This window comes from Flavobacterium azizsancarii, from assembly GCF_027980145.1.
GTDB classification, from domain to species: domain Bacteria; phylum Bacteroidota; class Bacteroidia; order Flavobacteriales; family Flavobacteriaceae; genus Flavobacterium; species Flavobacterium azizsancarii.
In genome coordinates this window covers 115343-173013 of record NZ_JAMZNK010000005.1, presented here as the reverse complement: position 1 = coordinate 173013, position 57671 = coordinate 115343, and the positions used below count along the sequence as shown (strand labels likewise).

The 57671-nt window shown below is 32.4% G+C and carries 59 protein-coding genes and 2 tRNA genes (2 of these 61 running past the window's edge); 32 read left to right on the top strand and 29 right to left on the bottom strand.

Features of this window, described 5'->3' with window-relative positions; translation table 11 throughout:
- The 13 genes from NJT12_RS05270 to NJT12_RS05210 all read left to right on the top strand — a co-directional run.
- Window positions 1-198, top strand: the 3' end of a protein-coding gene (locus NJT12_RS05270; protein WP_271334856.1) for a DinB family protein. Its footprint begins 243 nt before the window's first position; 198 of the gene's 441 nt are visible here — the last part of the coding sequence; its start codon lies beyond the left edge, outside the window; its stop codon occupies window positions 196-198.
- 3 nt (window positions 199-201) lie between these two features.
- The gene (locus NJT12_RS05265; RefSeq protein ID WP_271334855.1) at window positions 202-594 is read left to right on the top strand and encodes a VOC family protein; all 393 of its coding nucleotides are present in this window, start codon (window positions 202-204) and stop codon (window positions 592-594) included.
- Between the two features lie 11 nt (window positions 595-605).
- A complete protein-coding gene (locus NJT12_RS05260) occupies window positions 606-1079 on the top strand; it encodes a DUF4265 domain-containing protein (RefSeq protein WP_271334854.1) in 474 nt (157 codons plus the stop codon).
- A gap of 51 nt (window positions 1080-1130) precedes the next feature.
- Window positions 1131-1982 (top strand): substrate-binding domain-containing protein, encoded by an 852-nt coding sequence (locus tag NJT12_RS05255; protein WP_271334853.1) that lies wholly within the window; start codon window positions 1131-1133, stop codon window positions 1980-1982.
- 18 nt (window positions 1983-2000) lie between these two features.
- Complete coding sequence (locus NJT12_RS05250) at window positions 2001-2933, top strand: transglutaminase-like domain-containing protein (RefSeq protein ID WP_271334852.1); 933 nt, start codon at window positions 2001-2003, stop codon at window positions 2931-2933.
- 183 nt (window positions 2934-3116) lie between these two features.
- Window positions 3117-3485 carry a hypothetical protein gene (locus NJT12_RS05245; protein WP_271334851.1) on the top strand — a complete coding sequence of 123 codons (369 nt, stop codon included), beginning with the start codon at window positions 3117-3119 and terminating at the stop codon, window positions 3483-3485.
- Window positions 3486-3685: 200 nt separating this feature from the next.
- A complete protein-coding gene (abc-f, locus tag NJT12_RS05240; protein WP_271334850.1) occupies window positions 3686-5278 on the top strand; it encodes a ribosomal protection-like ABC-F family protein in 1593 nt (530 codons plus the stop codon).
- Window positions 5279-5460: 182 nt separating this feature from the next.
- Window positions 5461-6516, top strand: coding sequence for a linear amide C-N hydrolase (locus tag NJT12_RS05235; RefSeq protein WP_271334849.1), 1056 nt, complete (start codon window positions 5461-5463; stop codon window positions 6514-6516).
- Between the two features lie 40 nt (window positions 6517-6556).
- Window positions 6557-7123 carry a DUF4256 domain-containing protein gene (locus NJT12_RS05230; RefSeq protein WP_271334848.1) on the top strand — a complete coding sequence of 189 codons (567 nt, stop codon included), beginning with the start codon at window positions 6557-6559 and terminating at the stop codon, window positions 7121-7123.
- Between the two features lie 18 nt (window positions 7124-7141).
- A complete protein-coding gene (locus NJT12_RS05225) occupies window positions 7142-7720 on the top strand; it encodes a YdeI/OmpD-associated family protein (protein WP_271334847.1) in 579 nt (192 codons plus the stop codon).
- Between the two features lie 241 nt (window positions 7721-7961).
- A complete protein-coding gene (locus NJT12_RS05220; protein WP_338083382.1) occupies window positions 7962-8468 on the top strand; it encodes an endonuclease V in 507 nt (168 codons plus the stop codon).
- A gap of 88 nt (window positions 8469-8556) precedes the next feature.
- Window positions 8557-9354: a hypothetical protein gene (locus NJT12_RS05215; protein ID WP_271334846.1), complete on the top strand. Its 798-nt coding sequence runs from the start codon at window positions 8557-8559 to the stop codon at window positions 9352-9354.
- A 47-nt stretch (window positions 9355-9401) separates the two neighbouring features.
- The gene (locus tag NJT12_RS05210) at window positions 9402-9692 is read left to right on the top strand and encodes a hypothetical protein (RefSeq protein ID WP_271334845.1); all 291 of its coding nucleotides are present in this window, start codon (window positions 9402-9404) and stop codon (window positions 9690-9692) included.
- An 85-nt stretch (window positions 9693-9777) separates the two neighbouring features.
- On the opposite strand, the gene NJT12_RS05205 is transcribed toward NJT12_RS05210, so the two are convergent.
- Window positions 9778-10848, bottom strand: a complete 1071-nt coding sequence (locus tag NJT12_RS05205; protein WP_271334844.1) for a serine hydrolase domain-containing protein — start codon at window positions 10846-10848, stop codon at window positions 9778-9780.
- Window positions 10849-11239: 391 nt separating this feature from the next.
- Here NJT12_RS05205 and NJT12_RS05200 point away from each other — a divergent pair, with 391 nt between their 5' ends.
- The 5 genes from NJT12_RS05200 (at window position 11240) to NJT12_RS05180 (ending at window position 16441) form a co-directional block, all read left to right on the top strand.
- The gene (locus NJT12_RS05200; protein WP_271334843.1) at window positions 11240-12316 is read left to right on the top strand and encodes a calcium:cation antiporter; all 1077 of its coding nucleotides are present in this window, start codon (window positions 11240-11242) and stop codon (window positions 12314-12316) included.
- A gap of 300 nt (window positions 12317-12616) precedes the next feature.
- Window positions 12617-14182, top strand: coding sequence for a serine hydrolase (locus NJT12_RS05195; RefSeq protein ID WP_271334841.1), 1566 nt, complete (start codon window positions 12617-12619; stop codon window positions 14180-14182).
- 197 nt (window positions 14183-14379) lie between these two features.
- On the top strand, window positions 14380-14955 hold the full coding sequence (locus tag NJT12_RS05190; protein WP_271334840.1) for a hypothetical protein: 576 nt from the start codon (window positions 14380-14382) through the stop codon (window positions 14953-14955).
- Between the two features lie 124 nt (window positions 14956-15079).
- On the top strand, window positions 15080-15877 hold the full coding sequence (locus NJT12_RS05185; RefSeq protein ID WP_271334839.1) for a hypothetical protein: 798 nt from the start codon (window positions 15080-15082) through the stop codon (window positions 15875-15877).
- A 36-nt stretch (window positions 15878-15913) separates the two neighbouring features.
- Window positions 15914-16441, top strand: coding sequence for a hypothetical protein (locus tag NJT12_RS05180; RefSeq protein WP_271334838.1), 528 nt, complete (start codon window positions 15914-15916; stop codon window positions 16439-16441).
- 115 nt (window positions 16442-16556) lie between these two features.
- Here NJT12_RS05180 and lepB read toward each other — a convergent pair whose 3' ends face one another.
- Window positions 16557-18164, bottom strand: a complete 1608-nt coding sequence (lepB, locus tag NJT12_RS05175) for a signal peptidase I (protein WP_271334837.1) — start codon at window positions 18162-18164, stop codon at window positions 16557-16559.
- A gap of 375 nt (window positions 18165-18539) precedes the next feature.
- Between lepB and NJT12_RS05170 the strand changes: the two genes are divergently transcribed.
- Window positions 18540-19103: an adenylate kinase family protein gene (locus tag NJT12_RS05170; protein ID WP_271334836.1), complete on the top strand. Its 564-nt coding sequence runs from the start codon at window positions 18540-18542 to the stop codon at window positions 19101-19103.
- Between the two features lie 131 nt (window positions 19104-19234).
- Window positions 19235-19750: a hypothetical protein gene (locus NJT12_RS05165; RefSeq protein WP_271334835.1), complete on the top strand. Its 516-nt coding sequence runs from the start codon at window positions 19235-19237 to the stop codon at window positions 19748-19750.
- 127 nt (window positions 19751-19877) lie between these two features.
- Here NJT12_RS05165 and NJT12_RS05160 read toward each other — a convergent pair whose 3' ends face one another.
- The gene (locus NJT12_RS05160; RefSeq protein WP_271334834.1) at window positions 19878-21083 is read right to left on the bottom strand and encodes a PQQ-binding-like beta-propeller repeat protein; all 1206 of its coding nucleotides are present in this window, start codon (window positions 21081-21083) and stop codon (window positions 19878-19880) included.
- A gap of 305 nt (window positions 21084-21388) precedes the next feature.
- On the opposite strand from NJT12_RS05160, the gene NJT12_RS05155 reads away from it, so the two are divergent.
- Together NJT12_RS05155 and NJT12_RS05150 are read left to right on the top strand one after the other, a co-directional pair.
- Window positions 21389-22003: a tetratricopeptide repeat protein gene (locus NJT12_RS05155; protein WP_271334833.1), complete on the top strand. Its 615-nt coding sequence runs from the start codon at window positions 21389-21391 to the stop codon at window positions 22001-22003.
- A 472-nt stretch (window positions 22004-22475) separates the two neighbouring features.
- A complete protein-coding gene (locus NJT12_RS05150; protein ID WP_271334832.1) occupies window positions 22476-23411 on the top strand; it encodes a DUF2268 domain-containing putative Zn-dependent protease in 936 nt (311 codons plus the stop codon).
- A gap of 207 nt (window positions 23412-23618) precedes the next feature.
- Here NJT12_RS05150 and NJT12_RS05145 read toward each other — a convergent pair.
- The 4 genes from NJT12_RS05145 to NJT12_RS05130 all read right to left on the bottom strand — a co-directional run bounded on the left by NJT12_RS05145 (window position 23619) and on the right by NJT12_RS05130 (window position 25519).
- Window positions 23619-23696, bottom strand: a tRNA-Val gene (locus tag NJT12_RS05145).
- Between the two features lie 324 nt (window positions 23697-24020).
- A complete protein-coding gene (locus NJT12_RS05140) occupies window positions 24021-24743 on the bottom strand; it encodes a two-component regulator propeller domain-containing protein (protein WP_271334831.1) in 723 nt (240 codons plus the stop codon).
- A 42-nt stretch (window positions 24744-24785) separates the two neighbouring features.
- On the bottom strand, window positions 24786-24968 hold the full coding sequence (locus tag NJT12_RS05135) for a two-component regulator propeller domain-containing protein (protein WP_271334830.1): 183 nt from the start codon (window positions 24966-24968) through the stop codon (window positions 24786-24788).
- A 476-nt stretch (window positions 24969-25444) separates the two neighbouring features.
- Window positions 25445-25519 (bottom strand) — tRNA-Val (locus NJT12_RS05130).
- Between the two features lie 264 nt (window positions 25520-25783).
- Here NJT12_RS05130 and NJT12_RS05125 point away from each other — a divergent pair.
- Together NJT12_RS05125 and NJT12_RS05120 are read left to right on the top strand one after the other, a co-directional pair.
- Window positions 25784-27571 (top strand): ABC transporter ATP-binding protein, encoded by a 1788-nt coding sequence (locus tag NJT12_RS05125; protein WP_271334829.1) that lies wholly within the window; start codon window positions 25784-25786, stop codon window positions 27569-27571.
- A 38-nt stretch (window positions 27572-27609) separates the two neighbouring features.
- On the top strand, window positions 27610-28926 hold the full coding sequence (locus NJT12_RS05120; RefSeq protein ID WP_271334828.1) for a porin family protein: 1317 nt from the start codon (window positions 27610-27612) through the stop codon (window positions 28924-28926).
- A 100-nt stretch (window positions 28927-29026) separates the two neighbouring features.
- Here the strand turns inward: NJT12_RS05120 and NJT12_RS05115 are convergent, their stop codons facing one another.
- Entirely contained in the window at window positions 29027-30196 is a 1170-nt protein-coding gene (locus NJT12_RS05115) for a proline dehydrogenase family protein (RefSeq protein WP_271334827.1), read from the bottom strand.
- 272 nt (window positions 30197-30468) lie between these two features.
- Here NJT12_RS05115 and aroB point away from each other — a divergent pair, with 272 nt between their 5' ends.
- From aroB to recQ, 5 genes are all read left to right on the top strand, one after another.
- Window positions 30469-31536, top strand: coding sequence for a 3-dehydroquinate synthase (gene aroB / locus NJT12_RS05110; RefSeq protein ID WP_271334826.1), 1068 nt, complete (start codon window positions 30469-30471; stop codon window positions 31534-31536).
- A gap of 298 nt (window positions 31537-31834) precedes the next feature.
- Window positions 31835-33238 (top strand): type III PLP-dependent enzyme domain-containing protein, encoded by a 1404-nt coding sequence (locus NJT12_RS05105; protein WP_089481697.1) that lies wholly within the window; start codon window positions 31835-31837, stop codon window positions 33236-33238.
- Between the two features lie 106 nt (window positions 33239-33344).
- Window positions 33345-34313, top strand: a complete 969-nt coding sequence (locus NJT12_RS05100) for a deoxyhypusine synthase family protein (protein WP_271334825.1) — start codon at window positions 33345-33347, stop codon at window positions 34311-34313.
- Window positions 34314-34320: 7 nt separating this feature from the next.
- The gene (locus NJT12_RS05095; RefSeq protein ID WP_271334824.1) at window positions 34321-34728 is read left to right on the top strand and encodes a DNA primase; all 408 of its coding nucleotides are present in this window, start codon (window positions 34321-34323) and stop codon (window positions 34726-34728) included.
- A gap of 139 nt (window positions 34729-34867) precedes the next feature.
- Window positions 34868-36976 (top strand): DNA helicase RecQ, encoded by a 2109-nt coding sequence (gene recQ, locus NJT12_RS05090; RefSeq protein WP_271334823.1) that lies wholly within the window; start codon window positions 34868-34870, stop codon window positions 36974-36976.
- Between the two features lie 328 nt (window positions 36977-37304).
- Here recQ and NJT12_RS05085 read toward each other — a convergent pair whose 3' ends face one another.
- From NJT12_RS05085 to NJT12_RS05070, 4 genes are all read right to left on the bottom strand, one after another.
- Window positions 37305-37820, bottom strand: a complete 516-nt coding sequence (locus tag NJT12_RS05085) for a DinB family protein (protein ID WP_271334822.1) — start codon at window positions 37818-37820, stop codon at window positions 37305-37307.
- Between the two features lie 44 nt (window positions 37821-37864).
- Window positions 37865-40450 carry a phosphoenolpyruvate carboxylase gene (locus NJT12_RS05080; RefSeq protein WP_271334821.1) on the bottom strand — a complete coding sequence of 862 codons (2586 nt, stop codon included), beginning with the start codon at window positions 40448-40450 and terminating at the stop codon, window positions 37865-37867.
- 90 nt (window positions 40451-40540) lie between these two features.
- Window positions 40541-41020 (bottom strand): Lrp/AsnC family transcriptional regulator, encoded by a 480-nt coding sequence (locus tag NJT12_RS05075; protein ID WP_008468989.1) that lies wholly within the window; start codon window positions 41018-41020, stop codon window positions 40541-40543.
- Window positions 41021-41097: 77 nt separating this feature from the next.
- On the bottom strand, window positions 41098-42252 hold the full coding sequence (locus tag NJT12_RS05070) for a M14 family metallopeptidase (RefSeq protein ID WP_271334820.1): 1155 nt from the start codon (window positions 42250-42252) through the stop codon (window positions 41098-41100).
- A 312-nt stretch (window positions 42253-42564) separates the two neighbouring features.
- On the opposite strand from NJT12_RS05070, the gene NJT12_RS05065 reads away from it, so the two are divergent.
- Entirely contained in the window at window positions 42565-43017 is a 453-nt protein-coding gene (locus tag NJT12_RS05065; protein WP_271334819.1) for a helix-turn-helix domain-containing protein, read from the top strand.
- An 83-nt stretch (window positions 43018-43100) separates the two neighbouring features.
- Here the strand turns inward: NJT12_RS05065 and NJT12_RS05060 are convergent, their stop codons facing one another.
- Window positions 43101-43652 carry a 1-acyl-sn-glycerol-3-phosphate acyltransferase gene (locus NJT12_RS05060; RefSeq protein ID WP_271334818.1) on the bottom strand — a complete coding sequence of 184 codons (552 nt, stop codon included), beginning with the start codon at window positions 43650-43652 and terminating at the stop codon, window positions 43101-43103.
- Between the two features lie 333 nt (window positions 43653-43985).
- Here NJT12_RS05060 and NJT12_RS05055 point away from each other — a divergent pair, with 333 nt between their 5' ends.
- A complete protein-coding gene (locus NJT12_RS05055; RefSeq protein WP_271334817.1) occupies window positions 43986-44708 on the top strand; it encodes a hypothetical protein in 723 nt (240 codons plus the stop codon).
- Between the two features lie 10 nt (window positions 44709-44718).
- Here the strand turns inward: NJT12_RS05055 and NJT12_RS05050 are convergent, their stop codons facing one another.
- On the bottom strand, window positions 44719-45222 hold the full coding sequence (locus NJT12_RS05050) for a M15 family metallopeptidase (RefSeq protein WP_271334816.1): 504 nt from the start codon (window positions 45220-45222) through the stop codon (window positions 44719-44721).
- Window positions 45223-45241: 19 nt separating this feature from the next.
- Window positions 45242-45799 (bottom strand): hypothetical protein, encoded by a 558-nt coding sequence (locus tag NJT12_RS05045; protein WP_271334815.1) that lies wholly within the window; start codon window positions 45797-45799, stop codon window positions 45242-45244.
- 144 nt (window positions 45800-45943) lie between these two features.
- Between NJT12_RS05045 and NJT12_RS05040 the strand changes: the two genes are divergently transcribed.
- A complete protein-coding gene (locus tag NJT12_RS05040) occupies window positions 45944-46354 on the top strand; it encodes a hypothetical protein (RefSeq protein ID WP_271334814.1) in 411 nt (136 codons plus the stop codon).
- 11 nt (window positions 46355-46365) lie between these two features.
- Here the strand turns inward: NJT12_RS05040 and NJT12_RS05035 are convergent, their stop codons facing one another.
- From NJT12_RS05035 to NJT12_RS04970, 14 genes are all read right to left on the bottom strand, one after another.
- Window positions 46366-46605 (bottom strand): hypothetical protein, encoded by a 240-nt coding sequence (locus tag NJT12_RS05035; protein ID WP_271334813.1) that lies wholly within the window; start codon window positions 46603-46605, stop codon window positions 46366-46368.
- Complete coding sequence (locus NJT12_RS05030; RefSeq protein WP_271334812.1) at window positions 46589-47029, bottom strand: phage holin family protein; 441 nt, start codon at window positions 47027-47029, stop codon at window positions 46589-46591. Before NJT12_RS05030 ends, NJT12_RS05035 begins: the two co-directional genes overlap by 17 nt.
- 18 nt (window positions 47030-47047) lie before the next feature.
- Window positions 47048-47926 (bottom strand): SGNH/GDSL hydrolase family protein, encoded by an 879-nt coding sequence (locus tag NJT12_RS05025; RefSeq protein ID WP_271334811.1) that lies wholly within the window; start codon window positions 47924-47926, stop codon window positions 47048-47050.
- A gap of 13 nt (window positions 47927-47939) precedes the next feature.
- Window positions 47940-48713 (bottom strand): hypothetical protein, encoded by a 774-nt coding sequence (locus NJT12_RS05020; protein WP_271334810.1) that lies wholly within the window; start codon window positions 48711-48713, stop codon window positions 47940-47942.
- 15 nt (window positions 48714-48728) lie between these two features.
- Entirely contained in the window at window positions 48729-49064 is a 336-nt protein-coding gene (locus tag NJT12_RS05015) for a hypothetical protein (protein ID WP_271334809.1), read from the bottom strand.
- 112 nt (window positions 49065-49176) lie between these two features.
- Window positions 49177-49668: a DUF6712 family protein gene (locus NJT12_RS05010; RefSeq protein ID WP_271334808.1), complete on the bottom strand. Its 492-nt coding sequence runs from the start codon at window positions 49666-49668 to the stop codon at window positions 49177-49179.
- The gene (locus tag NJT12_RS05005) at window positions 49668-50798 is read right to left on the bottom strand and encodes a hypothetical protein (protein WP_271334807.1); all 1131 of its coding nucleotides are present in this window, start codon (window positions 50796-50798) and stop codon (window positions 49668-49670) included. The genes NJT12_RS05010 and NJT12_RS05005 overlap by 1 nt, the downstream gene beginning before the upstream one ends.
- A gap of 17 nt (window positions 50799-50815) precedes the next feature.
- Window positions 50816-51109 carry a hypothetical protein gene (locus tag NJT12_RS05000; RefSeq protein WP_271334806.1) on the bottom strand — a complete coding sequence of 98 codons (294 nt, stop codon included), beginning with the start codon at window positions 51107-51109 and terminating at the stop codon, window positions 50816-50818.
- A gap of 100 nt (window positions 51110-51209) precedes the next feature.
- The gene (locus NJT12_RS04995) at window positions 51210-51749 is read right to left on the bottom strand and encodes a hypothetical protein (RefSeq protein WP_271334805.1); all 540 of its coding nucleotides are present in this window, start codon (window positions 51747-51749) and stop codon (window positions 51210-51212) included.
- Between the two features lie 52 nt (window positions 51750-51801).
- Window positions 51802-52686: a hypothetical protein gene (locus NJT12_RS04990; RefSeq protein ID WP_271334804.1), complete on the bottom strand. Its 885-nt coding sequence runs from the start codon at window positions 52684-52686 to the stop codon at window positions 51802-51804.
- A 17-nt stretch (window positions 52687-52703) separates the two neighbouring features.
- Window positions 52704-54362 (bottom strand): XkdF-like putative serine protease domain-containing protein, encoded by a 1659-nt coding sequence (locus tag NJT12_RS04985; protein ID WP_271334803.1) that lies wholly within the window; start codon window positions 54360-54362, stop codon window positions 52704-52706.
- A gap of 41 nt (window positions 54363-54403) precedes the next feature.
- On the bottom strand, window positions 54404-56674 hold the full coding sequence (locus NJT12_RS04980) for a hypothetical protein (protein WP_271334802.1): 2271 nt from the start codon (window positions 56672-56674) through the stop codon (window positions 54404-54406).
- A complete protein-coding gene (locus tag NJT12_RS04975) occupies window positions 56675-56821 on the bottom strand; it encodes a hypothetical protein (RefSeq protein ID WP_271334801.1) in 147 nt (48 codons plus the stop codon).
- Between the two features lie 31 nt (window positions 56822-56852).
- Window positions 56853-57671: the 3' portion of a hypothetical protein gene (locus tag NJT12_RS04970; RefSeq protein WP_271334800.1), read on the bottom strand. 1383 nt of this gene lie beyond the right edge of the window; the window shows 819 of its 2202 coding nt (coding positions 1384-2202); its start codon lies beyond the right edge, outside the window; its stop codon occupies window positions 56853-56855.

The following is a 57671-nucleotide window of genomic DNA, read 5'->3' as shown; positions in this document are numbered from 1 at the left end:
CAAACAATGGATATTGATGAGCTGACACAGTTGTGGTTGGTAGTAAACAAGCAAATTATCAGGATTATGAAAAGTGTTGATGAGAAGGTTTTAAACTTTAAAATTGTTTTGAGTGATGAATCTGTAATTGATTTAAAGTTTCTTATGACGGATTATCTAGCCCATTTAGAACATCATATTAATCAGATTAAATCTTAGATTATGTTTTTAAGAGTAGCCAGACATACAGATGATTTAGATAAAATTATAGATTTTTACATTAATATTTTGGGTTTTGAGCTCTTGGGAGATTTTCAGAATCATAATAATTATGATGGCGTTTTTATTGGAAAATCAGGTTTAGAGTGGCATTTTGAATTCACAAAATCTGATACAAAAGCAAACCATACTTTCGATCCGGATGATGTTATAGTGCTTTATCCTAAATCAATTTTAGATTATAATATGCTATTGGATAAGATTATACATAATAACATTTCAATTATAACTGCAAGTAATCCTTTTTGGAATGAAAACGGAAAAATGTTTCTGGATCCGGATGGTTATCGTATTGTTTTGTCGCCGTTGAAGGCAATAATAGATGAAATTAATTAGTAAATTTAGTAATGCAGGAAACACATAAAAAAATATTATTTAAATATTATAGTACATACTTAGAAGAGATTGTTTCAGAAACAATGTGGGCAGAAATTGTGGATCTGGAGAAAGGATATTTCAAATTAGATAATATTCCGTTTTTTGGACCTTTGATTGCCACAGATGATATTTTTCGTGCAGAATATGATGAAAATGAAAAGTTCTTCATGCACAAAGAAACAATAGAGAGTTCTGGGAATTCAATTCTTCAAATATTACTATTGGAAAAAGAATTTGACAAGGAAATAATTATAGAAAAATTAAAAACAATCAATTGTATCTCCGAAAGCCTCAATGATACTTTTTTTGCTGTTGAAGTAGTTAAAAATACCGACTATTCGATTGTAAAAAGTGTATTGGCTGAATACGAATCCAATTCAATAATAGAAATTGAAGAACCTTGTCTTTCTGATAAACACAGAACTGATTTATTAAAAAACTAAACAAACAAAAAACTTAGCATACGCATCCAAACTTAACTTAAACTTAAACTAATGAAAACTGTAAAAATTGTAGGTGTTCCGGAACACTTCAATTTGCCATGGCATTTATGCATCGAAAATGGCGAATTTGAAGCTGAAAACATTGATTTGCAATGGAAAAACATTCCTGAAGGTACTGGCAAAATGTGCCAGATGCTTCGTGATGGTGAAGCTGATATTGCTGTAATTTTAACTGAAGGTATTGTAAAAGATATTGTTGCCGGTAATCCAAGTAAAATTGTTCAGATTTATGTTCAGTCTCCTTTAATTTGGGGAATTCACGTTGCTGCAGGATCCAATTTTCATACTGTGGCAGATCTTAAGGATAAAAAAGTAGCGATTTCGAGAATAGGTTCAGGATCGCAATTAATGGCTTATGTAAATGCACATGAAAATGGCTGGAAAACGGATGATCTGCAATTTGAAATCATAAATACAATCGATGGAGCTGTAGAAGCCCTGACAAAAGGTACTGCTGATTATTTTATGTGGGAACGTTTTATGACTAAACCCCTTGTTGATCAGGGTATTTTTAGACGAGTTGGCGACTGCCCTACTCCATGGCCGTCATTTGTAATTACTGTTCGTGATGAATTCCTGAAAAAGAACCCGAAAATTGTTGAAAAAATATTAGAAATAATAAACAAAACAACACGCGATTTTACCCAGATTCCCAATATAGACAAAACATTATCAGAACTTTTCAATCAAAAAATTGAAGATATTCAGGAATGGCTGAAACTTACACAATGGTCTCAAAAGAATTTGAGCGAAAAAGCATTTATTAAAATTCAAAATCAGTTATTTGATCTCGGAATTATTGATAAAAAAAGTACTTTTGTTGAAACTGTAAAAGCGCTGTGATAACTGCTTTTGAATCTTATGATAAATTTTCCTAAAATTGACTTTCCGCAATTAAAATCTAAATTACAGGTGAAATCACCCTGGGATAGGATTATTATCATGCTTTTAAGTCTTTTAATTACGATTCCGATTTTTATCATACTGCATCAAAATCTGATAGATTTAGAATGGGCTTTTAATTTAGACCGTGTATTTATCTTCATTTTTGTTTTTACGGCTATTTTCTTTCTCTTAATGTACCTGCGAACCATTATTATTTTGTGTATTGCGGTTTATTTATTGGTCCTTGTGTATGGAACTGTAATTGGTAATTATGGTTTTAGTGAAATTTCAGAAGATTATAATTCTATGATTTATACGATGTCTGATAATCCTTTTCCGCAAGATATCATTGTTGCAAAACTGCTTCCGTTTCCTAATAAGTCCAAAATTATTAATGCGATCGAATATCAGAATCCAAAGGTTCGCAATTTTGCCATTATGGCTACGTCAAAGCATTTTAAAGGAATAAAAGGATATTCAGATTACAGAACCATTATTCAGTGTTTTGCAGTCTTTAAAGAGATTAACAGTCGCTGGAATTATGTCAATGATCCTAAAGAAGGCGATTATATTGCTACAGCGAGCGAATCTTTAGAATATTTTTCAGGCGATTGCGATGATCATTCTATTTTAATGGCCGCCGCAATTCGATCTATTGGCGGAACACCAAGATTAATTCATACTAAAGGACACATTTATCCTGAGATTTTAATAGGTTCTCTAATTGATCTGGAAAAGGTCAATTATTTGATTAAAAATGTACTTTTTGTAAAAGAAAGTTATGGTAAAAAGATTCATTATCATATCGATGAGCGTGGTCAGGTTTGGATGAATCTCGATTATACTGCCAAATATCCGGGAGGACCATTTATGTATGAAGAGATTTTGGGTGCTTTGACTTTAAAATAGTTTTTTAGCGGATAAGAACCTAAGTTACTAAGGATCTGAGGGTTTAGTTTTATACCTGAAAAATGCTATTTTGCTGGTTGCGATCATTGTTTTGTGAAATTATTATTGTAAATGTTTGATATTTAGATTTTTAATCAAAAATATTTTTGTAATTTTCTAATGTCTAACTTTAACCACAAAATCATGAGAAAATCTAACTTATTTATCTTCGCAATTGCACTATTAGCAGTAGTAATGGTTTCATGTCACAAAGGCCGAAACAAACTTGTAAATTCCTGGAAAATTACTGCGGTTGAGCCTAAAACACCTCTTTCTGATTCTTTGAAAAATGTGATTCTGACTAACGGAACACTTACTTTTACAGAAGACGGACACGTTACGGGATATTTACAAAATGAAATAAATAATGGTACTTTTGCCTTGACAAAAGGTGGAAAAAGTTTGGTGATAAAAGATGAAACAGGAACTCCATATCCTTGTGAAAGCACTATTACAGATGATCAGCTGATATTAGACAGTAAAGAAATGAAAATTACACTCAAAAAAATATAGCATACAGTAGCCTATCAACCACATTAAACCACAATGTACTAAAATACAGTGTGGTTTTTTTTATAAGTTAAAACACAATCGTATATTTGCAGTCTTAAATAAAAGCAATAATTTATGTGAAAAATAATTTCTTTCAGACAATTTAAAGGGTAAACTACAATTGTGGTTGCGCTATTTATTCATCTTTAGAGAAAGAAATTATGCTTATTCTACAAAACATTTCATATAAACACGAGAACAGTGATCTATTGTTTGATAACATTAGTTTTACAGTAAACAATCACGAAAAAATCGCACTAATTGGTCATAACGGCGTTGGAAAATCTACGTTGCTAAAAATTATTGCAGGAGAATTACCGCCTTCAAACGGAGAGCTAAGAGCTAGTTCTGAACCTTATTACATTCCTCAGATTTTTGGGCAATACAATCATTTTACCATTGGCGAAGCATTATGCGTCAATCATAAGCTCAATGCCCTTGCAGCAATACTGAAAGGGAATGTTACAGAAGAAAATCTTACTGTGCTCAACGAGGACTGGACGATTGAGGAACGTTGTAATAACGCACTGAAATATTGGCAATTAAACGGTTTGGATTTAACACAAAAAATTGAAACCTTAAGCGGAGGCCAAAAGACAAAGGTTTTTCTGGCTGGAATTTCGATTCATGAACCTGAGCTTGTTTTATTAGACGAACCCAGTAATCACCTGGACAAAGCGGCAAGAGAATTGCTTTACAACTTTATTGTTACAGCCAATTGCAGTTTAATTGTGGTGAGTCATGACCGAAAATTGCTCCATCTTTTAAATACAGTTTGCGAAATGAGTAAACGTGGTATCACAACATATGGTGGCAATTATGATTTTTATGCTGAACAAAAACAGCTCGAAAACAATGCATTAAACCAAGATCTGCAGAGTAAGGAAAAGGCCTTGCGAAAAGCGAAAGAGAAAGAACGTGAAACGGTTGAAAGACAGCAAAAGTTAGATGCACGGGGAAAAAAGAAACAGGAAAAGTCCGGTGTTGCCCGTATTATGATGAATACGCTGCGTAACAATGCTGAAAACAGTTCGTCTAAACTCAAAAGTGTTCACATAGAGAAAGTAGATGGCATTTCGAAAGAATTACGTGAGTTGCGCTCGTCATTGCCGGATATTGATCAGATGAAATTTGGTTTTGATCATTCGGCTTTGCATAAAGGAAAAATACTCTTTACGGCAAATGCGATTAACCATACTTACGAAGATCAGTTTCTCTGGAAAAAAGATTTAAATATCGAAATAATTAGCGGAGAAAGAATCGCTATTCAGGGTTCAAATGGATCCGGAAAAACAACTTTAATCAAAATAATACTCGGCAAAACAAAGCCAAAAAACGGGACTGTTTATATTGCAGAAAATCAATCTGTTGTTTATATCGATCAGGATTATTCGTTGATAAGCAATGCTCTTAACGTTTATGAACAAGCTCAGGCATTTAATATTTCTGGTCTTGAAGAGCATGAAATAAAAATGAGACTCAATCGGTTTTTATTCCATAAGGAATACTGGGATAAACCTTGCAATGCTTTAAGCGGCGGAGAAAAAATGCGTTTAATGCTTTGCTGTTTAACAATAAATAATCAATCTCCGGATATGATTATAGTAGACGAACCAACGAACAACCTGGATCTTCAGAATGTTGAGATTTTAACAGCAGCGATTAATGAATATCAGGGAACATTAATTGTAGTTTCGCACGATGAGTCTTTTCTGGAGCAAATTAATATTAAGAAAAATATCTTGTTGGAATAAAGTATAAAATGAAGGTAAAATGTAGCTGTAGTACTAAAGGGGAATCAGTTTACTATTGATATTATTACTATATTAGTAACACCTTGTTAAAATGGAAAGTGATACATAGCGCAGGAACAAGATTTTAGAATTTATACCGTAGTTAAGGATACTTCAAATACCATAAACTAAATATATATCCTATGAAAACAAAAATCAAAATTTTGACCCTTTCCGCTTTTCTTAGCATTGCTATTTTTAGCGAAAAAGCAATTGCATGTACCAGAGTTGTCTACGAAGGTCCGAACGGAACCATTATTACCGCCCGATCTATGGACTGGAAAACCGAAATACCTGCTAATTTATGGGTTTTTCCAAGAGGAATTGACCGAAATGGAGAAGCTGGGAATAATTCGGTAAAATGGAAATCTAAATTCGGAAGTGTTATTACCAGTTCCTGGGATATCGCTTCTTCTGACGGAATGAATGAGAAAGGTTTGGTTGGTAATCTTTTATGGCTGGCGGAATCTAATTATCCTAAATTCGAAAAGAATGGAAATCAAAAAGGATTGGCAGTTTCGCTTTGGCTGCAATATGTACTTGATAATTTTGCAACAGTTGCTGAAGTTGTAAATGCATTAGAGAAAAATGATTTTTTAGTGGTTTCTTCTCATATTCCGGGTACAGCTATTTTTGCAACGGTACATTTATCTGTTTCGGATAATACTGGCGATAATGCTATTTTTGAATATATCAATGGTAAATTAGTTATTCATCATGACAGAAAATTTGTTGCCATGACTAACTCTCCTACTTTTGATGAGCAATTGTCAATAAATAGTTATTGGAAAGGAATTCCGGGAACTATTATGCTGCCGGGAACTAACAGAGCTGCTGATCGTTTTGTAAGAGCGTCCTATTATATTGATGCAATTCCTAAAACAGACAATACAAGAACAGCAATTGCCAGTGTTTTTGGCGTTATTAGAAATTGTTCCGTGCCATTAGGTATTTCGTCTGTAGCCGAACCTAATATTTCCTCTACACGCTGGCGAACTGTAGCTGATCAAAAAAATCTAATTTATTATTTTGATAATGTTGTAAATCCTAACGTAGTTTGGGTTGAATTTGGTAAACTTGATTTTAGTGAAAAAGGTAAAATAAGAAAACTTAGTTTGGCAAATAATGAGAATTATTCCGGAGAATCTTCGATGAATTTTAAAGTGACGACACCTTTTCAATTTGCAGGATTAGATTAAATTTTGTTACGTTTGCCATGTCCTAAAATTATAAAAAATCATGAATAACCATAAAACCAAGTTGTCACCTGAGCAACAAGAAGAATTACTTCGTGTTTTAGAAGTTCGCTTTGAAAAAAATAGGCAACGTCATAAAGGCATTGAATGGAATAAAGTACGAGCAAAACTAATGGCAAATCCTGATAAAATATGGTCACTGGATGAAATGGAAAGAACTGAAGGGGAACCGGACGTAACAGGCTATGACAAGAAAACAGATGAATATATTTTTTGTGATTGTTCAGCAGAAAGTCCCAAAGGACGCAGAAGTTTGTGTTATGATCATGAAGCACTAGAGAAAAGAAAAGAAAACAAACCTGCAGACAGCGCTCTTAATAGGGCTGCCGAAATGGGAATTGAAATTTTGAATGAGCAACAATATAGGGAGCTTCAGAAATTAGGTAAATTTGATAGTAAAACATCAAGTTGGATTGAAACACCATCTGATATCAGAAAACTAGGTGGTGCTTTATTTTGTGATTTTCGTTATGATACTGTTTTTGTATATCATAACGGAGCTGAATCGTATTATGCCGCAAGAGGGTTTCGTGGGGCGCTAAGAGTTTAATCCGGAACAAATAAGATTATGAATCCTAAGGTTGATTTTTATTTTGATAAAGCCCAAAAATGGCAAAAAGAACAAGCGGAATTAAGGCAAATTGTATTGGATTGCCAACTAACAGAAGAGCTAAAATGGGGAGTTCCCTGCTATACTTTTCAAAATAGTAATATTGTTTTAATACACGCTTTTAAGGACTATTGTGCACTTTTGTTTTTTAAAGGAGCTTTACTTAGTGATACGGATGGAATTCTGATTCAGCAATCTAAAAATGTTCAGGCTGCACGACAAATTAGATTTACGGACCTTAATGAAATTGTTGATCAGAAAAAAATCTTAAAAAACTACATTTACGAAGCTGTAGAAATTGAAAAAGCAGGTCTTAAAGTAGTATTAAAGAAAACGGAAGAATTTAAGATTACAGAAGAATTTCAAAAGAAACTGGACGAAAATCCAAAATTACATACTGCATTCAAAGCTTTATCTCCTGGTAGACAAAGAGCTTATTTACTTCATTTTTCGTCTCCAAAACAATCTAAAACCAGAGAATCAAGAATAGAGAAAGTTATAGGTCTAATTTTGGAAGGAAAAGGATTAAATAATTAATGTTTATAAAGAATAAAAGAGAATAAAAGAAAGTACGTTATCAAAAAAGAATTTATACTGTTGTAGAAATAGGTTTATATTCGCTTTCGGGAAAACTAAATCAGAAATACACTAATGAATACCACAGAGCAAGAAGCTAAAACCGGAACTTTCAATACTAGTGATCTTTATTTGGCAAATTATATTAGAGACAAAGAATAAATCAAATTACATCATATAAATTAAACAATTTTAAAAATAAATAATAATACTAGCCTTTGACACGTATTACTTTGATGGAAAAGCAAAAACGGTTTGCCTTGAATTTACAGAATGGAATCAAAGTGAAAACTTTAAAGTTCATACCGAAATTATCGGGAATGTTGAGGAATATATTCCCGGAGAATTTTACAGAAGAGAATTGCCTTGCATTATTAGTTTGCTGAATCAGTTTGATTTAAAAGATATTGATTTCATTATCGTCGACGGATTTGTTTATCTGGATGATGAAATGAAATATGGTTTAGGAGGTTATTTATATGAAAAACTCAATAAAGAAATTCCAATCATTGGCGTTGCAAAAACCAATTTTGCATCTATCGAAAAAAATAAAAGAATTTTATTGAGAGGCGACAGCAAAAAACCATTGTTTGTAACTGCTATTGGTATTGATCTGGATGATGCATTTGAGAAAGTAGAAAGTATGGCAGGAGAATTTAGAATGCCAACTTTGCTTAAGGAAATGGATAGACTGACGAAGGAATTGTAAATACTAAATCTTGATTACTCTAAAAATAAAATACACGCAAAATATTGCTGGTAGTATGACGCCAAATAAATCTCGCAAATAAAAATTAATGAATAGTTTAAAAATATTTGATCAGACATTTACTGATGATACGAATTTTGTTTTTGTAGTTCTGTTTGATTTACTAAACAACAGTGATCTTGAAGTCTTATTACCAAAAGAATACAATATTCTATTAAACGAATTTAATCAAAATATAGAATTTGCCAGTTTTAAAAAATTAGACTTAAATATTGTTCTAAATGACGAAAATAAAGAATCTCTTATAAAAATTTTCGAATCGATTTATTCTAATAGGTTTAGATCGATCCCAAAGGATGAAAATAATGTTTTAAAATCAAAGTTATTTCTAAACGGCGATTTAAAGAAAATTGGAAAAATTATTTACAAACAGCTAGATAACAGAATAAACGAAACGGACATTTATAATACAATTTTAAATGGTTTGAAATGTGGAACTTTTTATGAGCTAAGTATCTTGAATCCAGAAGAATTAGAAGGAAACTGGACTTCGATAAAAGAATCAGGGGCGTTGCGAATCAATTATAATATGACCGATTGGATGCCTTTGGGATCAAAAATAGAATTGAAAATTGAGAAGTTTCATTCTGGAATGTATAAATTTATATGTTCGACAAAAGTGATGGATTATAACACAAGAAATGTGTTTTTAATCGATGTCTACGAATCAAATGTTGAGATTAAAGATGGTTTCTTCTATCATTATAATTTTGAATCTAATAAGCTTATTTACAAAATGCCCATTTATGAATTTGAAAATGAAACTTTTAAAACACAAATAGCTGATTTTGAATTTGTTCTTCAAAGAAATAAAACCATTAAATAGTAGCATTTTGGAAGTTAATTTAGTAACGTAATAAACATTCAAACAAGATGGAAAATAATGATTATGAACAATTACTGAAAAATATTGCTTCTCCTTTAGATTATTCTGAAGGTTTGTATTTAGTATACGTTGAATTGTTTCATACAAATGCTGAGATGTACAACATAATTTCAGAACACGTTACGATAATTAAAGAACTGGAATTTGGGTATTTATGCGAGGCGCATATGCAGGCTATTCCGGAAATAGCACGTTCGTTATCCTTAAAGAATCATGCCGTTTATCAAATAGTGAGGTTGGTAAAACTTACTAAGAGCTCAAATAATGAGCCTGTTTAGAATAGCTATAACAGACTAACCGGATAAAACCTTATAGCTTCTGGTATAAAAAGTTCTCCCTGATATGTTGAAAACTACAAACGTCTCAATTTTTAAAGTCCGGTAAAATATACTTTGCCATAATTTCGAACGCTTGTTTGGCTTTGAAAGATCCGTAATTACCCTGAGTAAAAACAACAGTTAAATTTAAACTTTCTATTATAAAAATATATTGCCCGCCATTGCCGGATGCAAAAAGCAAATTTTGCTCCAGATCCTTTGTCTTTATAGTCTCTCGATACCAATAAAAACCATAAAAAGCAGGTTGTGGAAATCCAATTTTAGTTCTGCTGGATTTCATAAATGAAAAATCAGGAATTGCAATATCACAAAGAGTAGATTGTGCAATCCATTTTTTTGAAATGATTTGTTTACGTTCCCAAACGCCTTTATCCTTTACAAGTTGTCCTATTTTAAGCATGTCTACTGGCCTGATATAGAAGGATCCTCCCGTCATACCATTTCCGCTTGGATCTATTGTCCATTTATAAGCTGAGATTCCCAGCGGATCAAATAGGTATTTTTTTGCAAAATCCAAAATAGACATATTTGTCGCTTTGCGTATTACTCCGCTCAGGATTACCGGATCTACTGATGTATATGACCATACTTCGCCAGGCTTATCTTTCATTGGGAGATTGAGTGAATATTCGACCCAGTTTTTGCTTGAACTCATTTCTTCTTCGCAATCTTTCGTATCGTTAAACTCTTCGCAATCAAAACCTGATTTCATTTCAAGTAGATTTTTTATGGTAAGATGTTTTTTTAATTCATCTGTTTTCAGAGCTGGATATTCAGGAAAAAATTCATAAACTTTCTGGTTTACATTCTTTATAAATCCTTTATCAATCGCTATTCCAACCAGTAAACTTGTAATCGATTTAAAAGAAGATCGCGAATCATGAAGTGAATCTCGCTTATAGCCATTAAAGTATAGTTCGTATACCAATTGTTTATCTCTTAAAATAAGTACACTATGAACTCCGGAATAGTGATTACTGACAATAGAGTCTGTCATTTCACGCAAAAGAGAATCATAATTTTTAGAGTCAGTTTGCGCTGATACAGTAAAAACATTTATAAAGAGGAGTATATAAAAAAAGTATTTTTTTTTCATGGTTATATGTTGGTCTTTACTTAAAAAAGATGACAAATTTTAAAAAACAAGAAAGTATCAGATGCTAAAGATAACATTATCTCACTTGTTTTTTTAGGTATTGATCTTATTGGCAATGATCATAAGAATTATTTAATGCTTAGAATTCAGTCATAAAAATAATATTAGAAATAACGAAGTCTTTTGTGTTTTATTGCAGACGAGTTTTTGAATTGTGCATTCAGAACATTTTGAAAAAAAGAATGAAATTAGCTGTTTTTAAGCATGAATCTGTTAGTATATCGTTAAACATGCCCCTGTTTACTTGCTATTTCTGGTAAAAATGCCTATATTACGGAAAATTAAAAATGCCGGTTTTTATTATAAAAACTAACGGCAAAAATATTTATATATGAAACAATTACTTCAGTGGACAATTATTATTCCAGCACTTGCCTGGATTCTTTTTTTTAGCGGATTAGTAGATAACAGCAGTTTCTTTCAGGTTGTTGCAAGTATATTGCTTATTCTTAGTGTTATGTCAGCAGTGCACCATTCAGAAATAATAGCAGAACGAGTTGGAGAACCTTATGGAACCATTATTCTGGCCATATCGATAACTGTTATTGAAGTTTCGATTATTGTATCCTTAATGCTGTCAGAAGGCTCTGAGGCAGCTTCATTGGCAAGAGATACTGTATATGCCGCTACAATGCTTATTTTAAATGGTATTATTGGATTGTGTCTTTTAATTGGAGGTTTGAAACATTACGAACAAAATTTTTCCGTTTCTTCTGTTACCATTGGTTTGGTATCATTAGTTTCGATCATAGTATTTACACTGGTCTTCCCTACTTTTACCGAAAGCGTTAAGGGATCTTACTATTCGTTGCCGCAACTTGTTTTTGCTTCAATTGCCTGTCTTGTTATTTATAGCTCTTTTCTATTTGCACAAACCAGCAGGTACAGACAATATTTTCTTACTGTTGGAGATGATGAAAATGAAGACGTAGTTGAGCCAATACCCATCAATAATAAGACTTTTTATACAAGCTTGATTTTTCTAATTATAAGTTTGGGAATTGTAGTATTATTGGCTAAAACCCTCTCTCCTACTATAGAAAGTATCATTGTTAGCTATCATTTGCCAAAAACTTTAGTTGGGGTTGTAATTGCAGCGATAATTTTATTGCCTGAAGCTATCGCTGCTATTATAGCGGCAAGAAAAAACAGGCTTCAAACCAGTATCAATTTAGCTTTAGGTTCAGCATTGGCAAGTATTGGGTTAACTATTCCTAGTGTTGCAGTAGTTTGTATTATGATGGATATGCCTATTATTTTGGGACTTGACATTAAATCTATCGTGCTGCTTGCATTATCTGTATTTACTGTAATGCTGTCATTAAGTAAAGGAAAATCGAATATTGTTTATGGAGTCGTACTTTTAGTCAATTTATTTGCGTTTGTATTCCTTATGATCTATCCGTGATAGTAAAACTGATATAAAAAATAAACACAAAGCTCCATTAGAAATAATGGAGCTTTTTTATGCGTTCACAAATAATTTTTATGAATTATTACGGACAAGAAATGTAAATATTTTAGAAAAAAAAAGTTAATAAATCTGTTTTTAATTAAAATTAATCGATTCATTTTGAATAAAGATATTCTTATATTCGCACCATATAATGTTAATTTAATATATAAATTACTTATGATTTAGGAGTAATACAGCCGTTTTTGACAAAAAAATTAACTAAAACACCATAACCTTAAAATTATCATCACTATGAAAAAAGGAACTATTCGTTTAGCCTCCCTACTCTTTATTTGTTTAGCCTCTACAACAATGCTGGCTCAGTTAACATCTCCAAAAATTGATTCATTGATGGAGGATGCTTTTAAAAAGTTTAAAGTAGCGGGTGCGTCAATTGCTATTGTTAAAGATGGAAAAGTAATTCACCAAAAAGGATATGGTGTTACTTCTATAGCGACTAATACACCTGTAAACGAAAATACCAATTTTCAGATTGCGTCAAATAGTAAAGCATTCACAGCTGCTGCGCTCTCCATTTTAGAGGATGAAGGTAAATTGAAATGGACAGATAAAGTAAGAGGTTATATTCCTGAATTCAAGATGTATAACGATTATGTAACTGAAAATTTTAATATCCAGGATTTATTAACGCACAGAAGCGGATTAGGATTAGGTGTTGGCGATCTAATGTTTTTTCCTGATGGATCGAACTATACTGTTAAGGATATTGTAACCAGCTTTCAGTATTTTAAACCGGTTTCTCCATTTCGAACTAAATTTGATTATGACAATTTACTGTATGTAGTGGCAGGTGAAGTAATTGCACGAGTAAGCGGTATGAGTTATGAGGCATTTGTACAAAAACGAATTATTGATCCGTTGCAAATGAAAAATAGTTTTGCTGGTGCTAGTTTGATTACTGATAAAAGCAATTATGCAACACCACATTCATCAGATTCAGGAACGATAAAAACAATTGATGCTTTTAATGTGCAAATGAATAGCGCAGCAGGTGGAATATTTTCTAATGCAGCAGATATGTCAAAATGGATGATAGTATCTTTGAATAAAGGTCAGTATGGTCCAGATTTAAAAACAACGTTGTTTTCTGAAAAAAATCACAAAGAGATGTGGCGCATACATACGGTTTTAGGTGCTGACCCGAATCCAAGATACAATTCTCATTTTAGCGGTTATGGGTTAGGTTGGGGAATATCTGACGAGAAAGGAAGTTTGAAAATATCACATACCGGAGGTTTGCCCGGAATGCTTTCGATTGTAACCATGTACCCCGATTTAAACTTAGGTATTGTAATTTTAACCAATACTGAAAGTGGCGGAGCCGGACTTTTTACAGCAGTTACAAATACGATTTCTGATAGTTATTTAGGGTTGGAAGATTTTGGCTGGACAAATAAAGTAGTCGAATGGATGAAAGAAGGTAAAAACACCAGTGATGATGTAACTAAAAAAGTTTGGGAAAAAGTGCAATTATCCAAAAAACAAAAAGTAAAAAATGAAGATTTTATAGGAGTTTATGCAGACAATTGGTTTGGAGAAATAGAAGTGTTTGAAAAAGACAAACAATTGTGGTTCAAATCATATCGTTCACCTAAACTAAACGGGCCAATGGCTTTTTATAATGCCAATACATTTGCTATAAAATGGGAATATCAAGCCATGAATTGTGATGCTTTTGCCATGTTTTCACTGGATGAAACTGGAAAAGCTCAAACTATCAAAATGAAAGGTATTTCGCCAAATATTGATTTTAGTTTTGACTTTCAGGATTTAGATTTAAAAAGAGTTCAAAAATAAAAAGTTATAATCATAAAAAATGCTATTAGAAATAATGGCATTTTTTGTGATTTTATGAATCTTTTCCTAAAACTATTTTAATAAAATTAAAAGAAGTTTTTATAATCAAACTGAGTCATAAATATTCAGCGTTAATTAGTTGTATAAAAATGTTTATGTATATTAGCAAATCAGGCTCTTTAAAAAATTCGACACTTATGAAATTTTTCAAATCTTATTTCTCTATATTAGGCCTGCTCCTATTAACAGGATGCGTAGGAAACATGAATCCTACAGGCGGAAATTCTTCGCCAAATTACCCTTATTTTATTACTGCAGAACCATTGGAAGTAAAAAAGATAATGGTCCCAAAGGGAACAAAACTAGTTTACGAAGAGCAATTCTTCAAAGAAGGAAAACAAGATAAAATGTTAAGCGAGGAAAAACTAATTACTATAGAGTTTCCCACTGGCCAACCCATAATTTGGGGCGGTGTTCCTGTAACTTCGATCAACAAATTTTTTAATTCAGAAATGCATGGATTTACAGTTTATGCGGATTTTGAAAAATTAAGTGCCGATAAAAAAACTAAATTTTCGCAGCTATGGCAAAGTTGCAGTAATGATTTAGGAATTACAGTCAAGAATATTGGAGATTGGTCTTTTAATACCGAAAACATTTCTGATGTTGACGACTGTAGTGTGCTTTATCAACGCTATTTTAAGAACAATAAAAGACAACAGGATTTTTTGGATGAAATTTATTCTGAAATGCTAAAAGTTGGTTCAAAATAAAATATAGTATCTTCTTTTGTTTCTCTGGTGAAATTGAAATCAGTAATAATTTAATGATATTCGTTTAGTAATGACAGGAAACTGATTATGTAAATATTTCCAGAATCAAAAATCAAAAAAAACAATGAGAAAAATAATTCTTCCAATTTTTTATATTTTATTGCTAATATCTTGCAGGGAAAATGAGCATCAGAAAGAAAAAACTACAATATCTGCGACTTCTAAAATTAATTTAGCAAAGGAAAGCGCTAATAGTGAGAAAAAAAATATAAATCATTTATTTGTTGCCAATGGCGGTTCTGTTTTATACATGAAAAATGGAGAAAGGAGATCTCAGGCCAGATTTGACACAGATGGTAACTTTGTAGACGAATTGCTGAAAGTTGCACGTGAGGATGGCAAATACAAAGATTATGACAATTATTTAATGGAAGAAAAGGACACTCTTAATTTTTTTGAAGACTTTGGAAGAATTAAATCCGATTGGCTAATTTTGAAAGGAAACGAAATAACAAATAAGCAGCAAGTAGTTTCTTTTACAAGTCCAAAAAATAAAAATTCGCAAGATGTCAGGACTGTAGAATCAACTCAGTTAATTCTATTTAATCCCGAAATTAAACATTTTAATGATGAAAATTCTGTTGAAGCTGAATCCTATTTTACAGCAATGGACGATTGGGCATATTACTCAAACGAATTGAGGGAGTTTTTTAAGAAAAAAGGTGTAAAGTCTTCTTATAATGAAAAGAGATATTTAGAATTTAAAATCGAAAATAATAAGACAATACTAATTGATACAAAAAGTAAAATAAACAATTATACTCCAAATGCTTTATTATATAAAAAAGGAAAAACACCCATTATCTTGCATTTGATAGCGAGTGATAATGATCCTGATGAAATTCAAAGCTATCTGAAATAATAAAAACTATCCAATAAACCATAAAACACAACAATTATGAAAAACAAAATTTATTTTATAACACTCCTATTCGTCGGCATTTTATTATTTTCCTGCTCATCCGATGACAATATGGATCATCAGAATGATTTTGAAAAGAGTCAAAAAGCCTGGCTTGATTTTAAAGAATCCTCAAATAATTCGTATAAATATGTTGTGTACGGAGGATCTGTATTTACCGCATATGGTTGGGAAACAACACTAACAATATCAAGCGGAAAAATAATTCAACGAGATTTTAAATACACCGGTAAAACGGAAAATATTCCTGAAAATAAATTATCATGGACAGAAAATGAGAAAGAAATAAATAGTCATGAACTTTCAGCTGCTGCAAGTCCTTTAACGTTAGATGAAATTTACGAAAAAGCTAAAACACAATGGCTGGTTAAAAGGAAAAATGCAAACACTTATTTTGAATCAGAAAACAACGGTTTAATTTCTAAATGCGGATATGTAGAAAACGGTTGCATGGATGATTGTTTTGCAGGAATTTCAATTAAAAACATTGTAGCTTTAAAATAAAACTTTACCCAGAAAATAAAAGGCTCCTTAAGAAATTAAGGAGCCTTTTTTGTGATCTTTAAAAATCTGCGTACAAACCATTCTTAAAGGCTTTAGACAAACATTCTCTAAAAAATTACTCTTTTTTCTTTTTCTTTATTATTTTATTGGCCACTGTGTAAAGTGCTATTAATACTAGAAAATGTATTAAATAAGATTTAGATTCTCCTTTTCCGTTTACTACAGAAAAAACTCGATTCCATCTTACTTTGTTTATACCGCTTCCGTCCTTGTCCCAGCTAAACCAGATAAAAACTGGTTTTCCTATAACATGATCAAAAGGAACATACCCCCAAAATCTTGCGTCTAATGAGTTTTGGCGATTATCACCCATCATCCAGTAGTAATCTTGTTTAAAAGTATAAGTGGTACTGGTTTTTCCGTTTATTGCAATGTCATTTCCATGAACTTTTAAATCATTGTGTTCATATTCTTGGATAATTCGCTTATAAAAAGGAAGTGTTTTTACATCTAATTTTATAGTTGCTCCTTTTTTAGGAATATAAATAGGTCCAAAATTATCTATATTCCAGCCTAAAGAAGGAATATTAGGAAATACACCTCCGTCTTTTCCTTTTGGTTCCAAATATTTTTTTACACCTTTTACTACTGGATTGTTTGCTAATGCAGCGGCCTCCTTATCTGTTAATGTCAAATAATACTGTCCCTCATTTGTAAGTGCAAAATTTCCGTTTTCGTACTTCATACCTTCTCTGGCTCCATATCTGTGCACAAGAGCATCCTGACTAATAGTTGCTCCTTGAGTATCTATAATAAAATTATATTGGGTCTCTGCACTTTCCGGTAATTGTGGTATTTTGCCATTGATATAAACGTTTCCTTCACGGATTTCTAAAGAATCGCCGGGTATTCCGACACATCGTTTTACTAAATTTGTTTTTTTATCAATTGGCTTGTAATAATTTCTATCCGGATGAAAGTTATCCATATCACGCAAAGTATCCGCAGGCTGATTAAAAACTACAATTTCATTACGTTTAATCTTTTCTATTGCAGGAAATCTAAAATAAGGCAATTGAAATTTGTTTAATAAAGACGTTTCTTTTTTTGTCGCATCATCACTAAATAGATATGATTTTACACCCGTTAGAGGGATTGAGTCGTGTACCATAGGCAATGCAACTGAAGTCATTGGAGTTCTTGCTCCAAAATTAATTTTGCTTACAAACAAAAAATCACCAATTAGCAATGTTTTTTCCATTGAGGAAGACGGAATCGTAAAGGGCTGTACAACATAAGTATGCACCAATGTAGCCACGATTATAGCAAATAAAAGAGAACTTATAGTATCTTCGGTTTTAGTACCTGGTTTTAAATCTCTATTCTCAATATAGGTCAGTTTGTCACTGGTATAGTTTAAAAAAGTAATATAAAATCCTAATGTCAGCAAGACTAACGCAGTATCTAATCTTGAATTTTTACCAAAACTTCTAATGGTTTCGATCCATACGACAGGAATTACCAAAAGATTAATAATGGGAATAAAAAGCAACACAACCCACCAACGCGGACGATTTATGATTTTCATTAAAATGATTAAATTATAAATGGGTATAAAGGATTCAACAGGCCTTCTCCCCGCTTTTAAATAAAGTTTCCATGTAGATAATCCATGAACAAGCTGCAGGATTAAAATAAAAACGAGCCATTCTGATACATTCATAATTTTTTTGATTTTTATAAGTTGCTTTTATCTGTAACCATTCTATAAGTAGTCTTTTAACTAAATTGTTACACATCGTCTAAGTTAAAAATCAGTTAAGACTTCTGATCTTTTGATTTTTGTTAAAAAGACGTGTCTTTTATACGATCTGTAAAAGATTTAAACAAGATAACTTCTGGTCTATTTGATGCTATTCTCAATAAAAATCAACTAATTATAGTGTATATATTTCTTATATTCGCTTTGAATAAAAACCATTCAGGAAATAGAAAGCAAATAAGACTTTTCCAGATGCAACACTAATGAACTTGGGCATTTGAGAAAGTTTTGTAATTATTATTTGCAAGATAGATGGAAATAAAACAATCAACATAAATGGAAATATTAATAATAACCGGACCGCCTTATTCAGGAAAAGGAACGCAGTGCAATGTATTAAAAGAACTTCTTGATTTTGAACATATTTCTACAGGAGACAGATGCAGGGAAGAAAAACATAATAAGACCGAAATAGGAAAGATAATATCTGAATACGAAGAAAAAGGAGATTTAGTTCCTGACGCTATAATAAAAGATCTTTTTGATAAGATATTGGAGGAAAACAAAACAAAACCTGGAATAATTTTAGACGGTTATCCCAGAACCAAACCTCAGGTAGACGATTTAATTGGGCTGGTGAATTCAAAAAATATGAAAATTGGAAAAGTTCTAAATATCGATGTTCCAAAATCTGAATTATTGGTCAGAGCTAAAAAAAGAGCCGAAACGTCTGATCGCAAAGATGACAAAGACCCTCAAATTCATATAAAGAGAATTGAGATTTTTGAAGAATCCACAAGACCCGCAATTGAATATATGAAATCAAAAATGAAAGTACTTACTTTTGATGGCCTTGGAACGATTGAAGAAATTACGGAAAGAATCAAAGCGAGTTTGTAATAGCTATTATTTACAATAAATACATTTTTTTTTTGAGAGACAAACGAAAACAAAAAAGCAGAGAAAAAACATCTTTAAAGAACAAGGAGAAAAAAACAGAACGATTACATTATCGCCTTTTAATATTTGCTATGATTTTTTGTATAGTAAATTTAACTTTTATTGAAAATAAAACTATTGGGCACGATCCCAGGTATCAAATTTATGTTTTTTGGTTGCCAACAATTATCGGAATACTATTTTTTGGAATTTATAGAAGAAAATTTTTAATTAGAAAATACCAAAGCTTTAAAGAAGTATACCTTAAAATATATGTGATTGGATTTTATTTGTTACAAGGGATTTTAGTTTCGTATTTAAGTTTTGGTCAAATCGCAGGTATAGTCTGGAATTATATAAATAAAAAGGAAGCAGAAAAAAATCCGACTGAAATAGTAATTTGCAATGTTAAAGGATTTTACACTAAAAAAAATCCAGATATAAGTTTTACTTTTAAAGATAAAATCGAAGTTTTTTCGATTACTTCTGAAATGAACCGCGAAAATTATAATCGTAATCCGAAAGATTTTGCATTAGAAGTAATAGTACAAGAAGGAATCTGGAATTACTATATTGTTAAACATTGGAGTTTAAAGAGGATCAATTAACGATCTGTTACAGTTCGATTTTTGCCATATTATATAATAATAATAAATCAATGTTTACATACATTATAATAGTTTGTAAAAAACAATTATAAAAAAAAAGCTGTCAGGTTTAGACAGCTTTTTTTTCTTATCGAATTAGTTTCACAAATGCATTATAAACATCATCCTTAATAGAGGTTCGCAAATAAACTTCATTTTCATCCTTTGTCTTAAATTCAAATTGAATTAAAGCAGCGTCAGAATAATAAAACAAGGATTCATCCTCTGCAAATTCAAGATTTGAAATAGGTTTCGTTGTTAGTTTTACTTCAAATGCAATTTCACCATTTGCTAAATCTATTTGAAAAAGTTTCGCTTTATGCGTATATCCCCAAATGTTGTCGCTTTCTTCAATGATATAGACGATATTATCACCTTTAAAGTCGGTTTTCCAGATCTGAGTTCCTGTTTTTGAATCCAAAGCATATATCGAAGAGGTCTCTGCTCCTTGTGCTGCAAAATATATTTTTTTGTCTTTACAGAAGATACGTTCCTTGATGCTGTATTGATTTTCATCTAACTTAAATTGCCATAAAACATCAAGTTTATTAGGGCTTAAAGCAAAAAGTGTATTCTTATCATTTGCTACAAATATATTTTCGCCATCTGTTACAGGTTTTCCGGACATATTTTCCTCAAACGTTTTTTGATTAAGGAGTTTTCCTGTATTTGCTTCAAAACTATAGAGATTCTTCGCAGTCTGGGCAAAAACTTTGTTATCAAAAAAGAGAACCGGAATGTCATTTTGTGAAGAATCCAGCTTGTAGTTCCATATTAAACTTCCGTTTTTTATGTCAAGAGCGTAAATGTTATTATTTGGACTTTGTGTAGTTATATATAGTTTTCCATCATTTATAACAGGAACTTGATTTTTTAATATAATTTGATCTGTAATATTGCCTAACCTTGATTTCCAGAAAAGTTTACCGGTCTGGTTATCAATTGCGAAGATTTCACCATTAATAAAAGGAACGTACAAAACTCCGTCTTGCAATGTTATTTGATTGGCGCACATCTCAGTATTAGAGTCTGATGCTTTTACAGTCCAGTTAAGTGATTCAGAATCCATATTAAATGAAAAAAGAGAACCGTCGTAATCATAAACCAGGATCGAATTTTTATCTAATGGAACTTTTTTAAGCGGATTTACAGATGTATTAAAAACCATATCATCAAGCGTTAAAATCTGATTATTTGAATAATTAGTTTTACTAGATTTTGAGATGGTTGGCATTTGCGCAAACATATTTATGACAGTAAACAGGAATAAAAAAGTTATTAGTTTATTTTTCATTTTAAGATTTGGGTTTGATAAAATATCTAAATCAAATATAGTAAAAAATTAAAACTAAATTTTAAAAGAAAATACGCTACATAAAACACATGTTAAGACATTGGAAAGTTTAATCGAATTACCATTTTTTATCGTATTTTCGTTTCCTTTAAAATGCTCTTTTTCTTATTTTGTAAGCGTATAAAAGCTTTAGAATATTGCTGTAATTTTGAAAAATCACAAAGTGTTCAATCAAATAACAGAAAAAAAATAAAACTTAAGCAATTAGAATTTGCTTGTTTATTTAAAACAAATATAACTATCAAATGAAATTTAAGTCGGCTCTCATTTTATTCATTTTAATTGTCAATGTTTCATGTATGAACGAAAGTGATTATTATAATAGAGGAATAGAAAAAAGTAAATTGGGAGATCATCAGGGAGCAATATCAGACTTTTCAAAAGCAATAGCGTTAGACAAAACTTTTGCGGAAGCTTATCGAAGAAGAGGAAGTGAAAAAGCCTATGTAGCAGATTATAGTGAAGCTATAGAAGATTATTCTAAAGCGATCGAACTTAATCCTGAAAACTCTTCTTCTTATTATGGCAGAGGATTAGTAAAAATTGATTTAGCGAATTATCAAGGTGCTATACAGGATTTTACAAAAGATATAAAACTGCATCCTACTTCCTGGCCTGCCTATACCGATAGAGCTTTGGCTAAATATTATTTAAAAAATTATCAAGGTGCAATCGATGATTGTACAAAAGCAATAGAAATACACCAGTATATGGCGGCAGAAGCTTATTACAACAGAGCACTTGCTAAATTGAAACTAGGAGATAAAACCGGGGCTTGTTTTGACTTGAAAAAAGCTGACGAGCATAATTTAATAGACGGACAAAGATGTCGCGATACATTAGAAAAATATTGTAAATAGCTTAAGTTATACTATAAAACTCCTTAGTTTCTTAAGGCGTTTTTTAAATTAGTTTCACAAATGTATTATAAACATCATCCTTAATAGAGGTTCGCAAATAAACTTCATTTCATCCTTTGTCTTAAATTTAAATTAAAGCAGCGTCAGAATAATAGAACAAGGATTCATCCTCTGCAAATTCAAGATTTGAAATAGGTTTTGTTGTTGGTTTTACTTCAAATGCAATTTCAACCTTTTTACTAATTAGATATGAAATTTATTAAGAATTTTAATAAAAAGAATGATCCCAAATGATTTCTACTTACCTTAAAAAAGGTTACTGTTTTGTAGTAAAAATATTTCTTATATTCGCTTCGAAAAAACTCAAATACTATTTAAAAATCAGTAAAGAAAGTGATGCATCTACCACTTTTACGTTAATTATTACTGATTTATGCTACATTCTATAAAAATGCATTTAAAAATTTTAATTATGAAGTCAAACTTTGTTATCACAACACTTTTTATTGTTTTTTCTAATTTTCTCTTCGCACAAAGTAATTTCTCAGACAATCCCTTAGATGCAGTTTTTGAAACAAAAGATTCGAAAATTTTTTGGGAAGCATTTGACAAAATGCAGAAATCAGGACAAAATCCATTTATTGAATATATGCAAAAAGGCTCTCCGGGTGTTAAGGGATTTACTGAAAACAGAATAATCAATGCAGACTCTCTTTTTGCTGTTGTGAAGAAAAGAAAATCAGACTATGAGCTTTCAAGAAATGTTCTTGACGGTATATCTTCCAAAGAAAAAAGAATAAGGGCTATTTATAGCGCATTAAAATATTGGTATCCGGATGCAAAATTTCCTCCTGTTTACTTTGTTTATGGCAGATTTAACTCGGGAGGCACTACTTCTCCCGATGGAATTATTATTGGAATCGAAATGCTTAAAAATCTCGATGGAGTTTCAGGTTTAATTGCGCACGAACTCATCCATTATCAACAAAATATAAAAGGTCAGGATATGCTCTTGAAGTGGTGTTTGCTTGAAGGAGGTGCAGACTTTATTGGCGAACTTATTTCTGGAGAATCTATAAATCAGTTTTCATATAAATACGGACAGCAAAACCTGGATAAATTAGCTCAGGAATTTGTAATGAGATTAAAAAATGTTGATTACCAAGATTGGCTATATGGAACCTCTAAGAAAGATGATCGGCCAAATGATCTAGGATATTGGATGGGCTATAAAATAACCGAATCTTATTTTAACAAACAGAAAGATAAGCAAAAAGCAATTGAAGAAATATTAAATATAAAAGATCCATTGCTGTTTTTAAAACAAAGCGGTTTTTTAGATGCGTATATTGAAAAGTACCAAAAATCAAAAAAAAAAAGTTATGATGATTTTTTCTTGAAAAACTAAAGGTTAGCTTATTTCGCGACGTTAAACAAAGCAAAACTTGAGTTAGAACAATTTTACCTTAATTAATATTCAAATGAAAATCAAAAGAAACACAAACATATGAAATTATCATATCAAATACTTTTAACGACCAATCCAATGGGATTTGCAATCAGTGCCCGCAACAATAGGACATAAAAAAACTCCTTAATTTCTTAAGGAGTTTCTTGGTGGGCGATGAGGGGTTCGAACCCCCGACCCCCTCGGTGTAAACGAGGTGCTCTGAACCAGCTGAGCTAATCGCCCTATTTTACTAGGCTGCTATCGTTATGTGATTGCGACTGCAAATATACAGCTAGATTTTGTATTTGCAAGCCTTTTTTGAAAAAAAATAAAACATTTTTATATAGTATTATTTATCAGTCTTATATGCGAATTCAAAATGCTTTTGTAATTTTCGTAAGAAATGTAAAATCTAAAACAACAAACTAAAGCATGAAAAACGCCTTAATTTCTTAAGGAGTTTCTTGGTGGAACGTTAGGGATAGTAATCAAACACTTAACTCCAATTTTTGATTTTTTTTCAAAAAATATAATCAAATTTTTGGTAAATTTGCCTTTGTGCTTGTTCTAATATTTTCTTTCAAAAGAAATACCATTAAATCGATATACACCACTTGGACTTGCTCCTCCAAACCACAATTCTCCTTGTTTGGTTTTATATATAGTCCAAATATGTTTACTCTTGACCCCATCCTTTTTAGTGTAATTTTTTACGGATTTGCCATCATATCTCCACACACCAGATTCTAAAGTCCCAAACCAGATGTTTCCCAATTTATCCTCTCCAATAGAAAAGACTCTTTCAAGAGAATTTCCCTTACTGTCTTCCTTTTTTAGTTTTTGTTGCTCTGTAAAATTGATTGCTTTTATTCCTTCATATTTCAAGACGCCAATTCCATTATTCCCAATCCAAAGATTCCCTTTGCTATCCTCCATGATACTACGAATATGTAAATGTCCTGTTTCGTCATTTAATCCCAAAGAAGCATCGTTTATTATTTTAAAATTAGAACCATTATAGCCAATCACAGCACCGAAAGTCCCAAACCAAAGCATTCCATTTTTACTTTTGACAAAAGTTGTTGAAATTGAATAATGATTCTCCTGCCCTGACTTTGTTTTAACTGGCAATGCGCGATACGAAAGCTTTTTTCCGTCATACTGATAAACACCTGGATTTCCTTCCTGTTTGTTGTAAGACTCTATTTCATTACCTTTAAACCAAAGGTCACTGTCATTTAATTTCCACTTGTTTTTTGAATTATAATCTTTTTCTTTAAAAATAGTCATTTGGCCCCCATCATAAGTACTTAATCCTTTGCCACATTCAAACTAGACAATGCCATTCCTGTCTTCATAAATATTTCTGACCTGATTATGACTTAATCCATTTTCTGTCGTGAAATATTGGAGGTTTCCATTTTGAAGTAAACACACTCCTTCGTTGTAACTGCCAAACCAAATATTTCCTTTGCTATCTTCTAAAATTGAACGAATTCCTGTAGTGTATTTCAATCTTATGGTGTTGTTCTTATTCTCAACAGGTTGATTACTTTTTTTAGTTTGATTAGTACAAGAGATTGTTGCAAAAATCAGAAATATGCAGCAAAGGTTAAATATATATTGACTATCTAATTTTAGTTTCATCTTAATGTTTTATTCGTGGCTCACAATTTGTACATACCGTTTCAGAACGATATCTTACTATTATGTTCATAAGGCAATTTACTATAAAGTTTCAAAAATGCCTCTGCAGAATCATTTAATGCTAAAAAAAAGCATTTACATCAAAATTCAGATGTTTCAGTAATATAGAATACCTTTTTGGACTAACTAATATTTACGCTTAATTTTTAATGCTCCACAGGTTTTCGTGTTGATCTACTTATGCTTAATTTTTACGGATCAATCCATATAAACAATAAAACTCATAAAAGTATAAAACAAAAAAAACTCCAAAATCAAGTGACTTTGGAGTTTTTATAATTTTGTGGGCGATGAGGGGTTCGAACCCCCGACCCCCTCGGTGTAAACGAGGTGCTCTGAACCAGCTGAGCTAATCGCCCTGTTTTACCAGGTTGCTATCGTTATGTGATTGCGAGTGCAAACATACAGCTAGATTTTGTATTTTCAAGCTTTTTTAGAAAAAAAATGAAATAAATTTTAGCTTTTTTATTTACTAATCTATTTTTCAAGTTTTTAAAAAATAAATAAAAATTGATAAATCTTTATATTTAGTTAAAAACACAAATCCCTTGCCCTAATTTATAATATTACTTTGTGTTCACTTGCTATAGTCCTATATTTGCATACCTTAATTGTATACTCAAATGGCAAGATTTAAAGAAAATGATTTACCAAAATCAAAAATTACCGCTACTTCACTCAACAAAGCAACAATAATATTCAAATACGCCGGAAACCACCAATGGAAATTTTATGTTGGATTGGTTTTTCTTTTGCTTACAGGAGCCACTGCCCTCGCCTTTCCTAAATTAATGGGAATGTTGATTGACTGCGTAAAAAACAAAAATAACGATCAGGCCAATCAAATCGCATTGGGATTAATTGTTATTTTATTTCTTCAGTCCTTCTGTTCGTTTTTCAGATTGTCATTGTTTGTCAATTTTACCGAAAACACATTGGCAAACCTGCGTTTGTCTTTATATACGAATTTAGTAAAACTGCCAATGACCTTCTTCTCTCAAAAAAGAGTTGGAGAATTAAACAGTCGAATCAGTGCTGATATTACTCAGATACAAGATACATTAACGTCGACAATCGCAGAATTTTTGCGTCAGTTTATACTAATTATTGGTGGGGTTATTTTATTGGCTACAGAAAGTTTTAAATTGACTTTATTAATGTTAGCCGTAGTTCCGTTAGTAGCTGTCGCTGCTGTAATCTTTGGTCGTTTTATTAGAAAATATTCTAAACAAGTACAAGATCAGGTTGCCGAAAGCCAGGTTATTGTCGAAGAAACAATGCAAGGAATCAGCATTGTAAAAGCATTTGCAAACGAATGGTATGAAGTTGCCCGTTATAAAGGAAAAATTAGCGAAGTTGTAAAATTGGCTATAAAGGGCGGAAAATACCGTGGTTATTTTGCATCATTTATCATATTCTGTTTATTTGGTGCCATCGTTGCGGTAGTTTGGTACGGCGTACGTTTGAGCATCGCCGGAGAAATGAGCGTGGGTCAATTGATCTCATTTGTATTGTATTCTACATTTGTAGGTGCTTCATTTGGAGGAATTGCCGAACTATATGCGCAAATTCAAAAAGCAATTGGTGCTACAGAGAGGGTTTTTGAATTATTAGAAGAAACTCCAGAGAAAATAAGCGCTACACAAAACGGAGCTTCTTTAGAAAAAATCAAAGGAAATGTTTCTTTCAAAAACGTAGCTTTTAGTTACCCTTCAAGAAAAGAAGTTCAGGTTTTAAAAGATGTAAACTTTACGGCTGAATTCGGGCAAAAAATCGCCATTGTTGGTCCTAGTGGAGCAGGAAAATCAACCATTTCTTCCTTACTTCTGCGTTTTTACGATATTGAGTCCGGAGAGATTACAGTTGACGGAAAAAACATCTACGATTATGATTTAGAGAATCTTCGTGGTAATATGAGTATTGTTCCTCAGGACGTAATTTTATTTGGAGGAACTATCAAAGAAAATATTGCTTATGGAAAACCTGATGCTACAGACGAAGAAATTATGTTGGCTGCTAAACAAGCCAATGCTTTGAATTTTGTAGAAGGTTTCCCTGAAAAATTTGAAACAGTTGTTGGAGAACGCGGTGTAAAACTATCAGGCGGCCAACGTCAGCGTATTGCGATTGCAAGAGCATTGCTGAAAAATCCAAGTATTTTAATATTAGATGAAGCGACATCATCTTTAGATAGTGAAAGTGAAAAATTAGTACAAGAAGCGTTAGAACTGTTGATGGAAGGAAGAACAAGTATTATTATTGCTCACCGACTTTCGACTATTAGAAATGCGGATAAAATTTTAGTTTTAGACAATGGAAAAATAACAGAAGAAGGTACACACCAGGAATTGATCAATCTTGAAAATGGTACTTATAAAAATTTAAGCAATCTTCAGTTTAGTAACTATTAAAGAGACGAAAACACTATTAACTATTTTAAATTAAAAAAATGCCACACCTTAGAATCGTTTTAATCCTACTATTTATTATTATAAACACAATTAATGTCCTGGCTCAGGAAAAACCTTTTAACGTTGTAAATATCACTCCTGACGGATCAAAATACATCAAATTTGGAATGAACCTTCAGGTTTGGGGAAGATATTCTGAATTGAATCCTAACAGTAAAATAGGAATAAATGAAGTCGACGAAACTTTTGATGTTGTTATCAGGCGTCTGCGTTTGCAGGCAATGGGAATGCTGACAGACAATATATTTTTTCATCTTCAGTTAGGTCAGAACAATATTAATTTTACACAGAATAACGGACCTTCAAATGCACCACTTTCTGTTATGGATGCTTTGGGGGAATATCATTTTAGCGATAAACTTCATATTGGTGGTGGTTTGACAAGTTGGGGATCCGGTACAACACGTTATTCCTCAAATAGTTCGTCAGCCCAACTGACTTTAGATACACCAATGTACCAACAAATTGCAAATATATCCTCTACTTTTGGCAATCGTAACTTGAGTATTTATGCAAAGGGGTATCTTGGAGATTTTAGCTATAGAATTGCGGTTACTAACCCTTACAGAAATACTACGAACAATATCGGTTTTAATTCTACTGTTAGTCCGGAAACACCAAGAGCACAATATGCAGGGATTTTAACCTATCATTTTTTAGAAAAAGAACAAAATCTTGAAGCTTATAACAGAGGAACTTATCTAGGAACTAAAAAGGTTTTTAATGTTGGATTAGGCTATATGACGCAAGCCAATGCAATGTGGCGTTTAGATACTGATGGTTCAGGTTTGGTTCATCACGATGATATGAAAGTATTAGGATTAGATGTTTTTTCTGATAGTCCAATTGGAAATAATGGTTCCGCAATTACAGCTTACGCGGCCTTTAATAACAATAATTACGGAAAGAATTATATACAATCTATCTCAATCCCTAATCCTGCGATTGCTGATCCTTCATTAATAAATGGTTCAGGAAGCGGTTTTATAGGTGTAGGAACAGGAAATATCTATTATGCACAAGTTGGTTATTTATTTAAAAATTCAGATAATGACGCAAAAAAAGGTCGTTTTCAACCTTATTTAGCCGCACAAATAGCTGATTTAGACGCTTTGAATACGCCAATGAGCATGTATGAAATTGGTACTAATTATTATACGACAGGAACTTTTGGGCCAAAATTCAGTTTGAATTATCAAAACAGAGCCGTTTATGATAAGGCCTTATTAAATCCTAAATACACTCAGGCAGACCGTTTAGGCATGGTCGTTTTACAATGTCAGGTTTCTTTCTAAATAAAAAAATACAAGCGCAAAAAAAGCTCCAACGAAAGTTGGAGCTTTTTTTATGTAAACTATAAACTATAAACTATAAACTGCAAACTGAGACTAAAAACTATTTCCCCTTTCTACGTTTACGTTCTGCTTTTATCATTGATAATTCGCGACTTGTTTGTCCTGCTACAGAAGTATTTTCTTCTGCACGACGAATCAGGTAAGGCATAACATCTTTGACAGGACCAAACGGCAGGTATTTTGCAACATTATAACCGTTTTCAGCCAAATTATAACTGATATTATCACTCATTCCGTACAATTGTCCGAACCAGATTTTATTATCGTTTTTAGCAATTCCGCTTTCTGACATCATTTCCATCAATTTATAAGAACTCGACTCGTTGTGAGTTCCTGCAAAAATTGACATTATCTCTAAATGCTCTAACATATAATGTACAGCAGCATCATAATTAATATCTGTTGCTTCTTTAGAAACACAAATTGGCGAAACATAATTTTTCTCTTCCGCTCTTTTGTTTTCTTTTTCCATATAGGCACCGCGAACCAGTTTCATTCCAATAAAAAAGCCTTCTTTCTTAGCGGTTTCGTGCAGGTTTTTCAAATAATCCAAACGGTCCCAACGATACATCTGCAAAGTATTAAAAACAATCGTTTTTTCTTTATTGTATTTGCGCATCATTTCAGTAACGAGATCATCGGCAGCATCCTGCATCCAGCTTTCTTCACCATCAATTAATAAAGCAACATCTTTTTTATGTGCTTCACTGCATATTTTGTCAAAACGAGCAACTACCCTATTCCACTCTTCCTGTTCAGCCGGATTCAAAGTTTGTTTTTCGCCCAGTTTCTCGTACAGTTCAAAACGCCCTAAACCAGTTGGTTTAAATACAGCAAAAGGAATTGCAAGGCGTTCTTTGGCAAAATCAACTGTTCTTAAAGTCATTTCTAATGCCGCATCAAACTGTTCTTCCTCTTCTTTTCCTTCTACAGAATAATCCAATACAGACGAAACCCCTTTGGTAAACATTTTGTCTACTACACTAAGGCAGTCATTTTCGTTTATACCACCACAAAAATGGTCGAAAACAGTTGCACGAATTAATCCTTCTACCGGAAGATTTGCTTTTATGGCAAAATTGGTAACAGCAGTTCCTATTCTTACTAAGGGCTGGCTGTCGATCATTTTAAAAAGAAAATAAGCTCTGTCAAGTTCCGTATCGCTTTTTAACGAAAATGCAACTTGAGTGTTATCGAATATTTTTTCCATTAAGGTCAGTTTTTTGTGCAAATATAGACAGAGTTTTAAATATTATTTACCAAAACATCGCATATTTTTCAATATCGTTAATAACATTATTAAAAATATTACATAATTAAGCATAGGTTTCTTGCCGCAATAGGATTTTAGTTTACTGAAAAATAAAATAAACCGTCTAAAACTCAAATAAAATCGTTCGTTTTAAAACAAATTAGAACAAAACTTTGAATATTATTTAGTTAAAAATGCCTTATTTTGCGTTTTCAATTAACTACAGAAATATGCAATCTATTCAAGCCAATAATTATCTCGTTCATTTTAATCAAAATGCATACGAAGCACTAAATAATCACTTAAAAGAAAATAAATACTCTAATTTGTTTATTATAGTTGATAATGATACAAATGAGTATTGTTTGCCAAAGTTTTTGCCCTTACTTGAAACTGATTTAACAATCGAAATTATTGAATTTGAATCAGGAGAAATCAATAAAAATATTGAAACTTGTATCGAAATCTGGAAAGTATTAACAGAACTAGGTGCAGATAGAAAATCTCTTGTGATAAACCTTGGCGGAGGTGTTGTAACAGATTTAGGTGGTTTTGTTGCTTCAACTTTCAAACGTGGAGTTGATTTTATAAACATTCCAACAACCCTATTGTCAATGGTAGATGCTTCTGTTGGAGGAAAAACGGGAGTTGATTTAGGGAATCTTAAAAACCAAATAGGTGTAATTAACGTACCTCAAATGGTATTAATTGACACTCAGTATCTTGAAACCTTACCACAAAGCGAAATGCGATCCGGTCTTGCAGAAATGTTAAAACACGGACTTATATATGATGCTGGTTACTGGAAAAAGTTTTTAGATTTAAAAGCAATTGACTTTGCTGATTTTGATGAATTAATTTATCGTTCTGTTGAAATTAAGAATGATATCGTTATACAAGATCCAACTGAAAAAAATATTCGTAAAGCATTAAATTTCGGACACACATTAGGTCATGCAATCGAAAGTTATTTTCTGGAAAGCGAAACTAAAAAAACATTGTTACACGGTGAAGCCATTGCTATTGGAATGATTTTGGAAAGTTACATCTCATTGCATAAAAACTTGATCACAGCAGAAGAATACGCTGAAATAAAAACGGCCATTAAAAGCATTTATGATGATGTTATTATAGAGGAAAATGATATCGATCCGATCCTGGAATTACTGATTCACGACAAAAAAAATGAGTACGGTTTAATTCAATTTGCATTAATTGAAGGAATCGGAAAAATAAAAATTAATCAATCCGTTGAAAATAAATTGATTCTAGACGCGTTTCAGGATTATAAATCTTAAACTTTTTTTAATAAAAAGCTTTGCATTAGGTATAGATTATTTTTTACATTTGCCACGATGAAAACAAACAATAAACAAAGACAATTCAGTTCTTATAGAAACCGTCTCAATAGTTCCTTGCTAAGGATGTTGAACCGTTTTTATAATAGTAAAAGTCCGTTCTATTGCGATGTTTTTTTATACTCGAAAGCAGAACATGAAAAACTGCAAATTGTATTTGCGAATATTAGGGTTTGAATTTTAGATTTAGCACAGTTTTCTAAATTAAAAAATACATTTCTAAATATCAAAAAATACAATGAATACAAAATATTCTGATCTAATAAATCAAACGTACTATTTTCCACAAACGGAATTTAAATTAAACAAAGACAATCTGCAATTTCACAATATCGATTTGATGAAGTTAGTGGAGCAATACGGTACGCCATTAAAATTTACTTATTTACCACAGATTTCCGAGAACATCAATAAGGCAAAAGCCTGGTTCAGAAAATCAATGGAAAAGAATAAATACGATGCAAAATATTACTATTGTTATTGTACAAAAAGCTCTCATTTTGAATATATTATGAATGAAGCTTTCAAGAATAACATTCACATAGAAACATCATCAGCATTTGATGTTAATATTGTAGAAAACTTGCTTGAAAATGGCAAAATCAACAAAAGTACTTATGTTATTTGTAATGGTTTTAAAAGAGACGAATACATTACCAATATTGCACGATTAATCAATAGCGGACATAAAAATACTATTCCAATTATTGATAATTATGAAGAATTAGATTTACTTCAGGCTGAAATTAAAGGAAAATTCAAAATTGGAATCCGTATCGCAGCTGAAGAAGAGCCTAAATTTGAGTTTTATACCTCTAGATTAGGTATTGGATACAAGAACATAGTTTCTTTTTATAAAAAACAAATCCAGGAAAATGACCGATTAGAGCTTAAAATGCTTCACTTTTTCATTAATACCGGAATAAACGATACTTCTTACTACTGGAATGAGTTAGTAAAATGTATTAAAGTATATATTGCGCTTAAAAAGGAATGCCCTACTCTTGATGGTCTTAACATTGGAGGTGGTTTCCCTATTAAAAACTCTCTTGCATTTGAGTACGATTATCAATATATGATTGATGAAATTATCAATCAGATTAAAATAGCTTGCGATGAAGCCGAAGTTGATGTTCCAAACATCTTTACTGAATTTGGATCATTTACTGTAGGTGAAAGCGGTGGCGCAATCTATCAGATTTTGTATCAAAAACAACAAAATGATAGAGAAAAATGGAATATGATTGATTCGTCATTCATTACCACTTTGCCGGATACTTGGGCGATAAACAAACGATTTATCATGCTGGCGGTTAACCGCTGGAACGATACTTACGAACGGGTTTTATTAGGAGGTTTGACTTGCGATAGTGACGATTATTACAATTCAGAGCAAAATATGAATGCCATTTATTTGCCTAAATACAGCAAAGAAAAACCATTATATATTGGTTTCTTTAATACTGGTGCGTATCAGGAAACCATTGGAGGTTACGGAGGTTTACACCACTGTTTGATTCCACAGCCTAAACATATTTTAATAGATCGTGACGAAAACGGCATTTTAGCCACTGAAGTTTTCTCAGAACAGCAAACTTCTGATGATGTATTGAAAATTTTAGGATATACTAAAAAAGTATAAAAAAAAACCTGCAAATTAAAAGTTGATATCTATAAAATTATTAATTTGCAGTATCATCCAAAAAGGTTAAACTTTTAATTCAAAAACAAAAAAAAACAAAAAAAAAATGAAAGGACCAATCAGTCAGTTTATTGAAAAACATTACTTACACTTTAATTCCGCTTCTTTGATTGATGCTGCAAAAGCATACGAACAACAATTGGCAAATGGTGCTAAGATGATGGTAAGTATGGCTGGCGCTATGAGTACAGCAGAAATTGGTAAAATTTTTGCTGAAATAATCAGACAGGACAAAGTTCAGATTATTTCATGTACAGGAGCCAATCTAGAAGAAGACATCATGAATTTAGTGGCACACTCTCACTACGAAAGGGTACCAAACTATCGTGATTTAACTCCGGAAGACGAATGGGCTTTGCTTGAAAGAGGACTAAATCGTGTTACTGACACTTGTATTCCTGAGCATGAAGCATTTCGTCGTTTACAAAAACACATTTACAAAATCTGGAAAGATGCAGATGACAAAGGAGAACGTTATTTTCCTCATGAATTTATGTATAAAATGTTGTTATCCGGTGTATTAGAAGAATATTACGAAATAGATTTAAAAGATAGCTGGATGTATGCAGCTGCAGAGAAAAACTTACCTATTATTGTACCAGGTTGGGAAGATAGTACGATGGGGAATATCTTTGCGTCATACGTGATAAAAGGAGATTTGAAAGCTTCTACAATGAAGTCAGGAATCGAATACATGGTTTTCCTTTCAGACTGGTATCCAAAAAACAGTACTAACGGAATTGGATTTTTTCAAATTGGTGGTGGTATTGCAGGAGATTTTCCTATTTGCGTGGTGCCAATGTTGTATCAGGATATGGAAATGCATGATATTCCGTTCTGGAGTTATTTCTGTCAGATTTCAGATTCGACAACTAGTTACGGATCTTATTCAGGAGCCGTTCCAAACGAGAAAATCACTTGGGGTAAATTAGATATTAAAACCCCAAAATTCATTATTGAGTCGGATGCAACCATTGTTGCCCCGTTAATTTTTGCTTACTTATTAGATTTATAGGATATTTATGAAAAGAGTTATAGTAGACTACGCTAAACTTACCAACGAAATTTTGAACCTTTTGGTAGAAAAATTTCCTGATGGTTATGATGATTCGGATGTTATCCGTTTTAGAAATGCTAAAAACGAATTAATCGAAGCTGTTGAAGTTCGTACTGAAGACACTATTTATTTAGTAAAAATTAGTACTAAACTTGCTGATAGAATTGAGAATTACGACGAAGATGACGACATCGATCTTGATGTTGACACAATCGAACCGGTAAAAGGTCTTGATCTTGATGATGATAGTGATGATGACGAAGACGATGATGCAATTGATAAACCAGATACTGATGGCGCAGATGATGATGACGATGAGGATAGAGATCCGGATGATATTGCTGACGAAGATGATGAAGAAGATGAAGATTAATCTACATCTTTCAAAATAAACTAAAGGAACTCTATTGGGTTCCTTTTTTTATTAAATAACAAAAAAAATAATTAAATATAAGAAAATTACTATAGTTGGTATTTTTTGCTATATTTAACGATCGATAAATATCAGCTCAATGACTTCAGAAGTTTTACACGCCAAATTAAAAGAAAATTTTGGATTTGAAAAATTCAGGCCCAATCAGGAAACGATAATAAATACTATACTTTCCGGCCAGGATACTTTAGCTATTATGCCAACAGGCGGCGGAAAATCAATTTGTTTTCAGTTGCCCGCTTTAGTTTTACCCGGAATCACAATTGTTATTTCTCCTTTAATCGCCTTGATGAAAGATCAGGTTGATAGTTTAAAGACCAACGGAATCAATGCCTGTTATATAAATAGCAGTCAATCGAGTGAAGAACAGCAATTTTATATAGACAACTTAAAATCAAATAAATTTAAGCTTGTTTATATTGCGCCTGAAAGTTTATCTTATTTAGATGTTGTTTTTAACGAATTGGTTGTCAGTCTAATTGCAATTGATGAAGCGCATTGTATTTCGTCCTGGGGACACGACTTTCGTCCGGCATATACGAATTTGGGATATTTAAAAAGCCGCTTCCCTTCTACTCCGGTACTTGCTTTGACGGCAACAGCAGATAAGGCAACTCGTACAGATATTACAAAACAGCTAAATTTAAGAAATCCAAAAACTTTTGTGGCTTCTTTTGACAGGATAAATTTAAGCTTAGAAGTGCGTCCGGCACTGGATCGTGTTAAGCAAATTATTGATTTTGTCGAAAACAAACCCAACGAATCCGGTATTATTTACTGCCTGAGTCGAAAAACAACAGAAGAACTTGCTTTAAAACTTCAAAAAAATGGAGTTAAAGCAAAAGCCTATCACGCTGGTTTAGAAAATAAACTTCGCGCAAAAACACAAGACGAATTTATAAACGACGACTGCCAGGTCGTTTGTGCAACGATTGCTTTTGGAATGGGAATCGATAAATCAAATGTTCGTTGGGTAATTCATTATAATCTTCCCAAAAATATCGAAGGGTATTATCAGGAAATTGGTCGTGCCGGTCGTGATGGATTACCAGCAGAAACAGTTTTATTTGAAAGTTATGCAGATGTGATTCAGCTTCAGAAATTTGCTTCTGAAGGATTGAACTCAGATGTTCAGCTGGCAAAACTGGAAAGAATGAAACAATATGCCGATGCTTTGAGCTGCAGGCGAAAAATCCTGCTTTCTTATTTCGGTGAATTAGTAAAAGAGAATTGCGGTAACTGCGATATTTGCAAAAATCCTCCAACTTTTTTCGATGGTACGATTCTCGCGCAAAAAGCACTGTCGGCTATAAGCCGTTTACAGGAATCTGAGCCTTTGGCTGTGATTGTTGATTTTCTGCGTGGTTCTAAAAATGCATATATCTACGAAAAAAATTATCAAGACTTAAAAACGTACGGAATTGGCGATGACATATCATGGTACGATTGGAATCAATATCTTATTCAGTTAATAAATCTTGGGTATTGCGAAATTGCATTTCATCAGCATAATAAAATTTTGCTGACTCCTTTTGCGAAGAAAGTGTTATTTGAAGGTGAAAAAGTCAAGTTGAATACTGTCGTCAAAAAAGTAATTGACAAAAGCGAAATCAAGGAAACAAAAACTAGAGCAGCCAAAAATTCTCTTTTTGAAATTCTGCGAAAATTACGTTATGAAATTTCTAAGGATGAAGAAGTTCCCGCTTATGTAATTTTTAGTGATGCCGCTTTAAGACAAATGGAAACTTTGCGCCCAATGAGCGATGAAGAGTTCCTTGCAATCGATGGTGTTGGTAAAGCAAAACTTGAAAAATATGGTCAGGAGTTTATAGATGCCATTGTTTATTACGAGAATGCAAAAAAGACAAAAATTAAATCTAAAAAAGAAGGTAACACATATAAAACAACTTTAGAGTTGTTCCAAAATGGAGTTTCTGTAAAAGAAATTGCTGAGCAGCGAAATTTAGGATACACAACTATTATTTCGCATTTAGCAAAATTATATGTAGACGGAAGTGATATTGATTTAAGTTCGTTTGTTTCAGAAAAAGAAGTGATGCAGTTGCATAAAGCCCAAATTGAACTTGAATATCCAACGGCATTAAAACCATATTTTGATCACTTTGAAGAAAAACTTTCTTATGATAAAATTAGGTTAGGTCTTGCTGTGGTGGAGAGAAATAAATAATTTTTAATGAATTATTCTTTTTCGTATCAAATCACCAACTTTACTCAAGCTTATTAAAAGCGACAAATCCGACAGATTTTTAAAACCTGTCGGGTTTACTTTTCCGTGTGATTCTGTCATTTCGAACGAAGAGATACCCGAGCGATAGCGAACAGACGAAGTAAATCACGCTAGAAACTCCGTACAGAATATCGTCATTTTTTTTGATCAGCTTACGCGACTTCTCTCCCGAAGTTTCGTCAGTAAGAAATGACATAAAATTGAGCTAAACAAAAAAATCCTGTAAAGAATAAACTTCACAGGATTTTTTTATTTTTAAAAAGTAAACTTATAAATACCGCTCTTCAAAAACTTTTTGATGGTGCTTTTGATGTCCGATAATCACAAACCCTAAAGCACCGGCAGAAATATGAAACGTTGATGCGGTTCCTATTCTCCTAAATTGTTCCTGAGATAAGCTTTTGTAAAACAACAAAGTTGAATGCCTTAAAGCGGAAAATTCAGTCAGTAAATCCTGAAGACTTCTTTTGTTTGCATCTGTATTATCTACATAATCATTTTCTTCAAATCCCGGTAATGCAGTTTTATCATTTCTTGAAAACCGCAGAGCTCGATAAGCAAAAATGCGTTCGCAATCAATTAAATGTTGAATAATTTCCTTAATCGTCCATTTGCCTTCGGCATAGCGATAATCGAATTTATCCATTGGAATATTTTGCACAAATCTGATAAAATCATGAAGAGAAATTTCAAGCTCTTCAATCAAATTTATTTCTCCGGCTTCAAGAACATAATTGGCAAAAGGACCGGAATATTCTGTTTCTAATAATTGACTTGAATTCATTTTTTACAATTTTTAATATCCTTAAACTCTTTCAATCCGAATCTTTATGCTGAGTTTCTACTCGCATTCGTGTTCCCGAAAAGTGATCTTGTTACAATTTTTTCATACACTTTTACAAGCTCTTCATTTACTATTTCTTCTTTGTTCAATTCATTAATTCTTAACAAAGCATATTGTTGTATTGTTAACAGTGGCAATACAATACGTTCTCTTACCTGAATAGATGCTATACCATCAGGGTAATTTTCCATAAGCGTTTTATGTCCTGCAATTTTAAGCAACAAACGTTTTGTTTCCTGAAATTCATCATAGATAATTTGCCAGAATTCGCCAAACTCAGGATCGTTTCTCATATATGCCGTTAGTGGTAAAAATGATTTTGCCAATGACATCATACTGTTTTCAAGTAACGTTTTAAAGAATAAAGAATTGTGATACAAATCATGTACTTTATCCCACTGATTGGTTTCTTCAAAATGTTTTAATGCAGATCCTACACCAAAAAATCCTGGTACATTTTGTTTTAACTGACTCCATGATCCTACGAAAGGAATTGCTCTTAAATCAGCAAAATCCAATGATTCAGATTTACTTCTTTTAGATGGACGGCTTCCAATATTTGTTTTAGAATAATACTTAAGCGTACTCATCTTTTCTAAATACGGAATGAACTTAGGGTGATTTTTAAAACTTAAATATTTTTCATATCCTAAATCTGCCAATTGAGTTAAAATCTGAGTTTCTTCAGAACTTAATTCATTTTTTCCTTTACTGAAAACCTGATTTGTAACACCGGCACTTAGTAAATTCTCGATATTGTAACGACAAGAATCTAAAGTTCCAAAATTTGAACTAATAGTTTGTCCCTGAACAGTAATTTGAATTTCGTTATTTTCGATTTTTGGCCCTAAAGACGCATAAAACTTATGAGTTTTTCCACCACCACGAGCCGGAGGTCCGCCACGTCCGTCGAAGAAAATAGCTTTTATACCATATTTTCTCGAGATTTCAGTAAGAGCAATTTTTGCCTGATAAATACTCCAGTTTGCCATTAAGTAACCGCCATCTTTAGTTCCGTCAGAGAAACCTAACATGATAGTTTGCTTATTGCCTCTTGCCTGCAAGTGTTTTGAATATTCAGGATTAGTATACAATTGCTCCATTATTTGATGTGCATTTTGCAAATCGTCAACAGATTCAAAAAGCGGAATGATATCTACAGTTGGGTTTTCCCAATTGTTTAATCTGATCATTGCAAAAGTTTCCATTACATTCAGGGCGCTTTCATTATTACTAATGATATAGCGGTTCGCACCAAATTCTCCGTTTGCTTTTTGAATAGTTTTGATAGCCTGAACTGATTCAAGGGTAGATCTTGTAATTTCATCAGCGAAATCGGCAGGATTTAAATCTCCTTTTACCTTAGATAAAACTATAAGTTTTTCGTCTTCTGACAATTCAAAATAATTGGCAGGAAATATTTCTGAACCGGAATTCAGATAATGATTAACGACATCATTAAAAACGGCATCGTGAATTTTACTATTCTGACGAATGTCTAATGTTGCAAAATGAAAACCAAAAAGATTGATTTTTACCAAAAACGCTTCCAGCTCATCTAAGTATAATGACTGATGTTTTTCGATAATTATATCTCTTATAAGATTTAATTGAGATAATAACTCTTCTAAAGTAATGTAAATTTCACCTTTAGAATAAAATACAGAACGATAAAGTTTATGTTCAAGATCAGCTACCAAAGTATCTACGCCGGAGAAAGTTAACTTACGTTTTAAACTTCTCATTTCGATATAATAACATTTCAAAATTGAAGTACGAAGACGGTCTGCAACTTTCAAAGTGATTTCGGTAGTTACGAAAGGATTTCCATCGCGATCTCCTCCCGGCCAAAATCCAAGTTTGATTAATTGATTTTTAATGGCGCTTCCCTGAAGAATATTTTTTTGCAAATAATGAACAATTTCTCCTGAAGTAGCATAAAATACATTTTCCAGATACCAGATCAAACTAACCGCTTCATCATAAGGATTCGGTTTTTCATTTTGGATAAAAGGTGTTTTTCCTAACTGCGCCAATAGTTCTTTTATTTTTAATAAATCATTTGAACGAATTGCTTCAGTCAAATCATTTATAATCCCTAAAACCGGTCCAGGGTAAAACTGCGTTGGATGCGCTGTTAAAACGGTTCTGACATTAAATTCTTCCAGGAATTGGATCAATTCATCGTCTTTCTCCTTAGCATCTGATTTTTCTTTGATATCACGCAAAGAACCTCTTCCTTCCATATTGTTAACCTCAGGAAAGGCAGCGTCTTCAATGGCATCAAACAATACAATCTGACGCTCTATGTATTGAATAAATCGAAACATAAGATCGATTTTTTCTGTTTCAGAAGCTTCGTTTATATACCTGTTAGAAAAGAAATTAAAAATCTCTTTAGGTGTTTCATTCTTTTTAAATCCCGTTTCGCATGTCTCAGTAAATAAAGGAAGTAAAACTCCGGTATTATCTATTGAATCAAAAGGCAATGTTATAAATACACTATTATAAATGTGGTATTTGGAGAGAACGTCTTGATTAAAACGTTCTATTTTAGGCAACGTATACATAATTCTGTTGTAGTTGGTTGGTTAATTAGTCATAAAAAAACCCCAAGAATAAACTTGAGGTTATATTTTAATATAGCATTCAAGAAAAAATTACATATTTTTAAAAATAGTATGCATCAAACGCTTCTTATCGTTTATACTTTCTTCTAATGAAATCATAGTTTCTGTTCTGTAAACACCATCAATATCGTCTATCATAAAGATAACCTCTTTTGCGTGCTTAGTATCTTTTGCTCTAATTTTGCAAAAAATATTGAATTTCCCAGTCGTTACAGAAGCTACTGTTACGAACGGAATTTGATTGATTCGCTCTAATACAAATTTAGTTTGCGACGTATTGTTAAGAAACACACCTACATAAGCAATAAATGAATATCCTAATTTATCGTAATCTAAAGCCAATGAAGACCCCATTATTATCCCTGCGTCTTCCATTTTCTTTACCCTAACATGCACTGTACCAGCAGATATCAATAGTTTTTTTGCAATGTCAGTAAACGGAACTCTCGTATTGTCTATTAACATATCTAAAATCTGGTGATCTACTTCATCTAAACGAAATTTACTCATAATTCTTTAATTAATATTACTAATTGCTATTACAAAGTATAAAAATATATATAAAAAACAACAAATTCACATAAAAATTAACTTTTTATCAATCCGTTAACAAATTTAACATTTTTATTTAAATAAAAATTTGCTTTTTGATTCAATTTGGGAAAATTAGTAAAGTCATCGGAATAAACTGCTCCTTTTGCATCATATTCATAATGTCCGAAATAATTTTCTAACTCACCTACTTCAACTATATAAGCATTAAAGTGAATCTTATTTTCAATCAATTCTTCTTTGTATTGTGCGACAAAATTCGTAATAATTTCGATACCATCATAATTTATTTTGATATTTTTATACATAAAATCATAAAAAACCACTTTATTTTGTGAAATATTCAAATAATCATTAATTCTATTGTCAACTAAATCGTTTTCGCAAATTAGCTCAAAGCTTGATAAAAGTGAGAAAAATATGAATTTTCGGGTGATCTCACGTTCGTAATCATTAGGAAAATGACCTGCTTCAAACAAAATAGTTGGTACTCCCATAAACTGAAAAGTATCTCCTATACAATTGATATTAAAAGAATCATCAAAACGACCAACCTGTCCGGGGATATATTCCTGCAAGACATCATTTATCCCGGCAATGATGTTAATTGCTTTCAATCTGGTCTCATTTACATCTCTTTCTTCATTATAAGAAGGAGCTAAAAATGATACTGTAGCTGGTTTTCCCGTTGTTCCTGCTCCAAAAATAGTACGCTGATCATGAAGATTGAAACAAAAATGAGGTTTAAACGCTTCAAATGTCTCTCTTAAAATTTTACTTTCCGGCTGTGTCAGATTTTGAGAGTCACGATTCAAATCTACTTTATTGGCATTTTCACGTGTATAAAGTCTGGCTCCATCAGGATTTAGGATAGGAATTGCATAAAACGTAAAGGTTCTAAGCATTTTTTTGGCAAATTCTGATCCACTGTTTAGTACATTAATATAGTCAAATAATGCTTTTGTTGTTGTGCTTTCATTTCCGTGCATCTGCGACCACAGATAAATACGAATGTTTCCCGTACCAATTTTATAACTATAAATAGGTTCGTCTAAAACTGATCTTCCAATTATTTGAACTTGGTTATTAGTATTTAGTTTATCTAATAAAGGTTGAATATGATCTAAAGTCAAGTAGCGACCTTCTATTGATTTTTCTTTGTACTGGTTGAATAATTCTTCTAAATTCATTGTCTTTTGATTAGTTTACAAAAGTAAACATCTTTATTTTTACAATTGTAAACAAGTAAAAAACCGAGTAATTTATAATTGTAAACATGATTTTGTTCAATATTTAGCGCTGTGTCTGAATTAGAGTTAACAAATGTTATTACTTTAAATAAAACAAAAATAGTTATTGTATATTAGATAGTTATGCTATATTAATTAATGTTATAGTTTATATATTAAAGTCTGCTTTTTATAATTTACAACTGTAAAATTGCTTTATCAACTTCTTTTAGTTACATTTGTAAACAACGATTCAAATAACAATAATTTACAATGGTAAACATCGATGATTTTGTAAAACGTCTTGAAATCATACTTGAGTATTATACTCTAAACGCCTCTTCTTTCGCAGATAAAATTGGTGTGCAACGTTCAAGTATGTCTCACCTGCTTTCAGGAAGAAACAAACCCAGTTTAGATTTTGTGATGAAAATTTTGGAAGTTTTTCCGGATGTAGACTTGTATTGGATTCTAAATGGTACAGGAAGTTTTCCGAAAAATAATGAAGAAAAATCAGAAAATATAAAAACCCCGCCTCTCTCCTCTGTGAAAGAAAATTTAGCAGGCGGCGATTTATTTTCTGAGATTTATTATAAGCAAGCTGAAAAATCAGAAAGTAAATCTTCTCCGGAAATTAAAAGTCAAAATTTAAATACCGAAGAAGGTGAAATTGAGAAAATAGTAATTTTTTATAAAAACGGAAAATTTAAGGCATATAACCCTTAACGTGGAAAACTCGCATATTTCAAAAATTTTTAAAATAATTTTGATTTAAGGGATTCTCGCGTAATCTAAAAAACATAGAAAAATTAAAGCTGAAATCCATTTTTTGGAATTTTTCCTATAACTCCATCATAATGTTTTTTCAAGACTAATAAGTCGGCTTCATAATTTCCAGTAGGAAAAAAGGGTTTTCCTAAATTGACTTCTTTTTTGCTCCAATCAAAAGCAACCGGCACTATCGGTACATTTGCTTTAAGTGCAATATAATAAAAGCCACTTTTAATCTCAGTAACTTTTTTGCGCGTACCTTCAGGAGCAACAGCTAATCGAAAAACTTCTTTCCTTTTAAAAATAGCTGCAATCGAATCTACTTTATTCAATCCGCCGGAGCGATCTAATGGCTCACCTCCTACACTTCTAAAATAATAGCCAAAAGGAAATTTAAACAATTCTTTCTTTCCAACCCAGTTCATCTCTAATCCGGAGATTCCTCGGGTAAATATTCCTAAATAAAAATCATGATTACTTGTATGGGGCATCACCATCATTACACATTTTTTCACTTCCGCATTTTCAATACCTACTATTTTCCAGCCCATTAGCTTAAAAAAGATGAATTTATAGAATTGTTTCTTCATTAAAATTTATTTTTTGTTGCAAAATAAAAGATTTAAAGTGGTAAATTTGAACTTTTTATTTTTTATGTAGTTTATAATCAATTAGTTGTATGTTTATAATTAAAGTTGCTAACACTTTTAACTAACACTAAATTTGTTCTAATTAAAAACCCACCTCAAATTAATGGGATGGGTTTTTGTGTAAGAATGAGACTTTTTCAAATCATCATCAAGGACAAAGATAGAATTATATTTTTATATGCGTTTAATTTTATTATTTTCGTTCAAAATTCAATTATAATGAAATTAAACATAAATTATATTTACTCTTTTCTCTTTCAAAATTCAATTATAATGAAATTAAACATAAATTATATTTACTCTTTTCTCTTTCTTCTTACTTTGAGCACTTGTGCATTTCTATATCATAATAATTCCGTTTTAGAAAGTAGAATTAATACCATAGTTAAGAACTCAAATGATTTTAGTTCCGAAAAGACATTTAAGGAAGATTATTATATCACTCAACAAAGTCATGATACTAATGTTTTATTAATAGTTTTCGGTTCACTCGTTGCTATTTCAGGTATTTTTAATTACTTAAACTTAAGAGACCAATACAATAATGAAGTTCAAGAAATCAAACGAGAAACCGCACGAGAAATGGAAGCTTTTAGGCTTATTATGAAAGAAAGTGAAGATGAACTTGATAATTTTAAGAATCAATATTATTTAGAACGTGTGGATTTAGATACAAGTCGTGCTAATAATTATTTAGATAAAGGTGATATAGAAAATTATGTGGTCTATAATTTATCAGCAGCTAACAAAATTTGTGATTTTTATAGGTGGGCAGTAAAAAATGATGAGGAACTAGATGCACACTCATCTATTATTGACGGTTTAATAGAACTGCTCACAAGAGTAAATGTAAATATTGGGGAAAAAGTTAACATAGATAAAATACAAGTAGATGTTTTAGACGATTATTTTTATGCTTTAAGATTGGTCAATAATAAAAAATTAAATAAAATAATTTCTATGATTGATGTAAAAATTAATAAAACAGCGAAATGATATTAATATTTTAAATTTTCACATAATTGCTCCCATCAATAAAATCCTTACGGTTATACTTTTCCAATAATTTTTGCCAAGTAAAACCGTAAACTTTTTGAAAGTGCGGCTTATCAATTATTTTCTTCCAGTCCCCTCCCCACTCAAAACCAATGGATTTAAAGTATTTTACAACCACCATCCAATCTGCAGTTCCATCTTTATCAAAATCTTTTGTTGTTGACCAAGAAAGTTCGTCAAAATTTTCGTCACCATCATTATCATGGTACATAGCAAAATCAAATGCTAATCCGTAATTATGAAATGATTGACCACCTTTCGAGTTTGTTACTTTTGGCTTCTTGTTATAAAGGTCATTTTGTTCTTTAACTGTTCTAAGCCCCTGTGTTATTCCCATTTTTACACCTTTACCTAATAATTTCTTGTTCACGTGCATGTAAGCTGCTTTTACTTCTTCTCTTATTTTGGGGTGTAATTTCTCAATCCTGTCAAGTGATACTTGTTGTATATCCATTTTCAATATAAATTTTCACTTATATATTAAATTTGGCTACACCAAAATGAGCCGGGATATCCAAGTCAATTGTTAGAACTTTACCTCCGCCCTTGATGTAATCAACTTTAAATTCATCCTTGTCTATTAAAAAACCAAAAGCACGGTTACCATCACCTCCATATTTCCCGGCATTTAGCCAGCTATTCATTAAAATTTCTTTCAATTTATAAGGTTGAACCAGGTAAAAGTTATCCGTGTTATGCCTTGGTAAAATATAAAGGAAGAAATCAGCCGTTGTTGCAAACACGCCGGAATCAATCTTATTACATCTTTTCTCTATAAATAAATTATTTGAAGAGAATTTATCCGCCTTTACTTCAACAGTCATTTCTTTTATAAGTCCTTCACCATTATAAATTCCAAATTTCAAATCCCACTTCTTGAGGCAGGCAATTGATGTTGATGTATTGAACTTTATGAATTTGCAAGTATATTTTTTGTTTTCGAAAACTTTTTCAAAATATTTCTGTATAAGTGGTATAGATGTTTGTTCCCAATAATTCCCCCATTGCAGGTCGGTTGTAAATGTGCTCATGATATGTATGTTTTGTTTACATATATATTTTGACTTTTATACAACTTTCTAAAAGGGTGGATTTTTTATACAAATAAAAAAGAAGGAAAAAGACTACATATGGATATTTATTTTATATCTTTGTAGTCCAAAAACAATTTAAGAATGAGAAGATTAAAAATAATTACGATAGGTATATTTCTATCATTAACATGCATTGGTTGTACAAATGATGATGTAGCTTCACACCAAAAATGCTTAGGTAAAAAAATAACGGAAACACAATGGTGTGAATTTCATTATATGCTCAATGGTCAATTAGTAAGACCATTTACTGATGGACTAAGAATAAAAATGGTTGGTCAAAGACCTATAGTGATTTACGATAACGGTGAAATTGCCGAAAAGCACGTTGTGGTTATCAAAGAATCTAAATCAGTTTCAAGTGAAGATTTTGAATTTGATTGTGGACAAAAGCCTGTATATACATACGATGGAATTCGACAATCCGAAGAAGCAAAGGATTACGGTTACATTTTACAGGGATGGCATTACAGCAAAGAATATTACGAATGACAAAAAGCCAATCAGAAACGATTGGCTTTTTCGTTTTTACCAATTACTAGGTCACGAATCACAATAGCATACTCATATTGTTCGACTTCAACAAAATAGCTAAGCATATTTTCCATCATAATTTCAGTATCTTCATTATCATCTTCCAACAGTAATAGTACTTTCAATGCCCAAGGGTCAACCAATTGAAATAAATCTTCAACGTGTACTTCTTGAAGGTTTAATTCTCTGATGTTATATTTCTTTTTCATCTTCGGTTATTTTATTTATATCAGATTTCAAAGTCTTCAATTTTGAAATAAACTCTTTCACTATAACCCAAAAAGACCGATTACCTAATTTCATACTTGTCTCATCCATACTCTTAATCTCGATATACAGCCAAAGTGCTGTAATAATCTTTGGTATGAAATCAATAATGCCAAAGAGTACACTACCAAAAAATGCAATTGAAATTCCGTGTGCTAACATGATTGTGGCGAAATAAAAACCTAATTTAATTACTATATTAAATAGGAAGTGACTTTTAAAAGAAGCTTTACCGTTTAATTTGATGGTGGTATAAATTCCTAATATGGTATCAATAAGAACGGAAGCGAACATTAAGATTAGTAGCGGAACTATGGGGGTTAAAAATGAGGCAAAGATTATAGATAAGGGAATTACGAATTTCAATTTGTGTTTTATTATTTTTTACCAGTTATATTGTTTTATCATTTTAGCAACTCTGTTTGCCATAATGTTATAACCGAAACCATTTAAGTGGATACTATCAGTTCGCATTCCACCAGGAAACACCCCTTTATTTATATCAATTATATCATCTTCACTAGGCGAATATCTTATAAAACTCATTTCTTCTGTAGTTGGTGGGGTGCTTTCTATATAATTGTTAGGATACGTATTTTTTAAAGTAGAATTTACAGCTGTAATAGCGGTATATCTACTAGTTCCCATTGGTTCATTTAATGCTGGTAATACACCAATTACTAAAACTCGTCTTGGTTTTTCCATATATAAAATAGCATTATTTATAGTTTGTAATAATATGCTAAAATCGGGCACATTGTTTCTTCCCAACCATAAAACTTGAATAGAATGTTTAGCATTATAAGCACTATCAGGATAAAATATACTATTTGGTAAAATATTCCTGATACTTCCACCGAAGCCCCTTATTACATAATGAGTAGTACCAACTGTTCTAGTAATTATTGCAGGAACACCACATATGATACCAGTTACATATCTATCTTGTGTACTTGGTGCTTGCACAAAATCATTTGATATATCAGTTATTAAAGAATTGCTAGTACCTAAAAAAGTATTGTTTTCAATCGTTAAGTAAATTGGTCTAGCCCCTTGTCTACAAGCTATTTCTTCTATTGTTTGTCCACCTATACCATGATTTACAATTGTTCTTGGATATAATGAATTTTTTAAATGGTCAGGGTACGATAAATAGAAATCGGTTTGATTTGCTCCCGCCCCTGCTGTTAATGAGTCGCCAAAACAATGTATTTCGGTAGATACTCCTGGTGTATAATCATCTAGTGTTAGTATATTAGCCATGTTTTATTTTATTTTAAATTTGAACTTCCCAACCTTGAATATTTATTATCAAATTGGTATCAGTCATTGAAACGAATTCAAGTAAATTCGATACACCTGCTTTTAATGCGGGCTTAAAAGAAATTATTTGCATTGGGTCAGTTGGTTTTATTTCCCCAACAAATAGTATATTGGGTGAAGCACCACCTAAAGTTGCGTTACTTCTTATTTGATACACACAAGCAACACTTCCAACATTTTTTACTTGTATTGAAAAAATTGTGTTTTCTAATAAATTACTAGCAACAGCTTTGATTAATACGGGAGAAGTTCCAGTTATTGAAGAATTTGTATATTGAAATGAATATACATTTGGAATTTCTGTATTGTTGTGGCTCGGTGAAATCGCCCCATTAAATAAAGTTACATTCACAGCGCAAGTAGCTGATGTAGCAGAATCAATTTGGGTTACACGCACTAATCTGGCAGGTTTATTGAATTGATATACACCAATTCCCCTAATATTATTAAAGTATCCACTATTACCTAACATTGCTGATAAATTTGACGGAGCACCATTCACTGAATTTGCTTTAATGTCTATCCAGTTTATACCATCGCCTGAGCACTCGAATTTAATTCTAGCTGAAACGGTTGAACCAGTGTCAATGGTTATCGTCATAGCATTGTAGCCAGTTGTGTCGAATTGTATACTAGGTGCTTTTACTCCTACAACACCTCTTATTTGTCGTTCTGATACATTTTGATAATAGTTAGATACCTCTACTGGAAAACTCTTTTGTAACATGTTTTTAATTATTTTTTAATTGTCTCTATTTGCCGCTATCCACATTCTTGTACCGTCGGGATATAAATAGTATATGGCATTCGAAATACCTTTATTTTCATCATCAGCCACACGAACAATTATAACTCTATCAGAAGTTTGGATATCTAATAAATTGGAATAATTTGAAACGGTTAAAAAGGAAGGTAAATTAGCCGGTAATTCATTTTCGCTTAATTTACCATCAAGGAGGTTAGCTTTATTTGCTTCAAGCCAAGAATTATTCAGGTTCGTTCCAATTGCAAATGTTCTTAATTTATCTCCTTTGCCATCATTTGGAACGGAGCCAACATTAAATATTATTATCGACATTTCTCTTTATTATTTTTTTCAAAATCAATCAGAAAAACAGTTAACTTCTTTATGTCTTCTTTTTCTCTTTTCTCTTTGTTACCGTATTTTTCACGGTCTTTTTGTGGCTTTTTTACAGAATCCAAGGGAATTTATAAGTGTTATTTTTAGTAGTGCAATTCGACTTGTACTCCGGAATATTGATTGTCTTCATGAATTTTTCAAATCGAAGTTCTTCTGATGCGCCTAAAGCATTGTATTTATGAACCAATCTGTCATTCTCTTTATAATCGACAGATTGTCCATTAGTTGGATTATGATGGAAGTTTCCACCGTTGTTAATTACAATTGTATTTTGAGAAATGAATTGAGCAGCGGCAAAATATGTTGTCAAAACCGTAATATGTTCATCGTAAATTTTCAGATAGTCGCCGGATAAGGAATCATTTTTAACATCAACCATAATCTTGTCATAAAGTGGTTGAGTTAGAATTCGTCTTATATCAACAAACTGTGCAAGCAAGATTGATGAACGAACCTTGTCAAAGTCAACATTACCACTGATAGCTGTCAGCTTCATTAAAAGCTTAGTATCTTCATCTTTCAATATTAAATCGGTGTTCATTATTCGGTAACATTATTTTTATCTTCCTGTACAACATCAGTCGCAATGCCAAAATCAGTATTTTGAAATTCTAGAGAATATGTTGGTTCTGAAAAACTTAAAAGTTCTTCAAGTCCCTCAATTATTTCTTCTCGAAATGGGTTGATTGTTTGAGCATAAAGTTGATTCAATGATGCTACTCTATCATCTGCCTGGCTAGTAAAACCGGATGGTGATGGAATACCCATAATTTGTGGTGAAGTAATGGAATGCCCCATCAAAATTTTTCGTGTAGCTTCTTCTGCGAAGTATATTAGCTGGGCATCTAATGCTGTGATTTCTATGTTTTGGATGGTAATTTCTTCACCCTCCAGACCATCAGTCATTGCAATAATAGGTTCGTTCTTATGACTTGAACCAGTTAATTTTCGTTTAATTTCACTAGCATATTGCTGCTTAATCTCTTCGGTTTCACCCCCAATTCCACCCCGAATCGTGATAAGTTTACCAGCTGAAAAACCATTTTTTATGTGTGAAATGGCTGAATGACTCATTTCTTCTTCAACTTGGGCATACTCTAGACAGCCTAGATATGAAGGGTCTGACCAATAGTCATTGCTAGAAGTTTGATTGCACATGTAAATTTGAATGGGTGCTTTTTCATCATAAGTCCCATCAAACTTTTTGTAAAATCTTGGTTTGTATTTTGACTTTTCTTCCCAATCCCATGAGTACCAAAATCCATCAACTTCATTACTTGATTTTTCAACATTCAAAGCAATTTTGAAATATGGCATATACTTAAACCTGATTGGTTTGGATTCTTCTTTCAAAAGTTTCGAACCTTGGCTATAAATGACCTGAAGCGCATATCCACCATACATGTAGAAATCCTGACATATTAGCTTTAAATCTCTTTTTGAAATGTATTTGTAAATGTTTATTCCTGTATTATCAATAAGACCGTTGCCATATAAAAGCTTGGTCATGTTATTGATAATGGCTCTATTTGTTGGTGAACCATTGTAACGGTCTTTGATGTATGTAAAGAAAGAATTAGCATCACCGTTGAGGATAATATTTCCTGTCCTGGAAGCTTTTAAATCGGGTAATACATAATTGTTGAAATTGATTGTTTCAATTCTGAGCATTGAAATTTTAGTTATTTTTATTTACCGAATTGGTAATTCTGTACATTTTGGGTGGTGTACATTATCTGTCCAAACCATACGGTGTTGAAGTCACTTTCATTCATCAAATAGAGTTCATAAATTATGTCTTGTTTTGGTTCAAAATCATGTAACTGAACCGTTATAACATTGTTATGAATTTCAGTTGAAATGTCGACTGACTGAACCGTGTTTGAAACTTTCGAACGCACTTTGGCAAGTGTAATCTGTGCAGATATTCTTGGGCAAATTTTGACAAAATATTGGTCATCTATCTTTTCAATTATCTTCATACTATATAAACTTTTTAAATGCTTTTTGGTTTATTGTATATATTAAAAAAGCATCACCCGATTAAGGATGATGCTTGTATTTTCTTTAATCATTTAGTTCTTAAACTGTGATAAATTCATCTGAGATTGCAGCCTTGTATGCCGTAATCGCCGCTGAATCAAGCCATATAGGCGACAAACGTTCCTCCCAAGAAAATGAGACTGAAAATCCAGAGAAATCTCCTTTTTTTCCACCACTTTTCGTTACGATTGATATTAAATCTGCACCTGATTCACCCCCAGCTAATAATGTGTCACCATTATGTAATTCTATAAAAATAAACAAGTTAGATTGAACTAATAATTTTAATTCGTCTGCTGTTGCTTTATCTAACACTTGTAAATCAGCGTTTAATGTTCCAGCTGAAAATCCTGTTCCTGTTGCTTTTATGTCTTTAGTGTAGGTGTCTTCTAAAATTACACTTTCATTCTTTGCCACTTCATATTTGAAAATGTCAGCACCTGTTAAAAGTGTGCTATTGATGATTCCGGTAACTGACAAAAGCCCCTCTTTGTATTCCATAAAAGAAATATTCTTTACACCACCAACAGTAGTAGAGCAAACTTTTCTCCCTTTCGTTATAAATTCTGGACAAGCCATATTTTTTAAATTATTTTTATAAAAAGGTGGTGTTAACCACCTTTTTGTATTATTATGCAGTTTTATACATTACAATTTCACCTCCGAAAACATAACCTTGACCAGCATGTAATCCTACAACAGTTCTAACCATTCCGTCTCCTGATACTAAATCGTGGTCGATTAATCTCACATTCGAAAAATCAGACTCCAACCCAGTTCCGAAAAACACATTTTTAACTCTGTAAACTAACATTGTATTAGCAGGTAATGCAGTATTCGTTTCAAGGCGAATACCCATATAATCAAGTTCTTTTGCACCAGCAGTTGTGTTCATACCCATAGAAGCCTGAGCGATTCTATAAGCTTTACCAACATTGGTTGCAACAACAAAAACAGTTGATTCGTCACTTTCAACTTCGTCAGATGTCACATTATACAGTTTGCCAATTTCAGCAACAACATTGGATGATGTTACGGTTGCACCAATCACTTTAATTACGTTTGAATCAGCAGTGAATTGAGCAATTAATCCTGTTGTTGCAGAATTCCAGATATAATTATCGATTGCTAATGCTGTTTTTTGAACAACTTGAAGTAAAATTGCCTCTTTAATATTTGTTGGAATTTCTTGTGGATTTGCAGACAACAAACCAGCTGCTTGAGCCTGGAAAGTTTGAGCAAAATCTTTTTTACAGTACTCGTTTTTGATTTCGAACTGCTTAGTAGTAATTTCTTTCTCATCTAATACAACTGTTCCTGTTGGATTCCATCCACAAGATGCATCGTGTAAGGTATCGTTGTATGATAAAGTTGGTAATTTTACTGAACCAATAACGTTTGGCAAAACGGTGATTAAGTTTTTAGAAATCGTATCACTAGATTTCAAAATTTGTACAAAGATTTCCTTTGAAGCTTCTCCATCGAAGCTAGTGTTGATAGTTACGCTAGTAGCCATTTTTTAATTGGTTATTTTTATTTTTTCAATGCTTTTCTAATCGCTTCGAGTGGATTAGCAGCTGGTGCATTGTCAGCTTCTTGGTTTTTTAATTGAATTCCTTCAACTTTTGGCTGTTTTGCCAAATTGATATTTTCATCTTTCAGCGAAACAATCTCAGCTTTCAAACTCTGAATCTCAATTTCTTGTTCTTCAATTTTCTTGTTTGCCGCGTCAAGTTCTTCTTGTAAGTCGTTTGGTGCTTGCTCAGCCGGAGCTGCTTCTGCTTGTTCAATTTCAACAGGTTCAATTGCTTTGATTTCAACGATAACACCGTTTTCATCTGTTTTGTATTTGTTGTTTTCGTAAACAAACTCAGCGTTTGCGAATGGTGCTTTATCTGCATCAAACACAACCTGGTCTTTTGCTAAATCTTCTGCATGAAGCGTTAAAGAATCATCTATTTTGAATTCTTTTAATTCAGCCTCTAACAAGATTTTAGCGATGATTGCTTCCTTAATTTTGGAATAATTCATTTGCTCTTTGTTATTTTTTTCTTTTTTTAATGGCTCGATTCCTAGTTGTGAATCAATTGAAAATCCTTTAAATTTTCCGTCAAGAACATCCTGCCATATTTCATCATTCTCAACTTTCATCGACATCATCCATGTTCCGCGTGGAACACTGAAGCCGAGACTATTAGCCTTATCGTTTGTTTCAGAATCGACAATCCAACTTTCAAAAAAGTAAACCCCTTTAATGATTTGGTTGTCATCGTGCTCGATAGTCGAATTGTGATTGTATTGTTTTTTGAAAAAGTTCTGTTGTAATTGTTCAATAGTATCAGAATCAGCCTTAACATAACACTCTCCATCTGATAACTTGCGGTAGATTAACTGTTCCGGAATTAATACGGGTGAAGTAAGAATACGCTTGTATTCATCGGTTTTAGAAAACCTAATTTCTTGTGAAGACAATCGCCAATAGTTGTTTTCTGAACTTGCAATTTGTGACACCTTTGGGTCTAAAGCAGTAAGCTTGGCTTTTTTAGCATCAGATTTGTTTAATTGTCCTATCCTTTTTAATGCTTCAAAAGTTGAAACACCACTTTTATTTCCTTTATTGAAATAGATTTTTCTATTAAAATAATGCTGACAGTTTACACCACCTTTGAATAGCATAATATTATAAAATTCTGTCCCTGATGGCCCTAAACCTGGATTTGCATTCGAATATTCCACATCTTCAACCTTATAACTCTTATTAGCGGAAACCATCTTTTTACAGAAATCCCTTGAATTGGAACTTGTCTTTAATGGCGCATATTCGTAGCGAATTTTGAATATGTCATTGTCCTGCTCGGAATCAGAACCAGATTGCTGAACTGCCGAAGCAAAATCAACTAAATCATCATCAGATTCAACCTTCCTTTCATCTAAAAGTTCCCAATTATCGGTATCGACATCTTCACCTTTAGACAACAGTAATTCAACAAATTCATCTGAAAAATCAACAGTTTCTGTATCCTCTTTTGAGCAATTACATTCGATTATTTCATTATTTTCCTTTGAAAATTTCAGAAATTGAACATCGATTGCAGGCGAATCAACCAAACTACATGCGTAAATACCAACCATTTCGTCTGCATCAAACACCAGTTTTCTTATTGGTAAACCGTCTTTTTCGTTGTACTCCATATACTATAAAGTCACAAATTTGAAAACGGTTGAATTTTTCTTTAGAATTTTGCTGACTCGTTTATATTTCGGTCTAGTTCCTGTGCGCTTGTCATGTCTTTGCTAACGGTGTAAACTTTAATTGGTACAGTGGATTGAGTTGAATTGATTGTATTAGCCAATTGAGATTGTTGACTCGGTTGAAATGCAACATTTGGTGGCGCTGATGCCATTGCAGGAACTGTTGAACCACCTCCTCCACTATCACCACCTCCGTCACCAGCTGATAATAGCTTTTTTGCCTTGGCAATATTTCCTAAAATCTGTAAACCACCAGCTGCATAAGTAGCAATTGACACAGCTAAACCAGCTGGTCCCGCGGCCGCTCCCGCACTATTAGAATATGCGACCAAAGATGAAATCGCACTAGCGGTATCAGCCCCAATTTGCGTAAGGGTCAGTATTTTCTTCGCCTTTGCAGCTGCTTTTCCTTTTACAATTCCAATCCTTTCAAGACTATCAACAAGATTAATTCCATCTGTTGCCATCTTCTTTGTAAAGTCATATTTGACCTGCTCCAATTGGGCCTGGCGTTCGTTGGCTTTTTGTCGTTCCTGATTTGCTTTTTCTCTATAACCAGCATTCAATTGTGCTAATTGTTCTTCCGTGGCTCCGTTTTGGATTAATAATGCTTCTGCCGCTATCCGTTCGGCTTCTAACACTGCCAAAGACCTTGCTTCAATTGCTTGAACTTGTTCCAGGGTCTTAGCATCTTCATATGTTTTCACCAAACTAGCTTTTTCCAAAGCATCATTGATTTCCTTTTGCTTTTTCTTGTCAAGTGCAGCCTGTTCAATTGCATATTTATCATCAAGTTCTTTTCTTAATTGGGTAATTTCAGCCTCAGTTCTACCCTTTAAAGCATTGATTGCATCCAAATCAGCTTTCTTTCTGTCGTCTAATTTCTGTTGGTCTGAAGTTCTCCTAAGGTTGCGTAAATCATCTTGTAATTTCTTTTCTAAGTCAAGGAATGTTTTGTTGTTAGCATTTTGTGCTTCGAGTAAATATTTTTGGTCGAGTGAGTCTAAAAGAATTTTCTTTTCTTCTTCACTTTTACCTTTAAGTCCTTTAATAGCTTCAATGTCACGTGATTTTCTTCGTGCTATCTTTTTTTCTTCAGTGGTATCTTCAAGGTCTTCTATATCACGGATTAATTTGATTCGTGAATCATTATATGCCTTGTCATTTGCTTCTCTAATCTGTCTAGCTTTTTCTTCATCCGCTTCTCTTTTCTGACGTGCTTTGTCTGCTTTATCATGGGCATCTTGTAAACGTTTTTGCCTGTCAGCTTCCTGTTTTTCGGCTAAAGCATCTTGCTTATTTTGCGATTTTGTACGCATTGAAATTGATTCGTTCTCAATTGCAAGATTTGCTTTTTGAGCCTCAGCTAATTTGTCAAATAGTTCGTCTGCATTCTGTAATCTTCCCTCGGCATAGGCTTTATAATTGATACCTCGCTTCATCAATTCGGTTGCTTCTGCCTTTGTCAAATTAGCCTCGTTGATAATCGCTTGACGTGCTGCCTGTTCAACTTGATTAGCAATGGTTTTACGTTGAGCATAATTTGCTTTTTCAAGTTCATCAGCTTTTTTAAACATATTTATGCGTTCCTGTTCGCTAAGTGTTCGGTTTTTCGTCTGGAGAATTAGTTCATCATACTGATTTTTGAACTTTGCGTTGGTCACGTCCTGCTCTTTCATGATATCATCCAAATCCTGTAAAGTCTTAGTAAGTTCTATCGCAGCTTGTGCCGCCTTGTCCATATCATCACCTAGATTTGCAAAACCGGAGAGGTCACCGGAAAATAAAGATGCCAAAGCTTGTTGAACTGTGTTAATCACAGCGCCAATTGCTGCCATCCCCTGTTCTACTATGTCCATTACAGGGTTAAGTTTTACTAAATAAGCAATTAAAAGACCAACAGCAATAACAATAAGACCAATTCCTGTTGATGCCAAGGCAATCTTGAAAATCTGCATTGCTGACGTTCCAGCACCAGTTGCTATGGTCATAGCTTTCTGTGCAGCACTGAGTAAACCAGTGCTTTGTGCTGCTGATTGTATCTGACTAGCAAACCCACCCGTTAATTTATCAGCGGCAGACATCGCCTGATTTGAAGAAATCAAAGATGTTCTGTTATTGTTTGTACTTGTGGCTAGGTTGTTGGTACTTTGTGATAAATTATCAACTGAATTGTCAAGATTATCTATTCCACTTTGTGCTTGTGAAGCATTACTGTTAATTACAATTTCAGCCGTTCTGACTATTGCCATTTATTTAGACATTATTTTTCTTTTTGCCATCCTGATGGCATCTTTTATGCTTCTGGGATACGCGTACATGCCTTTGACGATATCTATTCCCCAATTTTTACCGTAGAATTCATCTACTTGAAGCATTTCATGTATTAATGTGAACATTTATATATTAACTTGTTTTTGTTGGTTTGGTTTAAACGTCGTTTATTAACTTCATTTTAGCTTTGCCCGTTGTAAGATTGACCTCGATTTCATTGATTTGAAATTTAACATTATCAATCTTGATGGTATCATTTAGTTTGATGGTGGTGATTATCCACTTTGGTAAATAGCACTCGATTTCAAACTCCCTAATGAATTTTGAATAAGTTTTAGCGATTTGGTCAGCATATCCGATAGAATATAAATTTTTCACTCGGGCATCCCCTGTCAAAATATTCTCACTTGAAAAACAAAGACTATTTTTATAATCAGTTAGATTATCAAGACTTGAAAATTGTGAGTATGTTTCTAGTTTTGCTGATTTACCATCATCCTTTGTATAGCACAAGTATTTATTTTCTTGAATTGCTGCTTTACTGTTGTAATAGAAGATAGTTGGTTTATTTGTTATTATATCCCCGTCACTTTCGCCACAGCCATCGCCAGTTATCCAAGTTTGGTCGAGATTATGCAAATCAACATATCCGATTTCAGTCAATTGCCTAAAAAGCAATAATGAAAATTTACTCTCTATCTTATATTCTTCACCGTCACCATTTGCAAATGTTTGAGAAATTGTCCCATATTCCCTAGCATCAGGTTGGTATTTTTTATAGATTATATTAGAACCATACTCACTTTCTTCGAATTTAAAAAGTAATGATTTATACGTTTTAATCTTGTTCATTTTTCTGTTTGGAAAAACGAAATCAGTTATATCAAAGCTTTGTACATCTGGCGCTGAGTAAAACTCTTTATAGTATTCGAATTGAAATTCATTGTTTAATTTAGGTATAACTACGAGATTAAA

Bases quoted from the DNA above. Each gene is read 5' to 3' on its own strand.
- NJT12_RS05265 (WP_271334855.1), top strand. From the start codon at position 202: ATGTTTTTAAGAGTAGCCAGACATACAGATGATTTAGATAAAATTATA.
- NJT12_RS05260 (WP_271334854.1), top strand. From the start codon at position 606: ATGCAGGAAACACATAAAAAAATATTATTTAAATATTATAGTACATAC.
- NJT12_RS05255 (WP_271334853.1), top strand. From the start codon at position 1,131: ATGAAAACTGTAAAAATTGTAGGTGTTCCGGAACACTTCAATTTGCCA.
- NJT12_RS05250 (WP_271334852.1), top strand. From the start codon at position 2,001: ATGATAAATTTTCCTAAAATTGACTTTCCGCAATTAAAATCTAAATTA.
- NJT12_RS05245 (WP_271334851.1), top strand. From the start codon at position 3,117: ATGAGAAAATCTAACTTATTTATCTTCGCAATTGCACTATTAGCAGTA.
- abc-f (WP_271334850.1), top strand. From the start codon at position 3,686: ATGCTTATTCTACAAAACATTTCATATAAACACGAGAACAGTGATCTA.
- NJT12_RS05235 (WP_271334849.1), top strand. From the start codon at position 5,461: ATGAAAACAAAAATCAAAATTTTGACCCTTTCCGCTTTTCTTAGCATT.
- NJT12_RS05230 (WP_271334848.1), top strand. From the start codon at position 6,557: ATGAATAACCATAAAACCAAGTTGTCACCTGAGCAACAAGAAGAATTA.
- NJT12_RS05225 (WP_271334847.1), top strand. From the start codon at position 7,142: ATGAATCCTAAGGTTGATTTTTATTTTGATAAAGCCCAAAAATGGCAA.
- NJT12_RS05215 (WP_271334846.1), top strand. From the start codon at position 8,557: ATGAATAGTTTAAAAATATTTGATCAGACATTTACTGATGATACGAAT.
- NJT12_RS05210 (WP_271334845.1), top strand. From the start codon at position 9,402: ATGGAAAATAATGATTATGAACAATTACTGAAAAATATTGCTTCTCCT.
- NJT12_RS05205 (WP_271334844.1), bottom strand. From the start codon at position 10,848: ATGAAAAAAAAATACTTTTTTTATATACTCCTCTTTATAAATGTTTTT.
- NJT12_RS05200 (WP_271334843.1), top strand. From the start codon at position 11,240: ATGAAACAATTACTTCAGTGGACAATTATTATTCCAGCACTTGCCTGG.
- NJT12_RS05195 (WP_271334841.1), top strand. From the start codon at position 12,617: ATGAAAAAAGGAACTATTCGTTTAGCCTCCCTACTCTTTATTTGTTTA.
- NJT12_RS05190 (WP_271334840.1), top strand. From the start codon at position 14,380: ATGAAATTTTTCAAATCTTATTTCTCTATATTAGGCCTGCTCCTATTA.
- NJT12_RS05185 (WP_271334839.1), top strand. From the start codon at position 15,080: ATGAGAAAAATAATTCTTCCAATTTTTTATATTTTATTGCTAATATCT.
- NJT12_RS05180 (WP_271334838.1), top strand. From the start codon at position 15,914: ATGAAAAACAAAATTTATTTTATAACACTCCTATTCGTCGGCATTTTA.
- lepB (WP_271334837.1), bottom strand. From the start codon at position 18,164: ATGAATGTATCAGAATGGCTCGTTTTTATTTTAATCCTGCAGCTTGTT.
- NJT12_RS05170 (WP_271334836.1), top strand. From the start codon at position 18,540: ATGGAAATATTAATAATAACCGGACCGCCTTATTCAGGAAAAGGAACG.
- NJT12_RS05165 (WP_271334835.1), top strand. From the start codon at position 19,235: ATGATTTTTTGTATAGTAAATTTAACTTTTATTGAAAATAAAACTATT.
- NJT12_RS05160 (WP_271334834.1), bottom strand. From the start codon at position 21,083: ATGAAAAATAAACTAATAACTTTTTTATTCCTGTTTACTGTCATAAAT.
- NJT12_RS05155 (WP_271334833.1), top strand. From the start codon at position 21,389: ATGAAATTTAAGTCGGCTCTCATTTTATTCATTTTAATTGTCAATGTT.
- NJT12_RS05150 (WP_271334832.1), top strand. From the start codon at position 22,476: ATGAAGTCAAACTTTGTTATCACAACACTTTTTATTGTTTTTTCTAAT.
- NJT12_RS05140 (WP_271334831.1), bottom strand. From the start codon at position 24,743: ATGACTATTTTTAAAGAAAAAGATTATAATTCAAAAAACAAGTGGAAA.
- NJT12_RS05125 (WP_271334829.1), top strand. From the start codon at position 25,784: ATGGCAAGATTTAAAGAAAATGATTTACCAAAATCAAAAATTACCGCT.
- NJT12_RS05120 (WP_271334828.1), top strand. From the start codon at position 27,610: ATGCCACACCTTAGAATCGTTTTAATCCTACTATTTATTATTATAAAC.
- NJT12_RS05115 (WP_271334827.1), bottom strand. From the start codon at position 30,196: ATGGAAAAAATATTCGATAACACTCAAGTTGCATTTTCGTTAAAAAGC.
- aroB (WP_271334826.1), top strand. From the start codon at position 30,469: ATGCAATCTATTCAAGCCAATAATTATCTCGTTCATTTTAATCAAAAT.
- NJT12_RS05105 (WP_089481697.1), top strand. From the start codon at position 31,835: ATGAATACAAAATATTCTGATCTAATAAATCAAACGTACTATTTTCCA.
- NJT12_RS05100 (WP_271334825.1), top strand. From the start codon at position 33,345: ATGAAAGGACCAATCAGTCAGTTTATTGAAAAACATTACTTACACTTT.
- NJT12_RS05095 (WP_271334824.1), top strand. From the start codon at position 34,321: ATGAAAAGAGTTATAGTAGACTACGCTAAACTTACCAACGAAATTTTG.
- recQ (WP_271334823.1), top strand. From the start codon at position 34,868: ATGACTTCAGAAGTTTTACACGCCAAATTAAAAGAAAATTTTGGATTT.
- NJT12_RS05085 (WP_271334822.1), bottom strand. From the start codon at position 37,820: ATGAATTCAAGTCAATTATTAGAAACAGAATATTCCGGTCCTTTTGCC.
- NJT12_RS05080 (WP_271334821.1), bottom strand. From the start codon at position 40,450: ATGTATACGTTGCCTAAAATAGAACGTTTTAATCAAGACGTTCTCTCC.
- NJT12_RS05075 (WP_008468989.1), bottom strand. From the start codon at position 41,020: ATGAGTAAATTTCGTTTAGATGAAGTAGATCACCAGATTTTAGATATG.
- NJT12_RS05070 (WP_271334820.1), bottom strand. From the start codon at position 42,252: ATGAATTTAGAAGAATTATTCAACCAGTACAAAGAAAAATCAATAGAA.
- NJT12_RS05065 (WP_271334819.1), top strand. From the start codon at position 42,565: ATGGTAAACATCGATGATTTTGTAAAACGTCTTGAAATCATACTTGAG.
- NJT12_RS05060 (WP_271334818.1), bottom strand. From the start codon at position 43,652: ATGAAGAAACAATTCTATAAATTCATCTTTTTTAAGCTAATGGGCTGG.
- NJT12_RS05055 (WP_271334817.1), top strand. From the start codon at position 43,986: ATGAAATTAAACATAAATTATATTTACTCTTTTCTCTTTCTTCTTACT.
- NJT12_RS05050 (WP_271334816.1), bottom strand. From the start codon at position 45,222: ATGGATATACAACAAGTATCACTTGACAGGATTGAGAAATTACACCCC.
- NJT12_RS05045 (WP_271334815.1), bottom strand. From the start codon at position 45,799: ATGAGCACATTTACAACCGACCTGCAATGGGGGAATTATTGGGAACAA.
- NJT12_RS05040 (WP_271334814.1), top strand. From the start codon at position 45,944: ATGAGAAGATTAAAAATAATTACGATAGGTATATTTCTATCATTAACA.
- NJT12_RS05035 (WP_271334813.1), bottom strand. From the start codon at position 46,605: ATGAAAAAGAAATATAACATCAGAGAATTAAACCTTCAAGAAGTACAC.
- NJT12_RS05025 (WP_271334811.1), bottom strand. From the start codon at position 47,926: ATGGCTAATATACTAACACTAGATGATTATACACCAGGAGTATCTACC.
- NJT12_RS05020 (WP_271334810.1), bottom strand. From the start codon at position 48,713: ATGTTACAAAAGAGTTTTCCAGTAGAGGTATCTAACTATTATCAAAAT.
- NJT12_RS05015 (WP_271334809.1), bottom strand. From the start codon at position 49,064: ATGTCGATAATAATATTTAATGTTGGCTCCGTTCCAAATGATGGCAAA.
- NJT12_RS05010 (WP_271334808.1), bottom strand. From the start codon at position 49,668: ATGAACACCGATTTAATATTGAAAGATGAAGATACTAAGCTTTTAATG.
- NJT12_RS05005 (WP_271334807.1), bottom strand. From the start codon at position 50,798: ATGCTCAGAATTGAAACAATCAATTTCAACAATTATGTATTACCCGAT.
- NJT12_RS05000 (WP_271334806.1), bottom strand. From the start codon at position 51,109: ATGAAGATAATTGAAAAGATAGATGACCAATATTTTGTCAAAATTTGC.
- NJT12_RS04995 (WP_271334805.1), bottom strand. From the start codon at position 51,749: ATGGCTTGTCCAGAATTTATAACGAAAGGGAGAAAAGTTTGCTCTACT.
- NJT12_RS04990 (WP_271334804.1), bottom strand. From the start codon at position 52,686: ATGGCTACTAGCGTAACTATCAACACTAGCTTCGATGGAGAAGCTTCA.
- NJT12_RS04985 (WP_271334803.1), bottom strand. From the start codon at position 54,362: ATGGAGTACAACGAAAAAGACGGTTTACCAATAAGAAAACTGGTGTTT.
- NJT12_RS04980 (WP_271334802.1), bottom strand. From the start codon at position 56,674: ATGGCAATAGTCAGAACGGCTGAAATTGTAATTAACAGTAATGCTTCA.
- NJT12_RS04975 (WP_271334801.1), bottom strand. From the start codon at position 56,821: ATGTTCACATTAATACATGAAATGCTTCAAGTAGATGAATTCTACGGT.